We start from the raw sequence: 57671 nt of genomic DNA on the forward strand, positions 1-57671 counted from the left end.
TACCTTCTGGACTAATCTTGTAAAGTCTAATCTTTCCCTGCTTAAGGAAAAATAGGCCTTCCTTGGCGCTTCCGGGCGTTTGAATTACTGTGTTAATGGGGATCATCTCGTAGTGATTAAATAATGCGATTTGATCTAATTCATTTAAATCCTTCTCCGATAAATCCTTGAACATGCTGTGTTGGGACAAAGCCCAATTTTTATTATCATTCATTTAGTTAAAACTCCTGTCTCATGGGTTTGCAACTGACGCTACATGGTAATGAGCAGAAATCTAAAATAAGAACAATACAAGCGGGTTCCAATGTCGGAGCCCGCTTGTTCTTTGATTCTGCAGAGTATCTCTATCCCTAATTTATTCTTAATCTGTAGTTGGTTCGTCCACAAATACAGTTAAGGATTGAATTAAACCATTCTCCACAGTAATGAAATCTTGCCCAGTAATCACGACTGGATTATCAGGGGATTCATAGTTCCAACTAAATCTCGCTTGATCATGGTGTTCGTCTATTGAACCGGGAGTAACCGTGAACACTCTTCCGGGATTTTTGGCTTGTACTTCATCAATAAGGTCAGATAGAGCTTCATGTCCAACAACGATATCGGAGAAGAACGGATCAAATATTCGGCAGTTTGACTTGTAAACCTCTTGAATTTTGATTCTTCTTTTTTGAGAATCTGTTTCACTCCAAATTTCAATGTGTTTATTTATTAACAGCTCAATTGTTATGCCCAATATCTTTTTACCTCCTGGTGCATTACTTAACTATAGAGCAGTCTTTATTATTAATAATTTATTAATACTGTCCTGCTCCGCCATCCACCGGTAATTCAATTCCTGTAATATAGTTACTGTCATCGGAAGAAAGGAATTTAACAGCTTTTGCAATATCTTCAGGTGTTCCTATTCTGTCCAATGGAATTTGAGTTTGCAAGTATTCAAGTGTTCCAGGCAGCGCTTCTTTTCCAAACAAAGACTCGTAAGCTGGCGTATTAATGTACCCCGGGTGCACAACGTTTACACGTATCTGTGTTCCCTTAAGATCTAAAATCCAACTCCGTACGAGTTGACGGATCGCTGCTTTCGTAGCTCCATAAACGCTGAATGCAGGGTCTCCCTGGGTTGCTACCAGAGAACCATTCAAGATAATGGAGCCAACCTTATCGGGGAAGAGAGGCAGCGCTTTTTGTACTGTAAATATGGTTCCCTTCACATTCACATCAAACGTCTTGTAATAATGCTCTTCGCTAATTTCCCCAAGAGGAACCAGACTTCCAAGCCCTGCGTTAGCAAAAAGAAAATCCAAATGGCCCTTTTCGCGTTTAACGGTTTCATACAGCTTGTCGATATCGTCCAGGTTAGAAACGTCTCCTTGCACACCGGTTGCATTAGCCCCAATCAGCTTTACAGCGGTGTCTAGTTCGTTCTGTCTCCGTCCTGTGACAAACACATGTGCCCCTTCCTGGGCATACATCATTGCAGCTCCCAGACCAATTCCGCTTGTCCCACCAGTGACAACCGCTACTTTCCCATCAAATAATCCCATAATTGCATGCCTCCTTTTAGTGCCGTTTCCCGGCTGTTAAATTACTTCCCCATTCACCTGTTGAAACAAGCCAATTCATGGTTCTGCCGATCATGATACTAGCAGCCTGTTGATTAGGAGTTTCTCGATATGGCTTTGTCGCTTCTTCGGCAAGCCATGTTTCTTTGGAACAATTCCAGATTTCATAAAAAACAACATCATCTGGGTTGTCGATATCTTCATGAACGATGGCGTTCACAAACGTGGCTTCCTGTGACATTCTATCGAAAAGAGGCACCAATAACTGCATGAACTTCTCTTTCATATTTGGCTTTAAAGTAAACCTTGCAACAATAATGATTTGTTCTGTGTTAGCCATGTTTCTCAACCTCCATCTCTTGGTCTTGGTGATGCCGTTTGCACAAGTGCTATTATGCCCCTTTATATCCAAAAAAAATAGTACGTACTTTCAAGTGATATAGTTACTATATGGTTACAATTGCGGTTTAACTAGGATTCTTATTAGTCTAAGTTCATAATTTGAAATTCACCTTCAATAAAATGTTGATTGGCATATGACCCTCCCCATTTGCAAAGTTCCCTCATAATTGGCTCAAGAGATTTCCCTAATTCAGTCGCAGAGTATTCCACTTTTGGCGGAACCTGGTTGTAGGATTTTCGGTTGATCATTCCGTCAGTCTCCAGCTCCCTCAATGTTTGCACAAGCATTTTTTGAGTAATGGAAGGGATTAGCCTTTTCAACTCGCCCGTTCGTTTCGGATCTTTGAGCAAATAATACAAAATTAAGGACTTCCACTTACCCCCTATAATGTCCAGAGTGATTTCTAGATCACAATGATAAATTTTCATAGTTCACCTCTTCTGACATATTATTAGTCCAAGACAAGCGAGCGAGTTCCATGTCGGAACCCGCTTGTCTATGGTTATTAACAAAAGTATAATTTACCATTGTAACTTTAAGATTTTTTGATGAATTGATCGAGTGGTCCGAGAGTGATTGCTTTATATTTTTCTGAAAGTTCCATAACCTTATCCATATCAAAGGAAATAAATGGTGGTAAATCACTATTTAATGCTGGCTCAGCCATTTCAAGGAAAATCCCTAAAAATTCTGCACGACTAAAAAAGTTCAGCAAGCGAACAGGTTCATTGCCCACGGCACGGACACCGTGCGGAACATTTTTAGGTAGAAAAACAAATGAACCAGGCTTCGCCTCTATTTTCTCCCCATCGAGGTAAAATTCCATTTCACCTTCAAGGATGTAGAATGCTTCGTCCTCTTCAGTATGGATATGGTAAGGAGGTTCGAATCCTGCCGGAACGAGACATTCAAACATGGCAAATTTGCCGTCCGTAGAAATAGCATCAGCCTTGATTGTCAAATGAGTACCTACATACCAAAATTCTTTTCCAACTTGACTTTCTTTCGGATTGTAATCATAATACTTCATCTATTAAACCTCCATAAATTATAACTATTACATGTAAGTTTTCCATGAACATTTATAATCATACTGAAGATCTTGAAATTTAACTGTAATTTAAATTACAATTATAGTTTCCAATCTATATCTATATTCCAGGAACTAAGGGTTAAATGGAGACATGTCTGCCTCACTCCAACGCATGCCGCCAACCTCAAACAACTCTAACGTCTCTTTTATTGAGAAACGCACGCACCTATTAGCTCCACGAAACCGGATTAACTCTTTCTCATCCCATACGATTTCCGCCTCTCCGGACACATGCAAAGAGCTAGCATTGCTGTAATTTAAGAAGAGCAATCCTGCGGATGGTTCTATAAGAAGGTTACCTAGCGTGTTGAACATAGAGTTTCCAGCATAATCAGGAAATAGTAGAGTCTTCTCATCTTGAACAAGTACGAATCCTGGATTCCCTCCTCGGTGAGAAGCGTCCATGGCTCCATCGGGGCTTGTTGTTCCAATATAGAATGTGTCTGCTTCGTTAATCCATCTCTGCTGCCTGATTGTTAGGCTGACTCCTCTGTTACTATCTACAATTCTCCGTCCGTATCCTTCAGATGCGAGCATTGTTCTCTGTTGAATGTATTTAGGGCAATTTCCGTACACTTGGTCAGCATTTAGCAGTAAAGAACCGCCTTGCCTGCGGATGTTGCCATTTACACGTATCCTAACGCGAATGTTCGTGTCAATTACTATAAGCCCAGCATTTTGAATAAGCGCTTCCCCGATACGTATGGGATCTTCATTGGGGATGACGGTTTCAATGCGAAGCATGCTTTCATCGACGACTTCAATAAACCCAGGTTCGCCGACAAGAAAGGTAGTCCAGACCCGCCCGGCATTATCTTTTGAAGCCAGTACAGCAAAAGTCTGCGACTTGAAAAAAGTAGCGATTCCTTTGGAAAAACGGTCGCTGATGATCTTCGCATTCTGCTCTGCAAACTGCACTTCCCCGGCCCGAGCTTGAACCGTCCTTTCTCCGATATGATAGATGTTTTTCATTTATGTTCGTTCTCCCAACAGTTCCAGATCACCGGATTTCGGAGCTTTGAATAAAAGAAGGTTATGAGCCATTTTATCTTTCAAATATTATTTTATCCTATCACTAAACTTTCATTCAAAGGTTGCAAATTCATGGAATTATCATTGAATATATTATGTTAACCAATGAGACTGGCCAGATTATCAAGACATACGCAATTAGCAAATTTATTTCTGGTAATCATCCTAATTTAATTTACGGCGAATAAACATTCGAACCCCATAGTACGCAATTGCAAATATAAGAAGACTTAACACTCCTGCCGAAATGCCCAACACGGTCGGAGTGTACATCACACCAAAGGCAACTTTAGATTGTAACTGATCTACCGTTGCGTACTCGTTGATGATATCCGGTTCGTTTTTTCTCGTTAACCACATTCCTTGTATGACAGGCCAGATTATCATTACAAGCGCGATTAACAATGTCATGCCCACGGATTCCACCATCACACGTTTGTTCAGTTTCATATTCAATATCTACTCCTTACTTTTTATTATTTTCATTCCTCAATTCAAACGTTTCCACCTTGTCATCCGTCTTTACGGTTACTTTAACGGACTCATCTTCAGCGGGAATGGCGCCGTTCCCCTTTTGATCTGCCATAACTAAATCATCTATCGTTGGCGGTTGGTCCATGGAACGCTTTCGAGAACCTGAACTATCTTCATATCCATATTCAAAGTGTTTCACATCAGCCAAATCCGATAATGAACCTTTATATGTCAGTTTGAATTTACTTATGTGTTCCCCTTTATAATCTTTCCCTGAGAATTCGCTGGTTCCATTCACCTCATACTTTGCAGACCAGTTAGTGTTCTCTCCGACGTAAACATAATCATGAACATACACTTCTTTATCTGAACAGCCTGTCAAAAAGGAGAACGCCGAGACGAGTACTACGAATAACGCCTTACTGTACGTGTTTTTCATATCAGACTCCTTCCATGTCCAATGGGTCGAATTTTTATTTTACTTATATTATGACGAATTGGAAGGGAATTAGTTGCGTCTCAGCAATACAACAAGAAGAAGCTCCCCAGGTTCCTGGAAGCTTCTTCTTGTTTATACTATATACATATTTTACAATCCCGGAGCTACTCCCTTCAGCAAGAAGCTGAAGGTGTACTCACGATTCGCATACAATGTGTATTCCGCATGGGTTCTGGCTTGCCAGCTGTCATCGCCGCCGACACCCATCTGACGATAGTTGACGCGTACAACGGTCTTATCGGAAACCGGCAGCTTGTATGGATGATCATTCGCTTCCAGTTCATCAAAGTTCCAAGGCAGCGCATTAAATTCCACTTCAGGCAATCCGCGCACTTCAAGACCATAACCCGCATCGTTAAGCACCGTAGCATAACGCACGCCCGTCTTGTTGCCGCACTCTTGCGGACGCAGATAAGGAACAAATTGCTCTGCGACTTTACCTTCGAACTTGCCCAGCTTCGCGCTGGTTTGACGGTCCCAATAGTTCTCATGCGGTCCGCGGCCGTACCACGTTAACGCGTCGAAAGCCCCGTCCATGTTAAACGTCATGCCCACTTCCGGAATTTCCGGGAGACCGTTGCCAGGTGCCAGTTGTTGCGTAATCCGCACTTCGCCTTCGCCGTTCACAGCATACACAACGGTACATGACGATCCGCCGGCTAGGTTAAATCCAGCTTCAACTTCAACGGTGCCGCCTTTATGCTTCCATTGGAAGTGAGTCAGCACTCGTTCTGAACCTGCTGTGCGCCAAATCGCTGTGCGTTCTTCATGCTTGTTTCCGCGGTCATTATCCGTATATGCGCGCCAGAAGTTCGGCGCAACAGCGGATTTCAACAGTTCCTGACCGTCCATCTTGTAAGACGCCAATCCACCGGTTGCAACGTCAAAGCGTAATGTGAAACGTCCGCCGCTCACTTCAATGCCACCCTCGAAAGGCAGAACATTCAGTTCACTTGCCGATCCGCGCTCGGACATTGTCACCGCACTTGTCGCAGCCGGCAGTACGAATTGCTCCCAAGCCAGTTCATGGCCGGCCGCCGCCCAGGCGGATGCTTCCTTCGTCACAGCCGATAAAGTCAAGACCGCTTCTTCACCGACCAGCAGGGCCGCAGCGGCAACGGCATCGGTCAACTCCACGGTAACCGTCTCACCGGGCGCTCCGTCAACGGTAAAGGTTCCCTCCGCGGACGGAACACCGCTTGCCAACAGCTGCCACTTATAATCGTAGCTACTCAGATCCGTGAACAAATTACCGTTCTTAATCTCATACTGACCCGCGGCCGCATCTTTCACTGTGAACTTCAGGGTCTGGTAGCATTTCTTCACTTCAGCCAGCTTGGAAGTAACGGTTCCGTCCGCGAACAATAAGCCGTTGCCGCAGAAGTTGCCGTCATGCGGCGTTTCGCCGAAGTCCCCGCCGTACGCCATATATTCCGTGCCGTCTTCCGTACGGGAGCGAATGGCCTGATCAATCCAATCCCAGATAAATCCGCCTTGCAGTACGGGATATTTCTCGAATAACTCCCAGTACTTATGCAGGCCGCCGTTGGAATTGCCCATCGCGTGACTGTATTCGCACAGGATAAACGGTTTCTTCGGATTATTCTTGGCATACTCTTCCACTCGGCTAGGTACCGTGTACATGTGACTTTCGATATCCGAAGCGCGGTCGGATGCTCTCCAATGGAACACACCTTCGTAATGCACCACTCTGGAAGGATCCGCTTCATGGAAGAAATCGTGCATCTTCAAGAAGTTATCGCCTCCGAAGGACTCATTGCCAAGCGACCAGATTACAATAGAAGCGTGGTTCTTATCCCGTTGAAACATCGAATTCGCACGATCCAACACGTTAGCCGTCCATTCCGGATGACTTCCCGGAACCGTGCGTTCTTCCAGCACCTCGGACCCATATGACCAGCTGCCGTGCGTCTCCAGGTTGGTTTCGTCAATCACATACAGTCCATACTCGTCGCATAACTCATACCATCGCGGATGATTCGGATAGTGAGATGTACGCACGGAGTTCACATTGTTCGCTTTCATAATCCTTACATCACGCACCATATCTTCGTACGAAACGGCACGTCCGGTATCGCAGCTAAACTCATGGCGGTTTACACCGCGGAATAACACACGCTCGCCGTTAATCTTCATCAAACCGTCCGCAATCTCAAACTTGCGGAAACCGACGCTGCTGCTTATATATTGAATCGCTTTACCCGTTTCGTCCTTCAACTCCAGCACAAGCGTGTAAAGATTCGGCTGCTCGGCGCTCCATTTCAGCGGATTGGATATTGTAACAGACCCGGTGCGGTTAAAGCTGCCTTCGCTGTTTCCATCGGTATTCAATTCAAATGAAGTTACCGCTTTGTCACTGTGATACAAATGAGCATGCACGCTCAAGCCTTCAATGCCCTGAAGTCCGAAAACATCTTCAACGCTTGCTTCCACTTCAAGCACAGCATCCTTCAGCTGCTCATCCAGGTTCGTGTGAACGAAGAAATCCGTAAGCTGACGAGACGGCGCCGAATACAAATACACATCCCGGAAAATCCCGCTCATCCGCCAGAAATCCTGATCCTCCAGCCAGCTGGCATCGCACCAACGATACACTTCAACCGCCAGTTTATTCTCGCCGTCCACCAGATAAGGGGTCAAATCGAATTCCGCCGGTGTAAAGGTATCTTCGCTATACCCGACCAAATCCCCATTCAACCACACATAGAACGCGGACTCCACACCTTGGAACGAGATCGAAACCGGTTGGTCCTTCCACTCGGCAGGCACGGTAAATGTACGAACATAAGAGCCTACAGGATTATAATTCACCGGGGCAAAAGGCGGCTGAATCGGCTCACGCACTTCCCACGGATAACGCACATTCGTATATTGCGGGTAATCATACCCTTGCAGCTGCCAGTGCGCAGGAACAGGAATCTCATCCCAGCCATCGTGGCTGAAGTCATTCCGGTAAAAATCCTGAGGACGCTGCGCCGGGTTCTCCGACCAGGCAAACTTCCATGTTCCGTTGAGGGAAAGATAGGAAGAGGAAGTTTTGTAACCGCCTTTGAGCGCTTCCTCCAACGAATCGTACGTTTTCAGGTTGGCATGAGCTTCCATGCGGTTCAGTTGAAAGATTTCAGGGTTATTATTCCATTCCGGATATCCGTTAGCCGGGGGTGTGTATACAAATTTAGGTTTCTTGGTTTGGGTGCTCATGATCATACTCTCCCTTAGTTTAGTTCAAAATCAATCATTATAATGTAAGCGTAACCGCCGGAGCACGGAGCCGTCTATATAAAATAAGAAAACAGATGATATAAGAAAACGGAAGTCGGGATGACCTTGGTAACGTTCGTGTAAACGGCAAAAAACCGGGGCATCTTCCCCGGTTCATGATATCCAAGTTGATTAATGATAATACGGAACGTCGAATTCCAGGCCGCAAGGGCCGCCGTCCGGATTCGCTTCCGGCATAATTTCCTTACCGTGAACGTCGTATAGGGGCCGATAGTGTTCACCGATGCTCGTAGCCGAGGAATTTGCATAATGGCAGATGAAGGCTCTGCGAAATTCGTCCTTGGTCTTATTGCGATAAGAGCCGTGAATTAAATTTCCGTTGAAGAATAACACGTCCCCTTTATCCATCACGACCGGAATCGCTTTCTGATCCTTGGGCGGTTTCACGTAGTGGGTCGTGAACGACTCTTTGCTGTCCGCTTCTTCGGGACAAGAAATATCATGGTCATGCGTCTTTGGCACGACAAGAAGCCCGCCGTTCTCTTCATGCGCCGCATCAATGGACGTCCAGGCCGCGATACAGTTACCCGGCTCCACCTTCAAGTAGAAGTTATCCTGATGCAACGCCTGTCCGCGGGAACCCGGGGGCTTGTAATAGAACATGCTTTGTGCCGCGTAAGCCTCTTCCCCGTAAAGATCCTCAAGGACAGCCAATACCGGCTTGTGCAGCATGTATCTCATGGCAGTCTCGTTATAACGGTGCGGGTGCATGACACGGGGATACCGTTTCAGCGGATCTTCCGTCTCTCCGTCCAGAACAGGTTCAAAGTAACCTGGAACCACTTGATGACTGATTTCCTCGAACGTGCGCTCGATCGTAGCCACATCTTCTTGGCTAAACAATCCTTTCACAATCAGATAGCCTTCCTTATCAAAATGCTCTTTCTGTTCTTGCGTAAGCGTTCGTAGAGCAGCTTCCATAAGAATCCGCCTTTCTCCATCGTAAGCGATTGTAGTTTATACTGCTATTTTAATGGGATACAGCGATAAGTTGAAGTAACAATGATGCTGAAAACCTACAGGATCCTGCTGCGGCAAGGTGAAACGGCTTGCGCCGTCCTAACAGGCGCACAGTTCGTTTCATGCCGGAGAAATATCAGAATAGGGTATGAGCAAAAAACTTATACTTTCTGATATTTCAAAAAAACTGCCTCATTGCATTAAAAAATGCAATGAGGCAGTTTTCATTTAAACGATGTTACTTGCTCAGACGCCACGCTATGTCGTTCAATCGCAGTTCATTTCGGAACGCATGCGGTGTCGTGCTGTTATCGATATGCACACACTCGATGCCTGCCATTTCGGCAAAGTCATTCAACTGCTCGGCCGTCACCACATACGAGAAGCCCGTATGGTGCGCGCCGCCCGCCAGAATCCAGGCTTCAACCCCGTCCTTCAAGCTGGGCTGCACCTTCCACAGGACGCGGGCGACCGGCAGATTCGGCATCGCTTCGGTCGGCTGAACCGCGTCCACTTGATTTACGATCAGACGGAATCGATTACCCATATCAATGATCGATGCGTTCAGCGCGCTGCCCGATCGGCCGTCGAATACCATGCGCGCCGGATCTTCTTTGCCGCCGATGCCGAGCGGGTGTACTTCAATCTTTGGCTTGCCTGCCGAGATGGTAGGACAAATCTCCAGCATATGCGCGCCAAGAACGAGTTCATTCTCGGGATCCAGATGGTACGTATAATCTTCCATAAAGGACGTTCCTTCATTGCCTGCCATAATTTTCATTAACCTCACCAAAGCCGAGGTTTTCCAGTCGCCTTCACCGCCGAACCCGTACCCGTCCGCCATGAGGCGTTGAACGGCAAGTCCCGGGAGTTGTTTCAGGCCGTGAAGATCCTCAAACGTCGTAGTGAACGCTGTAAAGCCCCCTTCTTCAAGGAAGGCGCGCATGCCGAGTTCCAATCTCGCCTGGTATCGGATGGACTCGCGAACCGCCCCTTCCGTACGGGCTTCAGGAGTCAAATCGTAGGCGGAATCATACTCGTCCATCAGACGGTTCAGCTCATCATCCGTTACAGCATTCACCTTGGCAACGAGGTCGCCGACGCCATAACCGTTCACTTCCCAGCCAAACTTGATTTGAGCCTCCACCTTATCCCCTTCGGTAACCGCGACCTGTCGCATATTATCGCCAAACCGGGCCACTTTCAACGTACGGCTTTCGGCAAAAGCAACGGCCGTACGCATCCAGCTGCCAAGGCGCCCGCGTACCGCTCCATCTTCCCAATAACCGACAACGACCTTGCGGGAGATGCCCATACGCGCGCCGATAAAGCCGTATTCACGATCGCCGTGCGCCGCCTGATTCAGGTTCATGAAATCCATGTCGATGGAGGCCCATGGAATATCCCGGTTATACTGTGTGTGCAGGTGAAGCAGCGGTTTGTTGAGTTGGGAGAGTCCGGCGATCCACATTTTGGCAGGTGAAAAGGTGTGCATCCACGTAATGATTCCCGCGCAAGTATCGTCCGAGTTGGCTTCAATACATAGCTTGCGGATGGCGTCCGGTGTGGTTAACACAGGTTTGAATACAAGTTCGAAAGCAAGGGCCGGATCTTTGTGCAGCCCTTCAGTAATGGTGCGGGAATGGGCTTCCACTTCTTTCAGGGTCTCAGGACCGTACAGATGTTGGCTTCCTGTGACGAACCAGAACTGGTAAGGCTTAACTTGTAACATTGACATGTATAAATCCTCCTTAATATGGGGCTGTGCCTTATTTTTAAGCGGTTGTGAGGGCAGGTGTTTCCTGTGCATTCTCTTTGAGCGCCTTCAGACGCTTCATCACATCGTTCTCTCCGCGGCCGAAATAGTCATGCAGCTTGCTATACTCCTGATAGAGTGCTTCGTATACAGCCACATTCTCCGGGATTGGGCGATAGCTCTCTTCACGGACACGCGCCATGCGCTCTGCCGCATCGACAATTGTGTCATAGCCGCCCGCTTCCGCTCCCGCCGCAACCGCCGCGAACATAGCGGCACCCAACGCCGGTGTCTGCTTGGAAGCTGCTACCTTGATCTCCCGGTTGGTTACATCGGCATAGATTTGCATAAGCAGCTGATTCTTCTGCGGGAGACCTCCGCATGCGTACAATTCTTCCACCGGAACGCCGTTTTCGTGGAACGCGTCGACGATTTTGCGTGTGCCGAAAGCTGTGGCTTCCAGTAACGTACGGTAAATTTCTTCAGGCTTCGTCAACAATGTGCATCCGACCAGCAATCCGGTTAAGTCGGTATCCACTAACACCGAACGGTTGCCGTTCCACCAATCGAGCGCCAGCAATCCGGTTTGGCCAGGTTTGTAAGCCGAAGCTTTCTTCTCCAGCCATACATGTACATTGACGTCTTCGGCAGCGGCCGCTTCTTTCACATAAGCGGGAACCGCTTCCTCCACGTACCATTCAAAAATATCGCCTACCGCCGACTGACCCGCCTCATAGCCCATGTAGCCCGGGATGATGCCGTCTTCTACCACGCCGCACATGCCTTCCACTTCGCGCTCTTCGGTGCCGAGCAGCATATGGCAGATCGAAGTGCCCATCGCCATCACAAGCTTGCCGGGTGTAACAACGCCTACCGCCGGCACGGCCGCATGCGCATCCACATTGCCTACCGCGACTGCGATGCCGGGGTTCAAGCCCATGAGCTGCGCCATCTCCTCAGTCAGCTCGCCCGCCTTGGTGCCCAGCGGTACGATACTTCCGCGCAGCTTCGTGTCCGTAAGGTGCTCTAACCGGGGATCTAACGCCTTGAAGAACGCTTTGTCCGGGTAACCGTCGCCTTTGTGCCAGATCGATTTGTAGCCGGCCGTACAGGAATTCCGCAGAACGCTGCCGGTCATCCGCGAGACGACCCAGTCCGTCGCTTCCAGGAACAGGTCGGTCTGCTCATAGATATCCGGAGCTTCGTTCAAAATCTGCCAAACTTTCGCCATCATCCATTCGGACGAAATTTTGCCGCCGTATCTTGGCAGAAAGGCTTCGCCGCGGGAGGCCGCAATCTCGTTGATGCGGTTAGCCTCTTCCTGAGCGGCGTGATGCTTCCACAGCTTGACCCAGCTATGCGGATTATCTTTATACTGGGGCAGCAAGCACAAGGGCTCGCCTTGGTTGTTGACAGGCAGCATCGTGCATGCCGTGAAATCGATGCCGAGTCCGATGACATCTTCCGCCGCCACACCGGAAGCTTTCATGACTTCTGGAACGGAACGGGTGAGCACTTCGATATAATCCGCAGGATGCTGCAAAGCCCAATCATGCTCGAGCTTGATGCCGGAGCCGGGTAACACTTCATCGATGACGCCGTGTGTGTAAGGTGTTACATGATCCGCGATTTCCGTACCGTCAGCGAGATCTACGAGTACCGCTCGGCCCGATTGTGTGCCGTAGTCAACGCCGATGGCGTATTTTTTGGAACCTTGAAAACCCATGAATGAACACTCCTTCTTATATTAAAGTTATAGGGTATGAAGAGCTTTGGTCAGGTTAACCTTGTCCGTAGTAAGCATTCGCCCCGTGTTTGCGCAAAAAGTGGCGGTCCAGCAAATGCTGATCCATCGCCTGAACGTCCGCCTTCAGATTTAAAGTCCGTGAAGCGATTTTGGCTACTTCCTCCAAGACAACGGCATTATGTACGGCGGCATGCGCGTCTTTCCCCCAAGTAAAAGGCGCGTGGCAATTCACTAAAACCCCGGGCATCTGGTCAGGATTTAGGTTATGGAACGCTTCAACTATGACATTGCCTGTCTCCAGCTCGTAAGCTCCTTTAATTTCGGCTTCCGTCATCAGTCGGGTACATGGAACTTCACCGTAGAAGTAATCCGCATGGGTCGTACCGAGTGCCGGGATCCCTTTCCCAGCCTGCGCCCAGCTTGTGGCCCAAGGGGAGTGCGTATGCACGATGCCGCCAATGTTGGCGAATGCTTTGTACAGCACCAAGTGTGTGGCGGTATCCGAAGAGGGTTTCAACTTTCCGTCCACCACATTCCCGTCCATATCCACCACCACCATCTGCTCCGCCTGAAGTTCCTCGTATGGCACGCCGCTGGGTTTAATGACGACGAGTTCCAGTTCACGGTCAATACCGCTTACATTCCCCCATGTAAACGTTACCAACTTATGCCGGGGCAGCTCCATGTTCGCTTCCCAAACCTGATGCTTCAATTGTTCCAGACTTAATGTTTGTTGCATTCGTCCTCTCTCTCCCTTCATCCGTTGCTTCGGTGTTCTCTCTCTTGCATCATATCACTTGTACGTACATGTTGGCTATAGTGAAATAACAAAAAGACACCTGTATGTACAGGCGTCCCGTTAGGAAACATGTGATGTTTATTACACGAGGTCTTAGACTACCGACTTGTGACCCGCACCCGGACTGAAAGTCGCGCGAGGTAAGTTAATTAATGCAGCGTTGACAACCGTTGCTCATTGAAGGCCTTCAGCAACGTGTGCCGGTTCGGGCGCACGTGTTGCGCTTCCTGCAAGCTGCGGTGCAGCAGCTCTTCGTCCACGCCGAGTTCATCCGGCGAAACGGGCGCGCCCACCGTCCGCAGCAGCTCGCGCAGCCGGGACGGCTCGGGTACGTCCGCGGCGATTCGCGCCAGCAGCTCCGCCCGCACAGGCTCCGGGAACAGGGCGGGATCGCCCTCGGCCGCCAGTTCCCGGTACATGCGCGCGACTTCCGCGCAGGCCACGGCGACTTTGGCGCCGTGCAGCAGCTGGCGCTTCCCGCGGCGCAAATACGCCATCTCCCAGTAATGGGATAGATGATGTTCAGCGCCCGACGCGGGATGCGACTGCCCGAACAGCAGCATCGCGAGTCCCGATGCGATCAGCGCTTCCGTCAGCGTGCGGATGCCCTGTTCCGTGCGAGCGCCGATGGCTTCGGCTTGCGAAACGCAGGCGACCAGGGCATCGCGCGTGATCCGGTACGCGGCTTCGCAGTAGGGCTCGCCGGCCGTGTGCCGGCCGTACTGCCAGTCGAGCAGCGACGTGTACTTGCCGAGCATATCGCCGAAGCCGGCGGCGATGAGCTCCTGCGGCGCTTGCGTCAGCACGCCGCTGTCGGCAAAAATCGCGATCGGGCCGCTGGCCGGGATCGTGATTTTGCTGCCGCGGAGCAGCACGGGCGCTCCCTTGGACGTGAAGCCGTCCACGGAGGGGGCCGTCGGCACGGAGATGAACGGAACATGCATATGATACGCGGCGAAGCGTGTAATGTCATGGATCGTTCCCGCGCCGACGGCGATGATGACGTCCGTGATGCCGGGCTCAACGGACAGCATCAATTGCACGATGGAGGCTTCATCGGCTACTACATCACCGGAGGCATTGGGATCAATGGTGCATAGCGTAATGATTGCTTCTGCCTCGCTGCTTAACAGTTGCTGGAGCCTCTCTCCTGCCGCTTCAAAAGTGTTGTTATCCACAACAAGCACCATCCGTTGAAATTGACGCCTTTCTGTGTACTGGGCCACCTGCTCCAAAGCGTCATTTCCGATTTCCACCGTTTCAAGCGTAATTTTCTCATGGTGACCGCAATTACAGGTTGAAGCTTGCTCCTGAAGGTTTTGCAACAAATGATGAAGTGCCTTCATTGCCGGTACCTCCCTTAGATTCATATGATTTTATGTCGCTTCAGGCGTTATCCCATTCACTCAGTAGCAGGAGACTACTAATATATCCACAGCACAAACTACTGGCAAAATGTCGATCCGTTCTCAATTAATGCTCCCTGGCACACTATTCCTCAACATGATGCCGGTTCTACACCAATTAATGCTCCTAGGTACATTATTCCTCAACATGTGCAGGTTTTTCGCTATAGCTGAGTCTTAGGGATAACCCGTATTTTGCCAGTAAGCAGGTACCCTGAACACATCCACTAAAAGCTACTGAGTCAACGGGATATCCCCTATTTGGCACCCGAGAAGTTACTGAGTTCCCTATCCAGCCAAGAAGCTGCTGAGTCAATGGGATAACCACCCTACACCGGACGCGTAGACTCCCGAACAACTAACCGAGGCGGGAACACGACATCCGCTGGAGATTGGCCAACGGCACCGGAGCTGCCTCGTTCCATCATTTCGATCAGCAACTCGGCCGCGCGCACGCCTAACTCCTGCTTCGGATGCGCGATGGTGGTCAGCTTCACCTCCGTCGCTGTCGCAAGAGTCGAATCGTCGAATCCGACCACCGACAAATCCTCCGGGACACTCAAGCCCGCCTGACGCACGGCATCCAGCAACCGAACCGCCAGCTCGTCGTTGTAACACACGAACGCGGTTGGACGATTCTCCCCGGTCAGCATGGCCAGAGCTCGTTCAAACGGCTTCGCTCCTTTCTCCCCGCTGCTATAATGAACAACGCGCGCAGGAGGCACAGCCATGCCCCGTTGCGTAAAAGCTCGAATGAATCCCCGCAGGCGATGAACCCCTTGCAAATCATCTGTTTTGAAAAAACCGGCAATTTCCGTATGTCCCAGTTCCATCAAATGCTCCGCCGCCATGTACCCTCCCGCTTCGTCATCCGTCTTCACGCATGGACACTGAAGCTCCGGGTAGCGTTCATTAATCATGACATAGGGAATACCGTGGTAATCCAGGGACAGATAGTAGTTCAGATTCGGATTCCCCTGCGCGCTCTTCGTCGGCTCAATAATCAGTCCCTTTAGCGGCCTCCCCAGCATCATGCGCAAATTATCCTGCTCCCGCTCCTTATCCTGATCCGTGCTGGACAAGAGCATGCCGTAGCCTTTACCCCGCAATGTCGCCTCCGCTCCCCGAACAATATGCGGAAAGATGTAATCCGAAATATGCGTAGTCACCATCCCCACCGTCGGTTGCTCCTCGTATACCCGTGTCTTAGGCTCCTTGACGAAAGTGCCTTTCCCCTGAATCCGGTAGAGCCATCCCTCCTGCTCCAGTTCCCCCAAGGTTTGACGCACCGTCTGCCGGCTCATGCCAAAGCGCCCCGCAATTTCATTCTCTGACGGCATCTGCTCGTTAGCGGTTATTTGCCCCGTGTGGAGCCAGTTCAACATTTCTTTTTTTAATATCAAGTATTTCGGTAAAGCCTTTTCTGGATCCCGTTCCTGATCTTTATCTTTCATCGTGCACGCACCTCTGAGGCTAATCCCGCCATTTTTCGCTCATTATATCACAACTTGTATGTACATGTTAGCTGTCTGCCGTCAAACTATAAAGAAGTAAGTGGAAACTTTGATAAATAAAAAAAGACAGCCCCTGCAAAGCTAGATACTCTCCAAGGGGCATATCTGTTTATTTGTCAAAATAGAGTCCCAGATCGTCCAGCATGATGCTCCCGGGGCCATTTTGAAATTGAAATTGGATGTGTTCTATCGGAACAACTTGCGCTGTACCTTCATGAAATTGAAAGGCGTACAAGGGAATTCGGAAGGTTTGAAACACCGGTTCAGAAGATTCCTTGTATTTCGCGTCTTTCATGCGTTGTTCAAGCCACGGCACGCGAGTGAACGTCGTTGGTCGGAGGTTGGGTACCGGCATCAAGGACGACAAAGGGATGGAAAACTTGCTGCCTTTCTCGCTCATAAGCTGAATCGTTACATCCGGTGCGGATCGATATCCGTTTTGGTTTCTGTACAGGTTGGCCAGTGAAAATGTAATGGACTGGGGTCCGGGTAATCCGCTGTAATGCCACTGTAACTTCGTCCTCTCTGAAAGCTCAACAGTATAGGAACCTGCCGATTTCCATTCCAGAACAACGCCGCGCGTACCTTTGGATTTGCGATCACGGTTCAACGCTTCTTCTTCCTGCCATTTCATTCCCGGATCGGCTGAAGCGCTGGCTTGTCCTCCGGCTAACATCGTGGTCTTGTTCCGATCCTCGTCGTATCTGGCCAAAGCCTGTATGCCTCCGTCTTCATAACGATTCACATACGTGGCTTTCGGCAGCCAATGCAACGCATGTCGGTAATCTTGAAACATGGACTTATAGACCGTGTTATCCAACAAAGTATGCTCGAGAAAAGCGCTGACATACACCTTCGCCACATGCTGTTGGTCTTGCGCTTTCAGCATCCCTTTCCGGCTTAGCAGGATCCCGTCGGGCATACTGTTGTCCATGGAACCCCATGCCGTGTTAAATTGGCTGTGGTTAGCTTCGGCGATGTACAGAGAGCTTTTGAAAGAACCGGAACCGGAACTGTAACTGCTCCTGTTATATTGCTCGTCCCCGTTAAAGTTGTTGACGTCGCCGTCCATCGCCCCCTGCAAAGTTAAGTAGGATGTGTTATGAAGCCTCGCAGCCGTATGATCTACGGTGGTGTCGGTAGGAGCAATGGCAACAACAGATTGTATATTTATTTCTTGCAACAAGTCCTTCAAACTCTCATCTTTAGCAAACCACCGCGACGCATCCGCCGCCATCGCAGCCGCCTGACCGCCTCGGGAATGTCCCAGGAGAGCGATTCGATTCATATCCACTTTGTTCTGCAGAACCGAACCTTCGGTACGATCTTGCTCACGGATCATCTGAAGATGCTTCAGAAGCATCCACGCGCGAACTTTCATATCCTGCTTCGGTATACCGGACCACACGGAATAGTTGAGGAAATTCTCATCAACGGAGATGGCCATGATTCCTCTGGAAGCCAGAAGCTCGCCTAAATAGCCGTAGCCCCCGTCGGAAAACTGCTCCATTAAATGGTTGCCGTGCACCATAAGCACTAAAGGAAATGGCCCTTCCCCCTCAGGCAGCCAGACCCGGCCGTTCACGGGCAGAGCCCGCTGGTCGAAGCCCCAAAACCATTGCTTCCACCGGTTCCACTTGGCAATGTAGGCCGAGGCATCGACCGAGGAGGTCACGAAATCGGCATCTTGCGCGAACGCGTCGCGATGCCGGTCATGGCCGCTGCCGTACGTATAGTACCGGTAGCGGAACGGCCCCGGCGCCGCCGGGTCGGCGGCCGTCAGCTGGCCGGGCGCGCCGATGCCGTTGGCGGTGTCCGCATCGGCATTGGCATCGGCGCTGGCGTCGGCGCGATCGGCCGCGGGCGCGTCTCCGCCGGCGCGCCCCGTGATACCGGCCTGCGCCAGCCAGGCCGGCACAGCCGCTGACGGCGCCAGCCACGCCGTCAGCACCAGCGCCGCCGAAAGCGCGGCTGCCGCCGCTTTCGCGGGCGCGGGCAGGCGGCGGCTGAGCAGAAGCGCCGCCCCCAGCCCCAGCAGCTCGCCGGCCAGCGTGACGGCGAGCGCTACGACCGCGGCCTCGAGCTCGCCGAGGTCCGCGACCTGGAACACGGTATACGTGACCGCGGCCGTATACAGCAGGAACCCCGTGTGAAACCGGGGCACGGGGATATAGAGAATCGACAGCAGAAAGGCGATGACATAGGCGGCAAGTACGCTGGCTAAGCCGTTTAATACAAGAATGACTGCAACATCAATACCTGCGCCAAAGCCTGTCGGCATGCCCAAGACAGCGCACCCCATGACAACACAGCTGACTAACCAGAGCACAACGGAAACTACCCGCCACAGCCGGTAATCATAAGCAGGCATCTTCTCCGTACGGGAGAACAACCAGTCCGCAAAGCGGGTCAACGGCTTGCGTTCAAGCTGAAATAATTGCATCTATGTTCGCTCCTAATATGGATGTATGACCAAGTAAGTTAACCTCTTTTCATTATAGGGATGGGGACCGTGTTAATAAAGACCAAATGTTGTAAACTAGGAATATGAGCCTTCAGGCAAGAACCACTATGTACACCAGATGAAAGGTAAGACTATGCATAAACCCACTGCTCGTTTTCTGTTACCTGTTCCGGAACAGCCCATTCCTTTATATTTAGACAGCGCCGGATTCAATGAATTCCAGGAAAGCATCTCCCGTCCGGACGGTTATCCGTGCTACCACTGGCTGCAAACGGTCGCAGGGGCGGGACGCATCCGCATGGAGTCCAACCAGTACATCCTGCCTCCTCAACATGGTTTATTACTGTTGCCGGGCGTTCCGCATCGTTATGAAGCGGTGGACACCGAATGGTCCACCTATTACCTCACCTTTGACGGAGCCATGGTAAACGAAATTGCTAACACAATCGGTCTCAGGTTCTCTTCCATTTATCACTGGCCCGAGGACAGCAGCTTCCGCACCCTGCTTGCATCCGTTGTGGAAAATTGCTCCAAGAATCAGGACATTACCGGCCTTGATCATTCCATGGATGTGTACCGGTTTCTGATTGAACTCAAGAAGCATGGCAAAGTGGACAACCAGCCCTCCCTTCACAGTCTGAAGGAACGCTTGTTGCCTTTGTTGCAATACCTGGATTCCGAATATCGCGACCCGGATGTGGAAATGAGCGACATGGCTCATGTCATGCAGCTTTCCTCAAGACAGCTCAATACGCTGTTTCGCAAAGCGTTCGGGTACACGCCTTACCAATACTTGATCTCATTGCGCCTGCTGAAAGCTAAACAGTTCCTCATTATGGATCGCAATCTTACCGTTGCCAATATTTCGTCAATGGTCGGGTTTCGCGAACCGAGTCATTTCATCTCCACTTTTCGTAAATCCGAAGGGATGACACCGGAAAAATTCAGAGCGATGCACGGAAGCCCGGGGTTATAAACTCCCGGGCTTCTCTGTTATGGCTCTTACATGGTCGCGGTAATGATTCGGCGTCGTGCCTGTTATATTCTTGAACACGCGATTGAAATGCCGGATGTTGCTGAAGCCGGTTCGTTCCGCAATAACGGCAATCTTCTCATTCGAATAAGCTAGCCTCTTCTTGGCATCATCCACACGCATGTCGGTCCAGTATTCCACGAATGATTTCCCCGTGCGTTGTTTAAACAGCGTGCTGAAGTATGCCGGATTCAAATATACTTGGTCCGCCACTTCTTTAAGGGTTACCGGTTCCTGGTAGTGCCGGGCCAAATATTCAATCGCTTTATGAATCGGATCGTTATCGGTTTTTCCGTGACTCTCCGCCACACAGCGGGTCAACTGACCGAGCGTTTCTCTGCATGCGTCAATCAGCTCTGATCTGGCGGTAATCGCACAGATCTCGAACAGTAAAGCTTGAATATTCTTCTCGCCCAACCACTGCTTCCCGATACCCAGTTTCTCGGCAAGTTCATAATAATACAACAACAATTTACAAATTTGTTGTTGTATGACCTCGGGATTTTTCGCGTGTTGACATAATTCCGTGATGACCTGTTGGACTCTTCTTTCCGTTTCTTCCGTTTTCCCTTCATGAATGGACGCTTCTAATGATTCCCAGGACCACGGTTTCACTTCCGGTGCCAGCTCCTCCTTCATCGCCGTAGAATCATAACGCAGAACCCGGTCGCCTCCCAGAATCAGTCGGTATAACAGCGCGATCTTGGCTTCATTAAACGACCTTGAAATGTCATGGATTCCCTGAACCGTCCGTCCGATGCCGATCGTTACTGTCAGACTGGACAAGGAAATCATTCGCCTGCGAATTCCCTCGGCCAGTTCCGAGACCATGTCCTCCGATGAATGAATCTCTTGCAGGTTCAGCAGGGCGACAACTTCCGTCTCCGACAGGATAAAGCAGAACCCCGTCGTTCGTTGGTTTAGCAGTTCCTGCACAACCTGTTGAATATACAGCTGAAATAAGGAGGGATCCGCTTGGTTGTAGCGGTCTTGATGCACCGAGTCTTTATCCAGTTTAATGATCATGCAGGAGAAGAAAGGAAGATCCAAGTGGACTCCGATACGATCCAATAGTTCCATATCGCGTTCTGTGACATATCCGCGGAGCAAGCCTGTCACCAGATGCTCGCTTGCATGCTGACGCATCTGCTTCTCGTCTTTAGGCTGGGCTTGCGTTTCCGGATCAATACCCGCATGCCTTGTCCCGGACGTTCTCGTCTCCTGCAACAATTCCTGCTTTAACTTCCCCAAGGTATTAAACAATTCTTCCCGTTCCACCGGTTTCATTAAATAGTCCCGCACACCGTTGCGCAATGACTGTTGCATATAGCTGAAGTCATCATATCCGCTCAGAACAATGATTAACACTTCAGGAAATCGTTCTTTTACGATTTGCTGAAGCTGTACGCCGTCCATTCTAGGCATACGAATATCGGTTAATACCACGTCCGGCCGACGTTCCTCCACCATCTGCAGCGCTTCATACCCGTCGGCGGCTTCGCCAACGATTTCCCATTCGAGGCCCAGAGAAGAGTTAATCATTAAGCTCAACCCTTTACGAAATATAGCCTCATCATCAACGATCAGAATGCGATGCATCTGTCGGCACCTCCTTTCTATCCCTGTATGGATGCTTAGCAGGCATAGTAACCGTCACTTTCATGCCCTGATAAGGCATGCTCTCAAACGTAAGCCCGTACGGTTCACCATAATGCAGCCGGATCCGGCGGTGAACGTTTAACAGTCCGTTTCCTGTCGTTTCGCCCAGTTCCTTCTGTGTCAAACGCATGCGCAACTGTTCCAGCTCCTGAATAGGCATCCCTATGCCGTCATCCGCCACAGTTATAATGAGTCTTTCGTCAATTTCCTGGCAGGTTAAGCGGATGGCACCGATGCCAACACCCTTATCCAGTCCGTGATTAATCGCATTCTCGACGAGAGGCTGGATCATCAGCGGGATGACCTGGCAGTCCAACACTTGATCGCCGGCTTCAAGCTCGAAGGAAATCCGATCTTGGTACCTCATCTTCTGAATGGTCATATACCCTTTCACATGCCCGATTTCGTCCTTTAACGTTACGATTTCTTTACGCCCGCTAAGCGAATATCTTAACAGCCGGCTTAGGTTATTGGCCATCGTGACAATTTCACGGTTCCCTTCCACTTCGGCGTACATGGATATAGATCCTAACGTGTTATAGAGAAAATGAGGGTTAATTTTGCTTTGCAACGCCGCAATCTGCGCATCTTTTTCCCTGATTTCGGTTTCGTACAACAGATAGCCGAGCTCGTTCAATTGAGATACCATTAGATTAAAAGCATTTCCCAGCTGGCCTACCTCGTCCCCGCTTTTTACCGGAAAGGATACTTTTAACTCCCCGTGCTCCACCTTCCGCATCAACGAACGCAATTTTCGTAAGGGCATCGTAATCCGGAAAGCGATTACCACCGTTAAGAGCACGGCCAGACTTATACATAACGTTCCGATCAAAAGAATAAAGTTACGTACGACAACACTGTCTTTCGTCAACTCCGTAACCGGGACTACCCCCACCGTTGTCCATTCCGTTACTTCTGAGTTGATATGCGCCACTAACAAGCTTTGACCGCCGATGTTTTTGTGAGCAACCCCTTCACCCCGGGTATCTTTCAGCGCAAGCTCCGGGTAGACCTCGGTCCTCTCTTTGCGTATGACCAAATCACCGGCACGGTCCGCGATATATAGAGATTCTTTACTGCCCAGACTCACTTGAGAGAGGATGTTCCTTACAGCCGTCGGATCAATATCAATGACGATATAACCCAGAGTCTTTCCGCTGTCAAAATTACGCAATTCTCTCGCAATCGAGAATACTTTATAGACGGAACCGCTGGTCGATTTCACTTCATGTGTCGTGATGAACGTCGGCTTGCCGAATCGGCCTTTAGCCTGCTCCAACCACTCGGTATTGTCATCCAGCTTATAGGTTGTAATGTATTGACTTTCGGGCAAAACCACGTAAGAGGCTCCCCGTTCTCCATAAAGAGACACCCCCATAATATCGACGCGACCGTTCAGAAACACCTTGGAAACAAAGTTGTTTAACTGCTCAATCTCCTCTAGAGCCAATGGTTCTCCTTCCTTGCGGTCCGAACCCAGGTATTCCAGAATTTCTTGATATTGGTAAGGCATCAGCGACAACCGGTTCAGTTCATTCATATACGTATCAATATTTAAAGTGACTTGCTTTAACGCCTGCAATTGATAACGCCCAACCTGCGCTTCCAACTTATCCGAGAAAGAGGAGAAGGCGACTACGCCGGTTATACCAAGCGGCAGCACAATCAACGCGATATTAATGACAATGAGCTTGCGGGCCAGCTCCAGATCTTTAAACCATTGGCGTAATCCGCCCCTTCGTCTCATAGTAACCACCTTACTTCAAGAGCTCCAAATTGATGAGTTTTACCGCTTTCTGCAACGTCTCTTCCGGCGTCTGCTGTGCGTAGATCATCTTCTCGAATTGTCGGATCATCAGCTCAACCAGCGCCCACTGTTTCGTGTGTTTAGGCCAGTACGCGACCGTATTGGCTGCTGCGGCGTAATCGCTCCGATATTTCAGTTCCTGAAAGGATGCTTCTTGCAACACCGAAGTTCGGCTCGGAACATGGCCCGCTTCTGACCATTTGGCGCCGTGATCAATCATCCAACGTGTAAAAATCATCGAAGCATCTCGTTTGGCCTCAGATATTTCATGACGCGCGGGCAAAGCCAACGTATGAGAATCCCCCCATGAAGCAGGCTTATCATATAGTGTCGGTAAGGGAACCACACCGAAATCCAGCTCTTCCACATGTTCCAGCGCGCCTGTAGCCCACATTCCGGTTATAAACACCGCTGCCTTGCCGTCATAAAACTGCTTGAACGCATCATTAATCCCTGCTGGAACCAAGCCTGTTCTGTACAAGTCATTCACATAATGCAGCGCGGTTTCAGCAGCTTTGTTATCGATGATCGCTTTCGTTCCTTCCGGATTAAAGAATACTCCCCCGCCTTGAATCTGATTGTACAGACTCCACCACAGCCAGACGGAATCGATCCGAGTGCTCGGTTGCGTTAATGGCGCCACGTCGGCCGGAACGTTTTGCTTAATCTTCTTCAAAAAAGCTGTGAATCCCTGAGTACCGGGGGCAATCACAGGTTTACCCCCGGCGTCCAGTACTCCCGCTTGTTTTAGATACGATTTGTTATAATACATGACTAACGCATGGGTATCCAGTGGAACGGCATAGGGCTTACCGTTAAATTCAGTTGATTTGCGAACCGCTTGGCCAAACTGATCCCAGCTTAACCCGACCTGCCTAGCGGGTTCGGTCAGTTCCTCTATATATCCGTTCTGAACAAATTGCGGCAAACTGGAAGCGTGGATCACGGCCACATCCGGGGCATTGCCCGACAAGATGGCGGTCCGCAGCCTGGAATAATAATCGTCCAACCGCGAATTCCGTTGCACCACCTGAATTCCCTGATGCTCTTTGTTAAATTGATCCACCATCTGCGTCATGAATAAATTGTCTCCGCCACTGAAGGGTGTCCAGTAGTCCAGACGCACTTCTTGTTGCGGTTCGGGCAGAGAATCCCGGGGCTCTCCGTCTTGTTGTTCACATCCTGCCAGAACCGTTACTGAAACACACAACACAAACAACATTATTTTGACACTATACTTCATATGATTTAATCCCGATAAGGCAATCATACCCGCGCCTCCCTCGGCTTTATTTACTCACATCCATATAATCCATATGAACGGAGTGTTTGGCATGTTCAAGTATAATCTCGTTCGGACCGGAGTTCAATTCAACTTCCAATTCATGGATAAGGTGCTGGTTCCGCTTTGTACTCTGCAAATTAAGTTCATAGTCTTTACCGTTAACTGAAACCTGCACATTAGCTTTCCCTCCGGAACTATTGGCGGCTGCAATGCGGAGTACATATGTCCCTGCAACAGGTACGCATACGTTGCTGAAGTTTATAGATGATGCTTTATCTGCCGGCAAGACCGCAATACCCGTGCCCGAAGCATAAGGATTTTCCTCCGTCTCCGCGTCTCCCTTGCCTTGAGCATCCTCGGCTTCGTACCTTGGAAATTCGACAGCTTCAACCTTTACGCCGGCAGGCAATCCATCCAGTATGAGGTCATTCAAACCATTGCCCATCTTCACCGAGACATAAGCGAAGCCCTTACCGTCCGTCTCAACGGAAGGTAACGACACTTGGGCAAAAGGCTGATCTTGAATACCAACATTCAATAAGGCATCTTTGCCCGTGTTGTTCGTGTAATGGATCAGCGTGGATATATTCGTTTCCACGGACGAAGGAACAGATTCGATTACAAGGGTTTCAGGCGATTCCTCTTGCGCAACCGGACGATACAAGCCTGTGCCGGATGGTACATGAATCGCGGTACGCAGTGACAAAGGTTCTCCAAATAAAGGATTCCCATTCTCATCCCATGTTACTTTCGCCGCTCTCGCTTTACGGTTGTTCCAGCCGTCGTCCTCCCTGCTTGTAGCGTGATACACGATCCATAGCTCCCTCCCGTCAGGAGATGACGTGAATGAATTATGGCCGGGTCCGTACACGCTTGCTTTCGCATTCATGGTCATCAGCGGCTTCTCTGCCTTGACCCAATCGGCGGCTGACAGCGGATCGCCGTTTTCTTTCAGGCTGAGCATACCCAAGCTGTAATAGGGGGTCCAACTGCCTGCACCGGAATAGACGATATGCACCCGGTCTTCATGATGAAGAATGGATTGCCCTTCCTGGATAAACGGCGGTCCTCCTGCCTGTTCCCAATCCATATCAGGCGTTGATAAGCGCACCCGCTCGCCGCTGATGGTTAAAGGATCGCTCATAGGCGCGATATAGGTGTTCTGTCGCTCATTCACGTCACCCTCCCATCCAGACCATACAAAATACAGCTTCTCCTTATATTCCATCACCAACCCGTCAATGGCCCATTTATCGCTGGCATCCCCAATCTGACCTTTAAACGTGTAAGCTCCCATCGGATCTTCGGTGTCGGCTTGCAGCGCGAACATGCGGTGATTTTCATTTAATCCGTCGTCGGCAGCGAAGTAAATATACCATTTCCCTTGAATCCATTGAATTTCCGGCGCCCAAAGCTCAGCAGAATAGGCTGTTCCCACATCGGGGAGCCAGACGATTTTCCGCTGTGCCTGCTTAAAGTCGATCGTTCTTGATTTCAGCACCATAATGTCCGTTCCGTTATGCGTGAAGGTCATATAATAATAGCCGTCTTTATAAACCACACTCGGATCCGGCGTATCCATGGGGCTGAGCGTATTCTTGAACGTCCCTCCGTGTCCGTTATACTCGCTTTGTGCAGCACCGGTCTCTTGATTGTTCATATATGAAAACCCCCAGATTATAATAGAAATTAACAATGCGGCACCAAGCGTAATCATTACTATTTTGCGTACAGAAGATGTCATGGCAGGCTCCTTAATCGTTCCTTTGGAATACGGCAGAAAGAGACCCAAAGGTCTCTTCAAGGCAACATATACGAATACAGAAATTACTTCACACCGGCTTGCGTAATCGCTTTAACGAAGGAGCGCTGCCCCACGATGAACACGATCATAACCGGTAACGTAGCAATCACAGTCATCGACATCAACTTACCATAGGCTTGCGTATAACTTCCTTGGGCCATCATGGCGATCCCCGCTGTAATCGTCCGCATCTCGGGAGATGTAGTTGCATAGAGCGGCCACACGAAATCGTTATAAATACTCATAAATGTGAAGATTCCCAAAGTAACCATGATGGAAACGGATGCGGGCAACAGAATTCGGGAATAAATATGCCACTTGTTCGCACCGTCGATCCGCGCGGCTTCCTCAATCTCTTTTGGAAACGAGGAGAAGAACTGATAAAGCAGGAACACGCCGAAAGCCCCCGCCGAATAGGGCAAAATCAAAGCATAATACGTATTGATCCAACCGAGCGAGTTAAACTCCATATACATGGGCAAGAAAGTTAGAATTCCAGGGATCATCATAGATCCGACGAAAACAGAGAACAGCACTTTGCGTAAAGGCAAATCATGAAGTCTGGCTAAAGCATAGGACGCCATGGAGCTGAACAGCAGAACGATACCGGTCCCCGCCAAACCTACAAACAGCGAGTTGGTAATCCAGCGCACAATCGGCACGTTCATTAACTCTCCGTTTAAACCTTCAATATAGTTATCCAGCGTCGGCTTCTTCGGGATGAAATTCATCTGTCCGGCCAGGGCTTCAAAGTCATTCTTGAAGGAGGTCGAGAGCATCCAGATCAACGGCATCAAAAACAGGATGGCAATAAACACCGCCAGGAGTGTAAGCACGAACTTTCTCATTTAAGCACCCTCCTTCCGGCCGTAAGCCAACCGATATTGAATGACAGAAACAATCATAATCAAGATCGCCATCAGAATCGCCATCGCTGAAGCGGAACCGATTTCCTTGCCTTTAAACGCCTGATCAAGGACATTCATCAACAGCACCTTCGTGCTGTCTCCCGGCCCGCCGCGGGTCAACAGAAACGGCTGCGCATAAACATTAAATGAAGCAATCGTGGATGTAATGAGAATGAACAGCATGACCGGACGAATCGAGGGCAAGGTGATGCTTGTGAATTTATGCCAAGCGTTCGCTCCGTCGATTGAGGCCGCTTCATAATAATCCTCTGGCACTTCATTTAATGCGTTGATGAAGATAACCATATTAAAACCGATGGTCCACCACAGGGTGGTCATGACAAGAGATACCCACACCCATGGCAATCCCGTCAGCCACGGCACGGGGTCCATGCCCCATTTGGCCAGTAAAGTATTAAGGAATCCCGCATTTGTATCGAACATCATCAACCAGATGACAGCCATAACGGAACCGGAGATCGCGTAAGGCATGAAGTAAAAGGTTCTGAACAAACCGCGAACGCGGCCCGGAAGCTGATTAACCAGCATCGCCAGCGCTAATCCGACCAATACCAGCAGGGGAACTGAATATAAGACGAATTGAATAGTGGTCCATAAGCCTTTGAAAAACTGTTGGTTTAAGTAGGAGCCGGGCGTGAAAATTTTGACATAATGAGCCAAGCCTACAAACTCGTGGTTTTCCGACAGGAGTTCAAAATTATGAAGGGATATATACACACCGTACAGAATCGGGAACAACAAGAATGCGCAAAAACAGATGAAATACGGAAGAACGAATAAGGAAGAAGTCAATTTGGATTGCCATGTGCTCTTTAACATCGGAAACCTCCATTCTTTATGAAAAATGCAGAAGAACGGAAAGCCGTTCCCGGCCTCCACGTTCTTCCCTTGATCATGCTGCCGTCAGGAGGCGGCTTTTACTTCTTCATCGCCTGTCTGGATTTCGCTGCCGCGTCGTCCATCGCCTTTTGAGCATCCTTCTTACCCAGTAACGCGCTGCTCAGCTCGCCCCAGATCGGATCGGAGATCGTAGCCCAGTTCAATACATTCGGAGCGAACTGAACGTGGTCGAACGACTTGGCTACATTGCTCTGTATTTCCAACGCTTTGAATTCTTCGCTTTCCAGCATCGCTTTGGAAGCTACCGCTTGACCGGAAGCTGCCCAATCCATCGAATTGGAAGCCACATATTTCAGGAAGTCGCCGATACCCGCAACCACATTAGCGTCCGTTACAGTCTTCGGCACGACAAAGTTATGCGAACCTGCGAAAACCGCTTGCTTGGCTTTACCGATTTGCGGAACCGGCGCCACACCGTAGTTTAAGCCCGCTTCGTCAAATTGGCCTTTCATCCAAGGGCCGTTGAACTGAATCGCGTTCTTGCCTTGCAGGAAGAGTGTGTTTTCGCCGTCTTGCTGAACATCTCCCGGGGATACGCCTTTCTCGACCAATCCGCGCAACCACTGCACCATCTCCACAGCTTCAGGAGAATTGTAAGCTACATCTGTGCCGTTCCAAAGCTCTCCGCCATTCTGCCACACCAGTGTCGGGAAGATGAATTGTTGCGGCCACAGTGTCGGCAATACATAACCGTAAACGCCTTTGCTTTTGTCCGTTAATTTTTCTACGGCTGCTTCAAATTCCGCACGGTTCGTCGGCGCCGCCGTAATGCCGGCTTTCTCAAACAAATCTTTGTTGTAGTACATCACCAGCGGATGGACATCCAGCGGAATACCGTACCACTTACCCTCGATTGTTGCGTATTTCACCGGAGCATCTACATAATCTTCTTTCTTCACGCCTGCGGTCGCGGCCAATTCATCCATCGGATTCAGCTGACCTTTGTTAACGTAAGTAGGAATCTGATCGACGTGCATAACCGCTAATTCCGGACTTTCTTTACCTGTGCTCAGCGCTACGTCCAATTGCTTGTAGTACTCGCCGTTTGGTTGCACGACCATCTTCAGCTTGTATTGATCTTGTGATGAGTTGTACTTTTCCACAATCTTCTTCATGAACTCGCCGTCCGCACCAGAGAACGGAGTCCAGAACAAGATATCGGTTTTGCCTTTACCTCCGCTTGCGGCTGTATTTCCTGAAGCCTCATTGCCTCCGTTGTTGCCGCCGTTCGCGTTTCCGCAACCTGTGACGATCACCAGACATAACACAATGAAAGCCATTGCTACACTTTTGAACCCTTTGCTCATGCGCATGTACAATCCCCCGTTTGTTTCATTATAGTTAGAATAAGAAGGTTGCCTTCTGTTTATTATTCTAGCGGGGCGCAAGCTTCCATCCCATGTCGCTTTTTTGGATGAGATGGACATATTTTTGGATATGCCAAACTTATACGTTCCGCTGCTTCCCAAAAAAATAGCGATGCACCTAAGTGCACCGCTGCCTCTCGAACTTTATTTCCCTTCGTTAATCGCTTTGATCACTTCTAACGGAATCTTCGGCTGTCTGTCGTACGTCAGCAACCCGTTGATCTCCTGTTCCACATCCGTAAGTTGTGTGTAGCAATAACCTTGCACGACACCGGAGTAAATCATCGGGTGAATGACATTTCGCAGCTTCTCTTCAAAGTCTTCATCGCTGGAAGCTCCGGAGTAGCCCCAGCCTTCCCAATCGCTTTTCTTGTAGGCGATACCGCCGAATTCGGTAACCATCACAGGCTGACCGTCATAATCATAACCTTCCACGCTTAATCTTCGATTCGCGGGCATTGCGGATACAGCTTTCTCTACCGTGCTATAGCGATCTTCCAACACTTCTTTTCTCCACTCATAATCATGAATATTGAACAAGTCCGTCTTGACCATCTCCCAGCCGTCATTCGATACGACCAGACGGGTAGGATCCAATGATTTAGTCAGATGATACATGGCAAGCGCATGTTGCTGCTGCTCCTGATCGACTTGTATATTCGGTACGCCCCAGCTCTCGTTTAACGGTACCCAAACCGCGATACAAGGATGATTGAAATCCCGGTCCATCGCTTCCTGCCATTCCTTCGTAAATCTGCGGACATATTCCTGCGAATAATCATAAGCATTTGCCGCTTCCCCCCACACAAGCAAGCCGAGCTTGTCACACCAGTACATAAAGCGAGGGTCCTCCACCTTCTGATGCTTTCTCGCGCCGTTAAAGCCCATTTCCTTCATCAGTTCAACATCCCGCTTGATAGCTTCGTCACTTGGAGGCGTCAGGTTCCCATCGGGGAAATAACCTTGATCCAGCACCATTTTCAACAGATAAGGACGGTTATTCAAGTTAAATTTTCCGCTCTCCAACGAAATCTTCCGCATGCCGAAGTAACTTGTCACACGATCCGTTTCTTGTCCGTCAACGGTCACTACGTACTCTACATCATATAAATTCGGACGCTCCGGCGACCAGAAACGATCCATAGAATGGTCGTTTAAGCCCACCAAGGATACGGTACGGGATTGTTCAGGAACATTCACCCGGTAGGTATCTTGCGTAATTTCTTTCCCTGCAAATGAGATGGTAACCCGCAGTTGAACATTCCTTGTTGTTCGTTCTTCCAACCCGTTCATAAACGTGCGGATCGAAATTTCATTCTTATCGATATCCGAAATGTACTTTACTTTGCCCAAATGAACCGGAGACACCGCCTCGAGCCACACCGATTGCCAAATGCCTGTGGTTCGGGTATAGAAGATGGAACGGGATTTCTCTTCCCAGAACTGCTTGCCTCGAGGCAGAAAGACATCCTTGCCGTAATCTACCGCTTTAACAACAATCGTATTGTCTCCTTCGACAAGCGCGTTTGTAATATCCGCTTGAAACGGCGTATGCCCGCCTTCGTGCGCGGCCACAAGCTCCCCGTTAACCCAGACGCTCGCTTCGTAATCCACCGCACCGAAGTGAATGATGGTTCTCTTCCCGTTAAAGGTCTCAGGCAGATTCACTTGCCGACGGTACCAAACCACATCATGAAAGGATGGATCGGCAATGCCGCTTAGTTCACTCTCAAATGTAAACGGCACCTGAATCTTCTTCGTGAAAGCTTTATCGCGCTTATGCCATTTCTCGGCATCGCCTGTACGTTGGTCGTCGAATTCAAATTCCCACTCCCCGTTCAGGCACAACCAGGCATCCCGGTGTAATTGGGGACGGGGGTATTCACTTCGGGGTAATGTTGCTGTTTCTGGTAAAATAACTGACATGAGTATAACCTCCATTAGTTAACTTATAAATTTATTATATAACGTCATGATTACTTTATGGCCTTATTTTAAGTGTATAACACAAAAACGTCAACAACTAAGTTGATTAGTTAACCTTTAGGTTATATAATGGATATACGATGAGAAGGTGAGGTCTAATTTTGAACATACAAGTCAGTACTAAGCATATGTCTCTGCTCGAATGTTTTTCATCCGAAACGCGGGTGCGTATTATAGAGTTGTTAAATTCCAAATCCATGAATATTAAGGAGCTGGCGGAACAACTGAATGTCTCCTCGGCCATCATTACCAAACATATACAGAAGCTCGAAGAGGCAGGCATTCTGCGAACACATAACGCGGCAGGTGTCCGCGGGACCCAGAAAATCTGTTCATTGGCACTGGATTCGCTGACTTTACAGCTTCGCACATCAGCCGCCGTTCCCGAACCATTGAAATATACAGTTGAAATACCCATCGGCCAATACGCGGATTACCTCGTACAGCCCACTTGCGGCCTGGTCTCAGAGTCTAAAGTCATCGGTATGTTCGATGATCCCCGTTATTTTTCTGATCCTGAGCGGATGACGGCGGCTCATTTATGGTTCGGCAGCGGATACGTGGAGTACCGTGTTCCCAACTATCTGCACAGCGGGCAAAAGCCGCGTCATCTGGAGTTTTCATTCGAGATTTGTTCCGAAGCGCCTAGTTATAATGAAAATTGGCCGTCAGACATCACCTTTTATGTAAATGAAGTGGAACTTGGCATGTGGACATGTCCCGGCGACTTCGGCAGCAAACGAGGTATATTTACGCCAAGATGGTGGGATATCGGGACCCAACACGGGTTGTTGAAGACCTTGTCCGTTCAGCAAGACGGCACTTACCTCGACGGCGTGAAGCTTTCGGAGAAAGGGTTGAATCACTTGCCCCTGCGTTACGGGGAGGATATCCGTTTACGGTTGGCGTCACTGGAATCTTCGCGCCATTGCGGGGGCATGAACCTCTTCGGCAAAGGTTTTGGCAATTACGATCAAGATATCGTCGTCACTATACATTATGAGGAAACCGACGGAGTATCCCGACCTATTGTTTCCTAATGCCCGGTTAGGTGTATATCCTTTGTAGAACAACTATAAGTTTAGTCTATACAAAGGAGCGGTCATCATGAAGATTACAGGAAAGCTTTCAACTGTCGCGTTAACGGTTGCTCTTGCTATTGGTCTAGCCGGCTGCGGCAGTAACGACGAGAATGTAGTGGACACGCCTCAAGGCAATGCAAGTGAACCGGGCAGTAACCCTGGTGTGAATTCCGGAGGAACGGATGACAAAGGCTTGCAATCGGGAACTGACGGCAAGACAGATGCCAATTCGGGTAAATCAACGGACCAAAAATCAGACAGTGCGGATCGCACAGGCGATACTGCCAACTAACATAAACAAACATCCCGCTCATCGAAATGAGCGGGATGTTTGTTGTTAAGACTATATTTGAATGGGTTTCCCGGTTCTTGCCGATTCCGTCGCGGCCACGGTAATCTCCTGAGAACGCAAAGCGTCTTCGTAGCTTGAGCAAATGCCGGATGGATCACCTGTGCGCACGGCGTGAATAAATATTTCATTTTCAAGTTCATATGGATTCGCTTCATCTTTGGAAACCTGCACGTCATTCCCGCTGGTGATGGTTTTTAACTCCGACATCGTCCAATCCAACACACCGTCGGCTGTGTAAAATTTCAAGCCGGTATCAAACATTCCATCAGGTAGTATACAAGTATTGGACAGATTCGCGATCGCGCCGCTTGCAAGCTTGAGTGTTACCGTTCCGACATCCGCCACACTGACATCATCATACTTGCGATGCATTTCCCGCTGAGCGAACGAAGCGTACACTTCCGTCGCCTCACCCGCCACATACCGCATCAAATCAACCAAATGAGTCGTTTGCTCCACAAATTGTCCGCCCGAGAGTTCCTGCTTGGGCCACCAGGCATTATTAACAAACGAGCCCATCCAAGCTCCTGTAACCATGCCTAATCCTGACTGTTCAATGGATTCTCGCATCTGCTTCACGGTTTCCCGATACCTCAAATGATATCCTACGGAAGTGATGACCGGTCGCAGCTTTAGTTGTTCAACGATGGACCGAGGCGTTTCAATTCCGGTATGCAAAGGCTTCTCCACCAGAAAAGGGATGCCGCGTTCAATCAATAGAGATTCCATATCGCCATGCGCATAAGGCGGTACACACAGATAGACCGCATCCAGCTTTTCGGCATCCAACATGTCCAGGAACGAATCGTAGGTGCGCATACCTGAGAATTGTGCCGCGAACGCCTCAGCTTTCGCTGCGGAGGTACCGCATACCGCTGCAACGGAAACGCCGTCCATCTTCGAAAGAATTTCAGCATGCACCTTACCGAACCAACCCGTTCCAGCCAATCCTACCTTCATGCTCATAACTATATCCCCCCATATTAAACCTGTTAATTACAAATGAATTCCATGGTTAAGAGTATAGTATATTTACGACGGCTCTTAAAGCGAAACTTATTTCACTAAATCCCCATTTCTTCGCTAACCCTTCACCGCACCAAGCGGTCATACAGAAAATCGGCGATATGTAAGGCCTCCATTTGGCCGCTGCAGCCATGCTTCTCAATCCCGAGCTTCATTTGCAGATGGCAGCCCGGGTTGCTGGTGACCACATACCTGACGCCGGCCGCGTTCACGTTCTCCATCTTATGCTCCAGGATTTGATTCGACATCTCCGGCTGGGTCATGTTATAGATGCCTGCCGAACCGCAGCAGGAGCCGGCATCCTTCATTTCTACATAAGCGCCGCCGGCTGCTTGCTGCAACAGCTGACGCGGCGCTTGTCCGCCTTTCATGACGTTGCGCAGGTGGCAGGAATCCTGATAGGTGACACGAGCCGTCCCTTGGTCTTGCGGTAAAGCCGCGTATTGCAGCGGCCGCCCCTTTTCCGCCAGGATTGTGCTGATATCTTTCACCCGTTTGGCGAACCAGATCGCCTGATCATGCCATTCCGGCTCCTCATGAAGCAGGTGGTCGTATTCCACCAGAATCGCCCCGCAGCCTCCCGCATTCGAGACGATGAAATCCACACCGGCCTCCTGAAATGCACGAATGTTGTGCTTGGCCAGTTCCTTCGCCTGCTCCTTCTCCCCGCTGTGCGCATGGAGAGCGCCGCAGCAGTTCTGGGCTTCGGGAATAACGACATCGAAACCCGCTTCGGACAACAACTCCACTGTTTTCCGGTTCGTTTCCGTGAACATCACATCCATTAAACAGCCCCGGAACATACCAACCGTTCCATGCTTCTCTCCTTTGGCAGCAACCCGCGTCCCCATTATTTCGACAATTCCTTTGCCCGAAGCGTCGGGCAGGATTCTCTCCATGGAAGCGAGCTGACTGGAAAACATCCCGACCGCATTGGTCTTCCGAATCAACGTCTGGACGCCCGATTTCTTATACACGTTCATTGCCGCACCCAGCAGGCGCATCCGGTGTTGATGGGGGAACAGCTGTTTGAACACAGCTTTTCGCACGCCTTTCACCCACCAGCGGTGCTGCGTCGTATGCAGCTCCACCGCCTCGCGGGCCTGTTCGATCAGCTGGCCGTACTTGACGTCCGCCGGACAGGCCGGTTCGCATGCACGGCAGCCCAGGCAGTGATTCATCTGCTCTTCGAACATGACGTTCGGCTCCATCAGACCGTCCACCGCCGCCTTCATCAGCGAAATCCGCCCGCGCGGCGACTCAGCCTCCACTCCCGTTTCTTTGAAGGTCGGGCAGGCGGGCAGGCAGAACCCGCACCGCATGCAGTTGGTCAGCTGCTCGTAATCGAGCTTAGCCTGCAGAGTCTCCCGAAGTGCCGCCGTTCCTCCTTTAGCCACGCTCAATCACCACCCTGCGCCTGGACTCTTTCGCAAACATTTTGCCCGGATTCAGCAGATTGTGCGGGTCGAACGCCTCTTTAATGGCCTCCATCACTTGAATGCCGGGACCGCCCACTTTCCATTCCAGGTAAGGAGCCTTCACCATGCCTACACCATGCTCACCCGTAATCGTACCGCCCAGCCGGATTGCGGCTTCGAAAATATCCTCAAAAGCCGCCTCCACCCGGTGTACCTCTTCCAGATCCCTCGCATCGGTCGTGGCTGTCGGATGCAGGTTTCCGTCGCCCGCATGGCCGAACGTACAAATCTGTACGTTGTGCTTTTCAGCGATCCGGTTGATCTCCAGCACCATCTCGGCGATTTTGGAGCGCGGCACCGTTGCATCCTCCAGTATCGTAGTTGGACGCAGCCTGGCCAGTGCCGTAAACGCGCTCCGTCTTGCCGTCAGCAGCTTAAGCGCTTCCTCCGGCGTCTCCGCGATGCTGATCCTTGCAGCCTGTTCTTCCCGGCAAATCCCGGAAATCTTCGCGATATCCCGCTCGACCATTTCCGGTTCGCCGTCCTGCTCGATCAGCAGGATAGCCGCCATATCCAGCGGCAGTCCGAGCTTCGCGAAATCATCCACGACCCGGATCGTCGGATTGTCCATAATCTCCAGCGTCGCCGGAATGATCCGGTTTTCGATAATGCTGGATACCGTCCGGGCGGCTCCGTAAATGTCCGTGTACATGGCGAGCATCGTCTTTTTGGCCTTAGGAGGGGGAATCAGCTTTAACGTCGCTTCGGTAATGACCGCCAATGTCCCTTCGGAGCCTATTAACAGCTTTGTCAGGTCATAGCCCGCCACATCCTTCATCAGCTTCCCGCCCGTCCGCAGAATCTGCCCATCAGCGAGCACGCACTCCAGCCCCAGCACGTAATCTTTGGTCGTTCCGTATTTCAAGCCGCGGAGTCCGCCGGAGCATTCCGCGATATTTCCGCCGATTGTGGAGATCGCCATACTGCTAGGATCCGGAGGGTAGAACAGCCCTAGCCCCTCGATATGCTCAATAAACTGCTTTGTGATGATTCCCGGCTGAACGGTGGCAGTTAAATTCTGCGTATCCACTTCCACAATCGCATTCATCCGGTGCATCACCATCACGACACCGCCGTGAACAGGCACCGTGCCGCCGCATAAATTCGTTCCTGACCCCCGGCTGACGAGCGGAATCCGGTGCTCGTGAAGCACTTTCATGATAGCGGATACCTCAGCCGTATTCCGGGGATAGATTACCCCGTCAGGCAGCGACTGCAGCATGGGCGTCCCGTCGTAAGAATGCGTCACCAGCGACTGCGCATCGTCTTTGAAATAAGCATCGCCCACGATCCCGCGGAGCAAATGTTTCACATTACTGTCCATCTTGGTCCTTCTCCTTTATGCCAAAGGTTCCTGCTGCAACTCCTACCACGGCAAAGCCAGCTTTCCCATCACCGTCGGCCGTTGCGCCCCTGTCGCGGAGGTCAGGTTGTTAGGCACACCTTGAATATAATGATCCGCAAAGATAGCGAAAGCGACCGCTTCCTTCCCATCCGCACTTATGCCCGCCTGATCCGAGGTCATCACCCTCAGCTCGGGGAGCTCGTCGGCCAGCATGTTCATCAACGTTTCGTTATGAGCGCCTCCGCCGGAAACCAGCACTTCCTCAATCCTTGTATCAGGCAAAATAAAGTCGCGGTAACTCCGGGCAATCGTTCGTGCCGTAAAAGCAGTAAATGTAGCCATGATATCGGCCGCAGGCAAACTGTCCGAAAGCGCACGCAGGATCCACCCGGATGCGTAATCCTTGCCGAACTCCTCACGGCCGGTCGTTTTTACAGGATGCTTGGACAGGTATGGATGCTCCATCATTTCAGCCAGCAGACGTTCGTCCACTCGGCCTTCGGATGCCCACGCGCCTCCCTGGTCATAGGCCAGCTGTCCCCCGCTTAACTCATAGGCCGCCTGATCAATGATCATATTGCCAGGTCCCGTGTCAAAAGCGATCATTCGCTCCGGACCGGCGCCTGCCGGGATCGACGCGCAATTGCTGATGCCGCCTATATTTTGCAGTATTCTGCCCTTGTCCTTGTGCCGGAACATAATGTAATCGGCATACGGCGTAAGCGGGGCCCCCTGACCGCCGACCGCCATATCCGCCGGGCGGAAATCCCCCACGGTCAGCACCCCTGTCGCCTTGGCCAGCACAGACAAATCCCCGATTTGCAGCGTGGATTTCGGACGGAAGGAATCCTGCGGGTCCGCGTACGGCATATGCCAGATCGTCTGCCCGTGCGAGCTGACCAGATCAATATCAGCCATGGACAGTCCCGCCTGCCGGACAGCCTCTTTCACCGCATTCGCCCAATTTTGAGCCAAGTAAAAACTCATCCCGCTGATCGCAGGTGAGCTGGAATGCTGCTCCGAGCACAGTTCTTTCAACTTCTCCCGGAGCTCTTCTGTGTAAGGAAGAGACAAGAAATGAAGCAATTCCACTCTGGAGTCAATGCCTTGCCCTTCGATGCGGACTACAGCGGCGTCGATACCGTCAAGGGAAGTGCCGGACATCAGCCCGACGATGACCCTGGACGGCTTCTGAAGCAGGTTATCGAACAAAGGAAGTCACTCCCCACCCTGCAGGATACGACTCGCCAATCGTAACAGGCAGCTTCCCTTGAGGGACCAATGCGCCTGACATCAGCTTGGCTGCGCTCTGTAAAGCCAGCGGGCGGCTTTCATACAGGCATACATACGCAGGCACGTCCGCATAAGCCTGCAAATCGTAAGGATTCCGCAGTGCGGCTACGACAGGCTGTTTGCCCAGAGCCAGCAATGCGCGGACGAGCGAAACCTGATCCGGGTGCAAATGGGCATTGTAAGTCCCCACAACGATTTGCTCATACCAGCCAGCTTCTTTAAGCATTTCTTGGGTCAGCTCGCCGGCCTTCGTCAGCGGAATTACCCTCTCCCGCACATCAATTCCTTCTGCAGCCAGGGCGCTTCCCAGTGTGGCGCGTTCCCCATAGGACTCATCTACCAGCGAAACCGCCGCAGGCTCTACGGTAAGAACGAGCGTTGGCTTAGCAGCGAGCGGCAGCAGTCCTGCCGTATCCTTCACAAGCGTGATGCTAGCTTCGCTGAAGCGTTCCGCCGCGGAGCGGTGTTCCGGCGTGTTCACGATCCGGCTGAAATCACCCGGCTCCGCAGCGAGGGCCCGTTTGGCCTTCAAAGCCAGCAGCCGCTCTACCGATTGGTCGATGCGCTCCTCGCTGATGCGACCGCTGCGAACAGCCTCGACGAGCGCGGCGGCCGCCCCCGCCTGAAGCTCAAGCGAATGGCTGATCAGTACGAGATCCGCCCCGGCTTCCACAGCCATGACCGCCGCATGCACGGTTCCGTAATGATCCGCAATGGCCTTCATCTCCATGCAATCCGTCATAATAACGCCGGCAAAACCAAGTTCCTCGCGCAGCAAACCGGTCAGCACCCGGTGCGACAAGGTCACCGGAACGCCGCTGTCATCAAAGGCCGGGAACCGGATATGCGCCGACATCACGGAGTCGACACCCGCTTCGACAGCCTTTATAAACGGAACCAGCTCAACCGAACGGATCCGCTCGCTGCTGTGTGTGATCACAGGCAAATCCAGGTGTGAATCAATATGCGTGTCTCCATGTCCAGGGAAATGTTTGGCCGTAGCCACAACATTCGCATCTTGATATCCGCGCAGTGTCTGCACTCCCAGCTCCGCTACCCGGTCAGGCTGTTCCCCGAATGAGCGTACCCCGATAACCGGGTTCATCGCATTGACGTTAATGTCCAGGTCCGGCGCAAAATTCAAGTTGATTCCAAGCGCGCGAAGCTCGGTTCCGCTGATCTTGGCCGATTCGTACGCCGCTTCCGCGGACCCGCCCGCCGCCAGCGCCATCGCGCCCGGCATAAGCGCAACTCCCTCCGTAATTCGGGCAACCATACCGCCCTCCTGGTCGATGGAAATCCACAGGGGCGGCTGTCCCGCTTCGGCGGCCATCAGCTGCAAATCCCGGCTTAAAGCCGCAACTTGTGCAGGGTGCCGCACATTGCGGGCAAAGTAAATGACCCCGCCCATATGATGATCCTTAATCATCGTCCGCACATGTTCCGCGGGTTCCGTTCCTTCAAAACCGCCGAGAATCATCTGCCCGATTTTTTGTTCCAACGTCCAACGGCTAAACTCCATCTGTCATTCCTCCCTGTCTTGTCCAGGCCATGAGCGCTGCACCGCCGGAAGCATCCTTCGCCGGCATGCCGCAATGCAGATGCGGATAATGACGGCTTAACAGCTGAACAAATGTTTCCCTGATATATGAATTGTTCAACAGCACACTTCCGGTCATTGCTAAGCGCCCCTGTTGCAAAGTAAGCTTCTCCGTTACGGGTACGGTCAACTCATACAATGACTGTGCGCTTCTTGCTGCAATCCCCAGCGCCGTTTCATCCCCCGAATCGCAGGCGGTCGTCAAGAGCGGTGCCAACGCAGCTATATCTTTCTTATGCCTGTGCTTGTCATATACAAAGCCGATGACCTCTTTAACCGTATTCAGCTCAAGCTGTTCATAAACGAGCCGGCTGATCGCGGTAGCCTGGATACGTCCGTCTTCATGCCTAACCAGCGCGGACAGCAATTCCCTCCCGATGCTGTATCCGCTTCCCTCATCGTCGATAAGATGCCCGAATCCGCCGGACCGGTGCGACACACCGGCTCCGTTCCGGCCGTAACAGATCGAACCGGTTCCTGCGACCAGAATGATGCCGGGTCTCCCCTCATGCGCGCCGTACAAGGCGGCTTCCTGATCGCCGACGATCAGCAGCTTCCCTGGATAGCCGCAAGCTCGCACGTCCTCTTCCAATCGGGGAATAACGTCCGGATTGCTGACGCCGGCCGCCCCGATAACTACCTGCGCACAATGCTCGAGACCGCCGGTACATTCCGCCATGACGGCGAAAAGCTCCCCAAGGTTTCCGCGGACCGTTTCCGCATCCATTCCGTTATAATTAATACCCCCGGACGTAATCGTCCGGACGATATTCCCATTATCATCCATAAGGGTTACCGCGGTTTTCGTTCCCCCGCCGTCCAGACCTGCCACATAGCTGCTCATAAGCGCACATCCTTTTAATACATATGATACTGCTCTTTCATCACTGCGAACGTCCGGCTCTCGTCCCGAAACCGCTCCAACAACCCGGACACATCTACATCAGGCTCCCTCAACATCCGATCCCCTGCAAGTAAATCGATGAAATGCCTTGAGCCTTCTTTCACCGGCGGAAGGAAGGCAAACTCCTCATAATTCCGCTTCACCGTAAGCAGCAGCTCCACCCCGGTCTCCACCGGCCGGAACAACCGCCGGTCCAGTACATGCAGCTGCACCCCGCGGCACAGCTCCCCTTGAAACTTGGAGAAAGAAGGACGGAAATACACAGGGCGGAACACCACGCCCGGCAATTCCTTCCGATTCATCTCCCTTGCCAGTTTCTCCGCATCCAGGAACGGCGCGCCGATCATTTCGAATGGCGCCGTCGTGCCTCTTCCTTCGGACAGATTCGTCCCTTCAAACAGACAAGTTCCGGGGTACACTAAAGCCGTATCGAACCTGGGAATGCCCATAGACGGCATAATCCAGTGCAGGCCCGTATCCGGGAACTGCATCGTCCTCTCCCAACCTTGGCAGCGGACAATATTCAGGTTCGCCCGCCAGTTCATTCGGTCGTTGACCAAGCAGGCGATTTCGCCCGCTGTCAGGCCGTACCGCATAGTGAGCGGATATCCGCCTAAAAACGACTTATATTCCGGCTTCAGCAAGTTCCCCTCCACCGTCACCCCGCCCAGCGGATTAATCCGGTCCAGCACGACAAACTCCTTACCCGCCGAAGCGCAGTCCTCCAACGCGTTCAGCATCGTATAAATAAACGTATAATACCGGGTCCCTACATCCTGGATGTCATATACGACCATATCCACTTCATCCAACATCTGCGCCGTCAGCCGCTTGGAGTCCTTGCGGTATAAACTGTGCACAGGCACGCCGGTCATGGGATCCAGATACGAATCTATAACTGCCCCGGCGCCTTGATCCCCGCGCACCCCATGCTCCGGAGAGAATAGGGCCGCCAAATGAAATCTCTCATTCAGGATGTCAATCGTGGATACAAACTCCCTGTTCAACCCGGTTGGCACGGTAATTAAGCCCAGACGCTTCCCCTTGAACAAATGGGTATACTGCCCGATATGATCGACTCCGTTGCTGACTTTACCCATGGCTGCCTCCCGCCTCTTGCCAAAATGACTGCGACAAGCCCCTTGTCACAGTCATTCCTATTTTGCAACTATTCAATTGCTTCATCTAAACGCTTAGCCTTTAACCGCTCCTACCGTCACACCCTCAAGGAAGTACTTCTGCAGGCTGAAGAACAGAATGAACATCGGCAAAGCTGAAATCGCAGCGCCCGCCATCATCGGAGCGATGTACGTGGTGTTGGCGAAGCGGAAGTTTTTCAATCCGACCTGAATCGTCTGCATTTCCATAGAGTTCGTGATCAGAAGCGGCCAGAAGAACGTATTCCAGCTGTCCATGAACGTCAGAATTGCCATAACGGCCAGCACGGTTTTGGATAACGGAAGAATGATTTTCATATAAATGGTGAACTGATTGCACCCTTCCATCTTGGCGCTTTCCAGAATTTCATTCGGAATACTGCTCATAAATTGTTTGGCAAGGAAGATGTTATACACCGTAACAATCCCCGGCAATATAAGAGCTCTGTACGTATTTTGAAGTTCAAAAATATTGACCATCAGAATATACAGCGGAACCTGTGTTACCTGATACGGAATCATCATGGAGACAAGCAGGATGCCGAACAGCACATTTTTGCCCCGAAACTTCAATTTGGAAAACGCAAACCCCGCCATGCTCGCGAACACTACGTTGGAAACCGTAACCGCAACCGCTACGACTAACGAGTTCAGAATCCAACGGTATGAATACTCACTGTATTCAAAGAAGAATTTGAACGAAGCCAGCGTAAACTTACTGGGAAAAATGGAGTAACTGACCGCGCCGGCTTCCACCGGATCGCCGAGAGCCGAGACAACCATGAAATAAATCGGAAAGATCGTGGCCAGAGCGAATAAAAGCAATGCAGTGAAAATAATCGCATTCCGTGTAAAGCGGACCCGGGGTCTTCCGGTGTGATTGCTGTATAATGCCATATGGAATCCCCCTTCTTAATACTCGACGTTCTTACCGGCGTATTTAAACTGGATAAACGAAATGATGGCGATCACGAATGCCAGAACGAGCGACTGGGCCGCGGCTTTACCGAACTCGAAATAAGTAAACGCATTGTTGAAAATCAGCAAACCTACCATCGTCGTTGCATTGTCCGGTCCGCCGCCCGTCATAAGGTAAGCGTTCTGGAACACCTGGAATGATCCGATGACACCGGTTACCAACAGGAACAGCGTTGCCGGTCTCAAGCTTGGAATGACGATATGCCACACCTTCTGCACAAAGTTCGCGCCGTCCAGCTCCGCCGCCTCATAGTAGGTCTCGTCGATGCCCAGCAAGCCCGCGAGGTAAATGATGATGCTGGTGCCGTGGCTGGAAAGCCAGGACATCAACACCAGAGAGAACATGGACGTACTGCTGGAACCAAGCCAGTTCTGGCTCGGAATTCCGAAAAACTGAAAAACCTGATTAAGAATCCCTCCTGGTAGAGCGTCAAAAATCCACAGCCATACGACGGACAGAGCGACACCCGACGCCACAACAGGCAAATAGTAAACGGCTTTAAAAAACGATTGTGTTTTCTTGCTGAACGGCAGCACCATAATGGCGATCGCAAACGAGATGAACAGGTTTACGGGTACTGTGAGTATCGTATAAACGACCGTGTTCTTCATGGATTTCCAAAAGAGGGCGTCCTTTAACGTAGCCGTGTAATTGTCCAATCCGATATACGTGGAACCAAGAGGCTTATATTTCTGCAAACTGATAATAAATGCACTCACAAAAGGGTAGGCGGTAAACATGGCGAAAGTGGTCAGCGCCACTGCAATAAACAGATAACCCCAGACACCGTCCGATTCCAGCTTGTTTCTCTTCCTTACTTTACTAAGCGTATTCATCATGTCTTACCCCGTTTCGATCACTCGGTATTGTGAGGTAAAAAGTTCGGATAGCCGCTCAGCGTACAGGGCTATCCGAAGGATTACCGTATGATTATGCGTTCGATTGTCAATCTTTCACGATTCCGTCTTCGCCGAAGGCTGCTACAGCTGCTTTCTTAACTGCTTCATACATTTCTTCCGCTTTAATCTCGCCCGCAATCAATGCCTGGAATTTAGGAATGATGACTTCGGTCTCCAGCTTAATCGCTTTAGCGCTCAGCTCGGTAGGGATATCTTTACGCGCCGGTGTTGCGTTCTTCACCATAAACTCTACTGCGGCCACGTTATCCGGGTTGCGTTCCAAGGTCATACTTTGGGCCGCTTCTTTACCGCTTGCCGTAATTTGTTGAACCATCAGTTCGCTGTTCGCCGTTGCCGCTACGCTGCCGCTTGCCAGGAAGTAAGCCGCTTTAACAACGTTTGCTTTGTGCTCGGCGGTCGGCTCTTTTTTGCCTCGGAACGTTACGTATCCGTCTACAACAGCAGCTGTAGAGATCTTCGCGCCTTGGAATGTCGGAGCGGGCAGAACGATGTAATCGGCAGGAATGCTCTCTTTAACAGCGCTCGCATCTTTAGCTTCCAGCTTCGCATTGTTCTGATTAGCAGAGTTCTCGAACGTTGCCAAGCCTTTACCCGTAATCATCGTCTGACCGGTCAGGAACATGTTCCAGCGTTTGCCGGCATCCACGGAGCTAAGCTCTTTCGGCATGGAGCCGTCATCGATCAGCTGTCGCAGATCCTTCAGGAGACCCAGATAGTTCTTGCTGGTGTAAGCGTATTTGTTATCTTCTGTAATGGAATGAGGCATGCCCGCATTTTTCGCCATGATGCCGAGGTAATCCTTAGCGGCTACCCCTTTCACAGCGAACACAAAACCGTAACGGGTTTTTCCGTTTTCTTTCACGACACCTTTCTTGATGGCTTCGCGGAATTCGTCGTAAGTCCAGCCGTTCTGCTGCACTTTCTTGTAATCAATGCCCGCTTTCTCAAGGAACTGCTTATTTCCGCCAAGGGCGTGAATTTCCATGTAAGCCGGGAAGCCGTAAAGTCCTTCGCCGTTCTTCATATATTCCAAAGGCGCTTTGTCGAAGTCATTGATCATATCAGGCGTCGCTGCATCCGTAATGTCCATAACCATGCCTTGATCGGCATACTTAGCAATGCTCTCGGACCCCATAAAAGCAATGTCCGGCGGACTTCCCGCGTTCACTTGAGTATCCAGCTTCTGCGTCATATCTTCCCAGCTTGCCGGTTCGATCTTAAGCGTCAGGTTCGGGTATTTCGCATTGAAATCTTTGGTAATCTGGTCAAACGTCTTCTGGTAATTCGGGGAAACCGGCGGCAGCAACGCAGTGATGGTGTCTTTCGCTTCCCCTTTCGGGGTATTTCCGCCATTGTTGCTTGGAGCGGCGGTGTTATTATTGTCTGCGGAATTTCCGCATCCTGCCAGGACGGAGAAAGCCATGGTTGCGGCGAATACGGAAGTTAACATGCGGTTGTTCTTCTTCATGAGTAAAGACCTCCCAAGGAATATATTCTCTATACGACTTTCTGAAACTTGCTAATGGCTGTTTTCAAGTGTCCGTCACATTGCTGTAACGCTTGGTCCGCTTCTTCCGCGGAGAGTCCTGTCTTAATCATCATGATCGCTAATTTGCAGTTGTTGGAAGCGCTCTCTAAATGGGCTGCAGCGGACTCATAATTGACGCCTGTAGCCGCTCTGATGATACGAACAGAACGATCATACAACTTCTTATTGCTGGCTTTCAAGTCTACCATGAGGTTATTGTACGTTTTGCCTAACTTTACCATTACACTGGTGGACAGCATGTTCAATACCATCTTCTGTGCCGAGCCTGCTTTCATTCTTGTGGACCCCATAATGACTTCCGGCCCTACCACCGGTGAAATACATACGTCGCAAACGGGTTCCAGCTTCGAATTCTTGTTGTTTACTACGCCGATCGTTACGGCACCGAGTTCTCTGGCTCTCTGCAATCCGGATATTACGAATTGCGCGCTTCCGCTGGCTGTAATTCCGATGACCGCGTCTTTGTCGGTTACACCGCACCGCTCGATGAGCGCGATCCCTTCTTCAGCGCTGTCCTCAAATCCTTCTACCGCCGTCCGCAGCGCCGTGTCTCCGCCTGCGATATGGCCTTGCACCATATTCGGATCGATTCCAAACGTAGGCGGACATTCCGATGCGTCCAGTACACCAAGCCTGCCCGAAGTACCGGCGCCGATGTAGAGCATTCTGCCGCCGTTCTTCAGCACGCGGTGCAGCAAGTCGACCGCCAGCGTGATCTGCGGAATTTCCGCCGCAACCGCGCCGGGAACCTTGGTGTCCTGCTCGTGCATGAGCCGCAGCATCTGTTCCGTGGAGCATTCATCTATCATGAACGTCTGCGTGTTGATCTCTTCGGTGGTTAGCCCTGATAGATACTCATCCATAGCCTAATCTCCTGTTCTTGATGTGTTGTATTTATGGTGTTTGTGGTTGTTATGCTTTTCTTGCCTTCATCGTAACGAATTATTTCTTTTTGGTCAATAGATTTTAAAATTTTATTTTATTATGGAGTAAATTTATGGTTTTTTATTTTTATCGGACGTCTCTTGAACCCTTGTTCGCCAATCATCATGAGGAAACAAAAATAGGCACCCTGTCAGGGTGCCTTGTAACATACATATGGCCGTTCCGGCTCAAAGTCCGCGAACCGTCTTGCTTACCAGCGCAAGTAAGCAAGCAGCGCCGACTTAATTTCGGTGCTTGCTGGCAATAATATCGTGCGTCTTCGCCAAATATTTCTTCACGCTCTTGTACTCCGCGCTCGCGACGCCGGCAAACAGAATATCGATCACCGTCAGCATGGCGATCCGGGAACCCATCGCGCCGCTGCGAATGGTCATCTCCGGCGTAGAGATGCTCAGCACAATATTCGCTTTGTCGGCCAGCTCGCTTTTGGTGTACTTTGTGATGGCAATGATGCAGGCTCCGTTCTTTTTGGCAATTTCCATGGCGTCCAGAATTTCACCCGTCCGGCCGGAATTCGATATGAATATGGCGACGTCGTTCTTCTCCAGCAGCGTGGCCGCTGTCAGTTGGCTGTGTCCGTCCGTGTAGGTGTGGCACATCTTGTTAATCCGGGAAAACTTCTGCTCCGCATCGATACCGACCAGGCCGGAAGCGCCAATTCCAAAAAACGCGATTCGCTTGCTCTCCCGCAGCACCTGCACCGCACGCGCGATCCCGTTCTTGTCAATGACCTGAAGCGTATCCTCAATGGATTTCATGTTGTTCCGGGAAATATTGGAGATGATCACGGGCAGCTCGTCGCCGGGCTGTATGTCCGTATATTGATCCTTCTCCGTCTCATCCATGGAGCCAAGCGAAGCGGAAATGCTGACGATAAAGCCCCGGTAGCCGCTATATCCCAACGTCTTGCAGAACCGCAGCACCGATGCGTCGCTTGTATTCGTCAACTGAGCCAGCTGCTTGATCGACAGATGCGGAATATCCTCCAGATGCTCCAAAATATAATTAGCCACCAGCTTTTCCACCGGGGTCAGGCTATCTTTCATATCACGAATTTTGATCAAAATATTATCATGAATCGACATGAACATTCCCTACTTATCCTATAAATTTCAATTTCATTTTAAGCTTATTCTATTATCATATCATTTAGAAAACGAGAATGGAAATTTTATTTCTATATGACACTTATACTATAAAATTTTATTACAAAATTCCGAAGGCAATGTTATAATTACTGCGAAGAGAGCGTTTACTATAATATCAATGCTAGACTGGAAGGATGAATTCGCTGATGAACACGAAGTTGAAAATCGCTATTATTGGCGCAGGCAGCACCTACACGCCCGAGCTCATTGAGGGCATGATCAAACGCAAGGACGTTCTCCCGATCAGCGAGCTGGTCCTGATGGATATTGATGAAAGAAAGCTGTCCATTGTCGGCAGCCTAAGCGAGCGTATGATTGAAGCCGCGGGCCTTTCCTGCCGCGTTATCAAGACCGACAACCTGGAAACAGCATTGACGGATGCGGACTTTGTACTCGCTCAAATGCGTGTGGGCAAGCTGCCGGCGCGGGTGCTCGACGAGACCATCCCGCTGAAGCATAACCTGATCGGCCAGGAGACTTGCGGGATCGGCGGTTTTTTTAAAGCGATGAGAACGATTCCCGTGATGCTGCAAATCGCCAAGCGCATGGAAGAACTGTGTCCGGATGCCTGGCTGATCAACTTCTCCAATCCGGCCGGCATTATTACGGAAGCCCTGCTGAACCACTCCAAAGTGAAGATGCTGGGGCTATGCAACGTTCCTTACAATATGTTCAAAAGCATCCGCGAGACCCTTAATCTCAACCAACCGGATATCACGTACTTGGGACTGAATCATCTAAGCTGGATTACCGCAATTGAAGAGAACGGACAGGACTACCTGAAAACCGCGTTGGACATGGGTTTGAACAGTGAAGCAATGAAGAACATCCCTTCCTCCGGCTTCTCCAAAGAACTGGTGCAAATGGTGGGCGCCATCCCGTCTTCTTATTTGGAATATTACTATTTTAAAGAGAAAAAGTTGAAACTGCTGCACGAAAGCGAACTGACGCGCGGACAACAATGTATCCAGATTGAAGAAGAACTTCTCGGCATTTATGAGGATTCGGAGCTTCATGCCAAGCCGGAACTGCTCTCTACCCGCGGCGGCGCAAACTATTCGGAGGTGGCGATCAGTTTGGTGGATGCCATCTATAACGACAAGCAGGAAGTTCATGTGGTGAATCTGCTGAACAACGGGGCGCTGGAATTCATGGAAGACAACGATGCGGTGGAAGTATGTGCCGTAATCGGCAAAGACGGAGCCAAGCCGGTTCCGGTTCCGGGCTTCGACAATCGCCACATTATCGATTACATGCGGATGGTCAAGGCTTACGAGCGTGAAACTGTCTCAGCGGCGGTAACCGGAAGTGAAGATGCGGCCATGCGCGCGCTGCTGATGAATCCGCTGGTGGCCGACTATAACGCCGCTTACGACTGCTTCCAAGAGCTGAAAGAGGTGCATAAAGAATATTTGCCGCAATTTTTTCCTGCGGTAAGAACGGTTTAGATCCATGAGCGCAAACTATGTGATCGGCGTCGACGGCGGCAACAGTAAAACCGATTATTTCCTTTTTGACCTGCAGGGCAATGCCGTAGACCATATTCGCACAGGCACATGCAGCCATGAGCAGTTTACGGATGGCTATGCCAGCTCGCTGCGAGTGATGAACGAGAACATCAGCATTATGCTGGAACGGAATCAGCTTACGCTGAAGGATGTCGCAGCCGGAGCGTTCGGCCTGGCCGGTGCGGACATTCCATCCCAGAAACTCCGATTGAACGAAGTCGTCGAGGAGATCGGCTTTACGACGTACGCCGTGGATAACGATTCGTTCTTGGGCGTGAAAGCAGGCACCGCCAAAGGGTACGGCATCTGCACGATCAACGGCTCCGGCCACGCGACAGGCGGTGTATCGCCGACCGGCCGGCGCCTGCAGATCGGCGGCATCGGCAGCGAGCTGGCCGGCGATGAGGCCGGCGGTTACTATTTGGCGAGAAAGGTGCTGCGGACCGTCTATGACAGCTTCTACCGGCTGGGTCCGGAGACCGCGATGACAGCGCCCGTGATGGAACTGCTGAAGGTGCCAAGTAAGGAAGTATTCATGGAGTACGCTTGGGAAGGGATTTTAAACAATACCCTCCCGTATACCCCATTAATACAGATTCTGTTCGCCTGCGCGGACCGGGGAGATACGGCCGCCTTAGCCGTGCTGGACCTTTCCGCCAGACAGCTCGCTCATTCTACGGCAGGATGCCTGCATAACCTCGACTTCGAATCTGAAGTGGACATTATTCTCGCCGGCTCCATCTGGGTGAAAGTGGAAAGTCCCGTGCTGATAGAAAAGTATAAATCCTATGTTCGGCAGCTTACCACCAAGCATTGCAACTTTATCCTGCTGCATGTTCCTCCGGCCACGGGTGCCGTCCTTTGGGCGCTGGAACTCGCCCACGGCCGAACAGTCGATCTGGACACGCGCGGGAAAGTGATCTTCGCCGTAGAAGAGCTTCAAAAAGGATTGTAAAATAACCTATATCGAGGCCTTTCAGGAAGAGCGACCGCGTTTAAAGGTTGGTTATTAAGCCAATTGGGTAGCGTGTTTTCACGAATGAAAACATATCTTTCCAATGTGGTAAAACAAAAAAAGCACATCACCCGCCCGCGGGCTGCGATGTGCTTTTTGCTATCCTGCTTTATAATGTCAGCCTTTTCCACAAACTCCGCACAATCCATTTCCGTTCCTGCTTTCGCTTATATTTCGGCAGGGCCCGGTAAATGGCTATATTCTCATCCAGGGCTTCCTTCGCTTCTTTCTTCTTACCTAACTGATTCAGAATCCCCGCCAGTAAATAGTAAGCTTCGCAGGAAGAGGTATGAATTTCTCTGAACCGGTCAAGGTATTGTAACGCTTTAACATGATTTGTTTTGGCGAAATGATCGGCAAGCAACAAGTAAGGGGCTCCGTATTTGGATCGTGGATTAATCGATAAACCTTTAAGTATTTCGCTCTCCCCTTCAGCGGACTGTTGGAGCTTAATCTTCACAGTTCCCGAATCCACCCAGTAATCCGCCGAATCCTCAAGTGGTCTTCGAAGTCCCTCCAGCCGTTTCCCAGCGGATTCATACTTGCGGCGCTCCATTTCTAATCTCGCCAACTCGTATTTGGAGGATGTATCGTTCGGATTTAGCGCGATCGTTTGCTTTAAGCGGCGAATATGCTGCAGACGTTTAAACGGTTTTCGGAGGGATGGAAAGATTCCGACAAATTGCCGATCCAGCACATAAATAACAGCAAGCATAACCAACAGCGCGAGGAACGGATTTCCCAGCAGATACCACAGAAAAGAAAAGATAAAAAATTTACCCAGCATGCGTACACCCCGTCATTCAGTCTCACTTTTAGTTATAGCATAAACCGGGAGGGGTGGAAATGATTTTCCATCAGATGAAGCTTCGGGAATATGGATTTCGTAGCTGCCTCTTGGCGGGTATACGCTGCCTTTCTTCGCTGCGGCCTGAAGCTTCTTCTTACAAGCTCCGACGACCATGGATGTGACGGCTACGGAAAGAATGGAATACAAGGCGAGTTTCAACCCCACAGTGTACACCCCCGTAAGTACCACAAAGAAATCAAAGATAAAAATCGGCACACCCGGATTGATCCCATAGCGGTCATGAAGGTATAGGGCAAGAATATTCGCCCCGCCTAAAGAAGATCGATTCAAGAACAAGACGGTTACGCCTACGCCGATGAGCCCCCCTCCCATAACCGCACCCAGTAACGGAGATAGTGGAAACTGGGGCAAATACCGGTCTGCCGCCGCGGCAACAGATAACAGTGATATAGAAATCAGCGTCGACCATGTGAACGAAGCTCCCATCCTTAAGAACGCGAAGACATAGAACGGGATATTTATAAGGAAGAACAACAACGGAAAAGATCCGCCCGTCATATAACTTACATTCAATGCTAATCCCGCCGTGCCGCCTGTAAGCACGAATGCGTGCTTTAGCATAATTAAACCCGCCGCCGTTAACAAACAACCGCAGAGAATGGTAAACCATCTTTTCAATTTCATCACCGCCCCTCTTTGTTATTTTGTTAGAAATCGCATAGACTAATGAGGAATACATTCGAAACTTTACTTAAAGAAAGGCGGTGTTCCGCATCGATTCTACGGATATTCGCCTCTTGCATGTGCTGCACAAAGACAGCCGCATTACCGTAAGTGAGCTTTCCAAGCAATTATCGTTAAGCCGCCCCAGTGTCACCGAACGAATCCTCCGTCTTCAGGAGAAAGGAATCATTGAAGGTTTTACGTTACAACTATCGCTCGCTGGCCTTGGCCGCGGTACCCTGGTCTTTATTCAAGTTAGTGAATTAAAAGTAACACCCATGGAATTTGAACGGGTCATTACAACGTTCCGCGAAGTGTTGGAATGCCATCGGGTAACAGGGAATATCGGGTATATCCTTAAAGCCGCTTTGACCGGGATGGATGAATTAAGAGCATTGGTAGACAGATTAATCCCATATGGTACTCTCCAAACCTCGCTCGTCCTGACATCGCCCGTGTTGAATCGTAATCCGCTCCCGCAAGGACCTTAAACAGCCTTTTCTTCTCTTCATTATAAGGAAACAAGGAAATGACTGTATATGAACTAATGTAAAGAAAGGTGACATCCTGTTTTACAAAATGGAGCATTAAAGCCTATTTCTTGTGCAACTTCATAACATTCAATAACCTGCTCAACGAAGAGTAGGTTTTTTTGTTTCATTTTTCGTCATATGGGGCAAGTAAACTAGTAAAAACCATTGCATGAAAGGCGGTGCTGCATCATGGATTTATGGATATACTTATTGTTGACCGCGGCTTATGCCGTAATTCTTACGGCGGGAATTCGGCGTTTGACCAAGCTTGGATGGAATCATGGCTCGAATTTCCTCTTACTTGTAGCCTTCGGGTTGTTTTATGACAACGGGTTAATTGCGATCGGCAAATGGGTGGGTGAAGGCGAAAGTTTGAAGAACCTAAGTTATCTCCGGTATTGGACCCATGCTTTTTTTACACCCACACTGATTTTAGTAGGACTGAATATTCTGCGGCGATCCCATTTCAAATGGGCTTCGATGACGCCCGCCAAAGCAACGGCCTGGATCCTTACCATCGGTTTGGTTCTGTATCAAATAAAGGTCAATACACTTGAAGAGGTTGCAAGCCTGGTTCCTCTGAGGGAATACGGCGTATTACGCTATGTGGCGGAAGCTGAAGGCGGCGGCCCCGTCATGGTCATTATCATTGCCACACTTTTATTTGTTGCAGGTTTATTGATGGCCTTTAAACGGCGTTGGATCTGGATGGCGCTGGGGGTTGCCGTGCTGTTTGTCGGCCGTTCCCTGCCTATGCCGATTGACAGTTCCGCCCTTACGAACATTTACGAACTCATTCTTATTGTTTCGCTGTGGTTTACCATTCGTCATCTGGATCGAGAAAATTAAATCGATAGGTGTTTCCTTTCCGAGGAATGGGGTTATATCCATACTAGACATGACAATCCCACAAAATAAAGGAGCGAATTTCTCATGAAAAAACTAACTTCCACGGTACTTACTCTTACACTGGCTGCAGCTATGGTATTTGGTCTGGCGGGTTGCGGTGACGGTAACAACAATAATAACAACAATAACAATGCTACGAACAATGCAACAACTGAATAATGAATCGTGAATAAAAGGGCAGCCCCCGCGTCAAGAAATACTTGACGCGGGGGCTGCCCTTTTTGATAAATTCAAGTTTAGCCTATAACGATATCGCCGGTGGGGTGACGATAGAGTTGCTTTCCTTTTCCCGGACTTAAAGCGAAGGCTAACGTAATCAGCCCGACCCTCCCGGTAAACATCAACAGAATAATAATAGCTTCGCCTGCGGGAACAAGTTCACGAGTCAAGCCCATACTCAAGCCGACAGTGCCGAATGCTGAAGTTGCCTCAAACAGGACCATCAGAAAAGGCTGGGGCTGCAGGGTTAATAAAATTAAGGTTGAGCCAAGTAGTACGATCATTCCGATAAACGCAAGCGTCAGCGCTCTGTAGATGTCATCGGACGGGATGCGTCTGCGGAACAGGACAACCGATTCCTTTCCTCGAAGCGTAGACCATAAGGCTGCTGTCAGTAACGTAAATGTGGTTACTTTAATACCGCCTCCGGTAGAACCCGGGGCCGATCCGATAAACATCAGGATCACCATCAGGAATAACGTCGCGCTTCGCATCGCTCCGACATCCACCGTGTTGATTCCCGCTGAACGCAAGCTAATGGAATGAAAGAACGAAGCCATGATTTGATGACCTGCATGCATAGGACCAAGCGTTAAAGGATTGGTGCGCTCGAACACAAAGATCAGAAGCGCCCCTAGCAGGGTGAGCACCGAGATGGCCGTGAGCACCACTTTGCTATGTAGTGACAGTTTGCGGGTCCTGGGGTATTCCATAACGTCCGATATGACAATGAATCCCATCCCTCCAAGCAATACCAATACCATCGCGGCGATGTTCATTCCCGAATCATTCACATAGAGTGTTAAGCCTCTGAAATCCCCGAATAACTCAAAGCCCCCGTTATTGAAGATCGAGACTGCATGAAAAACACCGAAATAGATGGCTTTGGCCAACGGCATCTCATCCATCCATCGAAACGCGAAATACAGAGCGGCGACAGACTCAATGGTGATGGAATATAAGAATACTTTACCAATCAGTCTGACGATTCCCTCAATCGTATTCTGATTCATCGTTTCTTTGAGGATCAAACGTTCCCTGAACGAAATGCGCCGCTTCATCATCAATGTAAACCATGTGGCCACCGTCATGAACCCCAATCCGCCGAGTTGCAACATGAATAAGATAACGATTTGACCAAATATGGAGAAGTATGTACCTGTATCCACAACGACCAAGCCGGTAACGCACGTCGCGGATGTAGCTGTGAACAATGCATCCAACAAAGGCAAACGTTCACCGCTTTGGGATGCTGCGGGTAACGAGAGCAGCAAGGTGCCGATCATAATAATGACAGCAAAACCTGCGGCCAGTACCCGCGGGGGAGACCAATGATTTCTTAAATTTGAAAGCACAATGGGAGACCTCCTCTCTTGAGGATATCTCCCATTGTACAACTTGTATATGAACTTTAACAAATGTTGAAACCATGAATACGGTTTAAGGAACCGTTATCTTTGCTTAGCCCTGTCCGACACAACCCATTGTACTACTGCTACAACCGCTGTATCTACGACAGTTGCCAGCAATGCAAGGGTAAACCAATCGTTATTCTCCAATGTGTAGTACAGAATGCCGTGGAATGCGAATAAGAGAACGAATAACCATAGCAGATTTACATTTCGGATCCAGTTAAGCATCGTCTATTCCACCTTTCTCTTCCCGATAGTTATGTGTACTTTAATTATGTACCCATTTTCGAGAGAACATACTACAATTCTGAACTGATATTATCCGTTGGGGAAACCATTGCCAATCACTTCCTTCACATCGCTGAACGTTACGAATGCCAAAGGATCTTCCCGAGTAACCAGTTTCTTAAGACGGATTGTCTCCTTCCGACTAACAATACAATATATAACCTCTCTTTGTTTGCCCGAATATCCGCCCTTACCTTCCAGATAAGTAATACCGCGGCTCATTTCATTCATAATGGCCGAAGCCGTTTCTTGTGGGCGGTTCGTTATAATAAAGGCGGCTTTCGCTCCGTTGCTACCCTCCAGCATAAAATCGATAACACGCGCCCCTACCAGCAGTGCTACTAACGTGTACATCGTCCGGTTCAGGTCCAGGAAGAGTAAGGAGAAGAGTAGGATGATAAAGTCCAGCATAAAGATCGTGCGGGCAATACTCCAGCCATAGTGCTTCTGCATTAATTTGGCGATGATATCCGTGCCCTCCGTCATGCCTTCAAAGCGAAACACGATACCAAAGCCCAATCCGACAACGCCCCCGGCATACAGGGAAGCAAGAAGGGAATCTTCCAACGGTAACGCGAACTCCGCGAACAGCCACAGAAACAGAGAGACGGATAACATTCCTGTAATTGTATAAATCAAGCTTGTTTTACCCAACATCTTCCAGCCAATGAAAAGAAGCGGAATGTTCATAAGTAAACTGGTCCACGCCGGGCTCCAGCCCGTCACATATTTAAGAAGCAGAGAGACGCCCGCAATGCCGCCTTCCGCCAAGCCGTTCGCAATATTAAAGTAGTTCATGCCGAAACTGAGTATGGCAGAGCCTACGATAATACCAGCGATGTTACTCCATTTGAAAGAATTGTTCACAGGGATTCTCCTTACTTTAATTATTACTTCACTTTACTTTACTGGTAAAATCCGCGGCAAGCAAGGACCTTGAGAATTTGACGCATCAGCCGAAAATACCAAAAAACCGTGTACATCTGCACAAGGCAAACATACACGGTTTATCATGTTTCACTCTTAGATCCCGGTTACCAATGCTATCACTTGGTAGATTAACGCCGCAAGTACCGCGGACACGGGAATGGTAATCACCCAAGCAATTACAATCCGACCGGCTAATCCCCACTTTACCGCGGAAAACCTCTTTGCGGAGCCTACACCCAGAATGGAAGATGTAATCGCATGTGTCGTACTGACTGGCAACTCATTCATTGTCGCGGTCAGAATAACGGTCGCGGATGATAAGTCCGCCGCGAAGCCGTTGGCCGGCTCGATCTTGAAAATTTTCGTGCCCATCGTCTTGATGATTTTCCATCCGCCGATTGAGGTTCCGAGAGCCATCGCCAAAGCGGCGGAAACTTTAACCCACAAGGGAATGGCTTCGTCCATGGAAGTCTGGTAGCCGCCGGCGACCAAGGCAAACATGATGATCCCCATCGCTTTCTGTGCGTCATTCGTGCCGTGTGTAAAGGATTGAAAAGCCGCTGTAACCACCTGCAATGAACGAAATCCTTTGTTCATCTTGTGAGGGTTGGTTTTGGCGAGAACAACTTTGATCAGATACATGACAATAAAACCTACCGTGAACGCGATCAAGGGCGAGAACAGAAGACCAAGCAAGATTTTCTTGAAGCCGCCTGAGTTCAAAGCCGCGAAACCCGCTCCCGAAATGACAGCCCCTGTTAACGAGCCGATCAGCGCGTGTGACGAAGAAGACGGAATGCCGTACCACCAAGTGATTAAGTTCCACGCGATGGCCGCGAGCAGAGTAGCCATGACAATCTCCATGCCGTGGGCTAGCGTCGCGGGGTCGGCAATATCTTTACCGATGGTCTTGGCAACGCCTGTAAAGGTCATGGCGCCGACAAAGTTTAATGTAGACGCTAGAATGATCGCTCGGCGCGGGGTTAGCGCGCGTGTGGAGACCGAAGTGGCAATAGCATTCGCCGTATCATGAAATCCGTTAATAAAATCAAAGGCAAGGGCAAGGAAGATGACAATAATGATAGCCGTCAACATAACTTAGGAATTCCCCATGATCACGGATTCAAGCGTGTGAGCAACCTTCTCGCAGCAATCGGTTGCCGCTTCGTATTTCTCATATATTTCTTTCTTCTTGATTAATTCAATGGGATCTTTAATTTTAGCGAAAGCTTCTTTAATGCTGATCCGGTAAGCATCGTCCGCCACGTTCTCCAGCTCGTTAATACGGATACAATGCTCTCTCATCGCAAGCAATTTCTTCGTGCTCAGCATACGCATGGCGGTCTGGATCTCTTTGGTGCATTCCACCAAAATTTCGCCAAATTTCTTCATATGCGCGTCCATGGAACCAATTTCGTACATTTCAAACCTGGAAGCGCATGCCTCCATCTCATCGATAACGTCGTCCAATGCAGAGGTTAAAGCTGCGATATCATCGCGCTCAATCGGAGTAATAAAGGTCTTGTTTAATTCCTTATAAATAAGGTGCGTGTAACGATCCCCTTTGTTCTCGTAGTCTTTCATCACTTTTGCGAATTCCGCAAGCTTGTCCGGAGAATCAATTCCTTTGGCGAAGTAAAGTGACGCCTCTAGCAGATTATCGGAAATGGCTTCCAGCGTTGTGAAAAATACATCCTTCTTCTTAAACATTGATCAGACCACCTAATGCGAATTTTGGCGAAAATTGTTCCCGTTCTATA

The 57671-nt window shown here is 50.1% G+C and carries 52 protein-coding genes (1 of these 52 cut by a window edge); 8 read left to right on the forward strand and 44 right to left on the reverse strand.

The annotated features are described in order from the left end of the window. From SY83_RS19875 to SY83_RS19955, 17 genes are all read right to left on the reverse strand, one after another. Window positions 1-214, reverse strand: partial view of a Crp/Fnr family transcriptional regulator gene (locus SY83_RS19875; protein WP_068609718.1) — the start only. Its footprint begins 494 nt before the window's first position; 214 of the gene's 708 nt are visible here — the first part of the coding sequence; its start codon is at window positions 212-214; its stop codon lies off the left edge, out of view. Window positions 215-361: 147 nt separating this feature from the next. Next, window positions 362-736, reverse strand: a complete 375-nt coding sequence (locus tag SY83_RS19880) for a nuclear transport factor 2 family protein (RefSeq protein ID WP_068609720.1) — start codon at window positions 734-736, stop codon at window positions 362-364. 61 nt (window positions 737-797) lie between these two features. Beyond that, window positions 798-1547 carry an SDR family NAD(P)-dependent oxidoreductase gene (locus tag SY83_RS19885; RefSeq protein ID WP_068609722.1) on the reverse strand — a complete coding sequence of 250 codons (750 nt, stop codon included), beginning with the start codon at window positions 1545-1547 and terminating at the stop codon, window positions 798-800. 16 nt (window positions 1548-1563) lie between these two features. After that, window positions 1564-1905, reverse strand: coding sequence for a putative quinol monooxygenase (locus SY83_RS19890; RefSeq protein ID WP_068609724.1), 342 nt, complete (start codon window positions 1903-1905; stop codon window positions 1564-1566). Window positions 1906-2048: 143 nt separating this feature from the next. Further along, on the reverse strand, window positions 2049-2396 hold the full coding sequence (locus SY83_RS19895; RefSeq protein WP_068609726.1) for a winged helix-turn-helix transcriptional regulator: 348 nt from the start codon (window positions 2394-2396) through the stop codon (window positions 2049-2051). Between the two features lie 107 nt (window positions 2397-2503). Beyond that, window positions 2504-2998, reverse strand: coding sequence for a cupin domain-containing protein (locus SY83_RS19900; protein ID WP_082882645.1), 495 nt, complete (start codon window positions 2996-2998; stop codon window positions 2504-2506). 135 nt (window positions 2999-3133) lie between these two features. After that, entirely contained in the window at window positions 3134-4033 is a 900-nt protein-coding gene (locus tag SY83_RS19905) for a pyridoxamine 5'-phosphate oxidase family protein (protein WP_068609728.1), read from the reverse strand. Between the two features lie 225 nt (window positions 4034-4258). Further along, window positions 4259-4543: a hypothetical protein gene (locus tag SY83_RS19910; RefSeq protein ID WP_068609730.1), complete on the reverse strand. Its 285-nt coding sequence runs from the start codon at window positions 4541-4543 to the stop codon at window positions 4259-4261. Window positions 4544-4559: 16 nt separating this feature from the next. Beyond that, complete coding sequence (locus SY83_RS19915) at window positions 4560-5006, reverse strand: hypothetical protein (protein ID WP_068609732.1); 447 nt, start codon at window positions 5004-5006, stop codon at window positions 4560-4562. Window positions 5007-5156: 150 nt separating this feature from the next. Continuing rightward, window positions 5157-8288: a beta-galactosidase, LacZ type gene (locus tag SY83_RS19920; protein WP_068609733.1), complete on the reverse strand. Its 3132-nt coding sequence runs from the start codon at window positions 8286-8288 to the stop codon at window positions 5157-5159. Between the two features lie 192 nt (window positions 8289-8480). After that, complete coding sequence (locus tag SY83_RS19925; protein WP_068609735.1) at window positions 8481-9290, reverse strand: phytanoyl-CoA dioxygenase family protein; 810 nt, start codon at window positions 9288-9290, stop codon at window positions 8481-8483. A 277-nt stretch (window positions 9291-9567) separates the two neighbouring features. Beyond that, entirely contained in the window at window positions 9568-11061 is a 1494-nt protein-coding gene (gene araA, locus SY83_RS19930) for an L-arabinose isomerase (protein ID WP_068611231.1), read from the reverse strand. 43 nt (window positions 11062-11104) lie between these two features. Next, complete coding sequence (locus SY83_RS19935) at window positions 11105-12811, reverse strand: ribulokinase (RefSeq protein WP_068609737.1); 1707 nt, start codon at window positions 12809-12811, stop codon at window positions 11105-11107. Window positions 12812-12866: 55 nt separating this feature from the next. After that, window positions 12867-13571, reverse strand: a complete 705-nt coding sequence (gene araD / locus SY83_RS19940) for an L-ribulose-5-phosphate 4-epimerase (protein ID WP_068609739.1) — start codon at window positions 13569-13571, stop codon at window positions 12867-12869. 209 nt (window positions 13572-13780) lie between these two features. Then, a complete protein-coding gene (locus tag SY83_RS19945) occupies window positions 13781-14977 on the reverse strand; it encodes a sn-glycerol-1-phosphate dehydrogenase (protein WP_068609741.1) in 1197 nt (398 codons plus the stop codon). A 389-nt stretch (window positions 14978-15366) separates the two neighbouring features. After that, window positions 15367-16491: a GntR family transcriptional regulator gene (locus SY83_RS19950; protein WP_068609743.1), complete on the reverse strand. Its 1125-nt coding sequence runs from the start codon at window positions 16489-16491 to the stop codon at window positions 15367-15369. A gap of 169 nt (window positions 16492-16660) precedes the next feature. Next, window positions 16661-18994 (reverse strand): alpha/beta hydrolase, encoded by a 2334-nt coding sequence (locus tag SY83_RS19955; protein WP_068609745.1) that lies wholly within the window; start codon window positions 18992-18994, stop codon window positions 16661-16663. Window positions 18995-19133: 139 nt separating this feature from the next. On the opposite strand from SY83_RS19955, the gene SY83_RS19960 reads away from it, so the two are divergent. Further along, entirely contained in the window at window positions 19134-19991 is an 858-nt protein-coding gene (locus tag SY83_RS19960; RefSeq protein WP_082882647.1) for an AraC family transcriptional regulator, read from the forward strand. On the opposite strand, the gene SY83_RS19965 is transcribed toward SY83_RS19960, so the two are convergent. The 8 genes from SY83_RS19965 to SY83_RS20000 form a co-directional block, all read right to left on the reverse strand. Further along, entirely contained in the window at window positions 19986-21647 is a 1662-nt protein-coding gene (locus SY83_RS19965) for a response regulator (protein ID WP_068609749.1), read from the reverse strand. The two genes, SY83_RS19960 and SY83_RS19965, sit on opposite strands and share 6 nt — an antisense overlap. Then, complete coding sequence (locus SY83_RS19970; protein WP_068609752.1) at window positions 21625-23454, reverse strand: cache domain-containing sensor histidine kinase; 1830 nt, start codon at window positions 23452-23454, stop codon at window positions 21625-21627. Before SY83_RS19970 ends, SY83_RS19965 begins: the two co-directional genes overlap by 23 nt. A 10-nt stretch (window positions 23455-23464) precedes the next feature. Further along, window positions 23465-24784 (reverse strand): ABC transporter substrate-binding protein, encoded by a 1320-nt coding sequence (locus SY83_RS19975; RefSeq protein ID WP_231891307.1) that lies wholly within the window; start codon window positions 24782-24784, stop codon window positions 23465-23467. Window positions 24785-24803: 19 nt separating this feature from the next. Then, window positions 24804-26459 (reverse strand): family 43 glycosylhydrolase, encoded by a 1656-nt coding sequence (locus tag SY83_RS19980; RefSeq protein WP_197479905.1) that lies wholly within the window; start codon window positions 26457-26459, stop codon window positions 24804-24806. Window positions 26460-26626: 167 nt separating this feature from the next. Next, a complete protein-coding gene (locus SY83_RS19985; protein ID WP_068609754.1) occupies window positions 26627-27451 on the reverse strand; it encodes a carbohydrate ABC transporter permease in 825 nt (274 codons plus the stop codon). Continuing rightward, complete coding sequence (locus SY83_RS19990) at window positions 27452-28351, reverse strand: carbohydrate ABC transporter permease (RefSeq protein WP_068609756.1); 900 nt, start codon at window positions 28349-28351, stop codon at window positions 27452-27454. It abuts the gene before it with no gap. 98 nt (window positions 28352-28449) lie between these two features. After that, on the reverse strand, window positions 28450-29745 hold the full coding sequence (locus SY83_RS19995) for an ABC transporter substrate-binding protein (protein ID WP_231891308.1): 1296 nt from the start codon (window positions 29743-29745) through the stop codon (window positions 28450-28452). A 198-nt stretch (window positions 29746-29943) separates the two neighbouring features. Beyond that, window positions 29944-31725, reverse strand: coding sequence for a glycoside hydrolase family 2 protein (locus SY83_RS20000; protein WP_068609757.1), 1782 nt, complete (start codon window positions 31723-31725; stop codon window positions 29944-29946). 161 nt (window positions 31726-31886) lie between these two features. Here SY83_RS20000 and SY83_RS20005 point away from each other — a divergent pair, with 161 nt between their 5' ends. Further along, window positions 31887-32825 (forward strand): ArsR/SmtB family transcription factor, encoded by a 939-nt coding sequence (locus tag SY83_RS20005; protein ID WP_068609759.1) that lies wholly within the window; start codon window positions 31887-31889, stop codon window positions 32823-32825. A gap of 67 nt (window positions 32826-32892) precedes the next feature. Next, complete coding sequence (locus SY83_RS20010) at window positions 32893-33159, forward strand: hypothetical protein (protein WP_068609761.1); 267 nt, start codon at window positions 32893-32895, stop codon at window positions 33157-33159. A gap of 51 nt (window positions 33160-33210) precedes the next feature. Here SY83_RS20010 and SY83_RS20015 read toward each other — a convergent pair whose 3' ends face one another. The 12 genes from SY83_RS20015 to SY83_RS20070 all read right to left on the reverse strand — a co-directional run bounded on the left by SY83_RS20015 (window position 33211) and on the right by SY83_RS20070 (window position 47500). Then, window positions 33211-34185 (reverse strand): Gfo/Idh/MocA family protein, encoded by a 975-nt coding sequence (locus SY83_RS20015; protein WP_068609762.1) that lies wholly within the window; start codon window positions 34183-34185, stop codon window positions 33211-33213. Window positions 34186-34310: 125 nt separating this feature from the next. After that, window positions 34311-35567, reverse strand: a complete 1257-nt coding sequence (locus SY83_RS20020; RefSeq protein WP_082882793.1) for a (Fe-S)-binding protein — start codon at window positions 35565-35567, stop codon at window positions 34311-34313. A gap of 67 nt (window positions 35568-35634) precedes the next feature. Beyond that, entirely contained in the window at window positions 35635-37047 is a 1413-nt protein-coding gene (locus SY83_RS20025) for an FAD-linked oxidase C-terminal domain-containing protein (protein WP_068609766.1), read from the reverse strand. Between the two features lie 42 nt (window positions 37048-37089). Then, the gene (locus SY83_RS20030; RefSeq protein WP_068611235.1) at window positions 37090-38232 is read right to left on the reverse strand and encodes an anhydro-N-acetylmuramic acid kinase; all 1143 of its coding nucleotides are present in this window, start codon (window positions 38230-38232) and stop codon (window positions 37090-37092) included. Between the two features lie 37 nt (window positions 38233-38269). After that, on the reverse strand, window positions 38270-39883 hold the full coding sequence (nagZ, locus tag SY83_RS20035) for a beta-N-acetylhexosaminidase (protein ID WP_068609768.1): 1614 nt from the start codon (window positions 39881-39883) through the stop codon (window positions 38270-38272). Further along, on the reverse strand, window positions 39873-40805 hold the full coding sequence (locus SY83_RS20040) for an N-acetylglucosamine kinase (protein ID WP_068609770.1): 933 nt from the start codon (window positions 40803-40805) through the stop codon (window positions 39873-39875). Before SY83_RS20040 ends, nagZ begins: the two co-directional genes overlap by 11 nt. 14 nt (window positions 40806-40819) lie before the next feature. Further along, window positions 40820-41965, reverse strand: a complete 1146-nt coding sequence (locus SY83_RS20045; protein WP_068609772.1) for an exo-beta-N-acetylmuramidase NamZ family protein — start codon at window positions 41963-41965, stop codon at window positions 40820-40822. 93 nt (window positions 41966-42058) lie between these two features. Then, a complete protein-coding gene (locus tag SY83_RS20050; RefSeq protein WP_068609774.1) occupies window positions 42059-42919 on the reverse strand; it encodes a carbohydrate ABC transporter permease in 861 nt (286 codons plus the stop codon). Window positions 42920-42934: 15 nt separating this feature from the next. Beyond that, on the reverse strand, window positions 42935-43837 hold the full coding sequence (locus SY83_RS20055; RefSeq protein WP_068609776.1) for a carbohydrate ABC transporter permease: 903 nt from the start codon (window positions 43835-43837) through the stop codon (window positions 42935-42937). 109 nt (window positions 43838-43946) lie between these two features. Further along, window positions 43947-45389, reverse strand: coding sequence for an ABC transporter substrate-binding protein (locus SY83_RS20060; protein WP_068609778.1), 1443 nt, complete (start codon window positions 45387-45389; stop codon window positions 43947-43949). 29 nt (window positions 45390-45418) lie between these two features. After that, on the reverse strand, window positions 45419-46333 hold the full coding sequence (gene murQ / locus SY83_RS20065; RefSeq protein ID WP_068609781.1) for an N-acetylmuramic acid 6-phosphate etherase: 915 nt from the start codon (window positions 46331-46333) through the stop codon (window positions 45419-45421). Window positions 46334-46636: 303 nt separating this feature from the next. Continuing rightward, the gene (locus tag SY83_RS20070) at window positions 46637-47500 is read right to left on the reverse strand and encodes a MurR/RpiR family transcriptional regulator (RefSeq protein WP_068611236.1); all 864 of its coding nucleotides are present in this window, start codon (window positions 47498-47500) and stop codon (window positions 46637-46639) included. A 209-nt stretch (window positions 47501-47709) separates the two neighbouring features. Here SY83_RS20070 and SY83_RS20075 point away from each other — a divergent pair, with 209 nt between their 5' ends. Both SY83_RS20075 and SY83_RS20080 read left to right on the forward strand, forming a co-directional pair. Continuing rightward, complete coding sequence (locus tag SY83_RS20075) at window positions 47710-49011, forward strand: 6-phospho-beta-glucosidase (protein ID WP_068609784.1); 1302 nt, start codon at window positions 47710-47712, stop codon at window positions 49009-49011. A gap of 4 nt (window positions 49012-49015) precedes the next feature. Beyond that, entirely contained in the window at window positions 49016-50026 is a 1011-nt protein-coding gene (locus SY83_RS20080; protein WP_068609786.1) for an N-acetylglucosamine kinase, read from the forward strand. 169 nt (window positions 50027-50195) lie between these two features. On the opposite strand, the gene SY83_RS20085 is transcribed toward SY83_RS20080, so the two are convergent. Further along, window positions 50196-50873: a tetratricopeptide repeat protein gene (locus tag SY83_RS20085; protein ID WP_068609788.1), complete on the reverse strand. Its 678-nt coding sequence runs from the start codon at window positions 50871-50873 to the stop codon at window positions 50196-50198. A 12-nt stretch (window positions 50874-50885) separates the two neighbouring features. Continuing rightward, window positions 50886-51581: a YitT family protein gene (locus tag SY83_RS20090; protein WP_068609791.1), complete on the reverse strand. Its 696-nt coding sequence runs from the start codon at window positions 51579-51581 to the stop codon at window positions 50886-50888. Window positions 51582-51670: 89 nt separating this feature from the next. Between SY83_RS20090 and SY83_RS20095 the strand changes: the two genes are divergently transcribed. From SY83_RS20095 to SY83_RS23680, 3 genes are all read left to right on the forward strand, one after another. Beyond that, on the forward strand, window positions 51671-52111 hold the full coding sequence (locus SY83_RS20095; protein ID WP_068611237.1) for an Lrp/AsnC family transcriptional regulator: 441 nt from the start codon (window positions 51671-51673) through the stop codon (window positions 52109-52111). A 231-nt stretch (window positions 52112-52342) separates the two neighbouring features. Then, window positions 52343-53002, forward strand: coding sequence for a hypothetical protein (locus tag SY83_RS20100; protein ID WP_068609793.1), 660 nt, complete (start codon window positions 52343-52345; stop codon window positions 53000-53002). Between the two features lie 84 nt (window positions 53003-53086). Beyond that, the gene (locus SY83_RS23680; RefSeq protein ID WP_269453463.1) at window positions 53087-53221 is read left to right on the forward strand and encodes a hypothetical protein; all 135 of its coding nucleotides are present in this window, start codon (window positions 53087-53089) and stop codon (window positions 53219-53221) included. A 77-nt stretch (window positions 53222-53298) separates the two neighbouring features. On the opposite strand, the gene SY83_RS20105 is transcribed toward SY83_RS23680, so the two are convergent. From SY83_RS20105 to SY83_RS23160, 5 genes are all read right to left on the reverse strand, one after another. Then, entirely contained in the window at window positions 53299-54636 is a 1338-nt protein-coding gene (locus SY83_RS20105) for a TrkH family potassium uptake protein (protein WP_068609795.1), read from the reverse strand. 96 nt (window positions 54637-54732) lie between these two features. Further along, entirely contained in the window at window positions 54733-54921 is a 189-nt protein-coding gene (locus tag SY83_RS20110; protein WP_068609797.1) for a hypothetical protein, read from the reverse strand. Between the two features lie 90 nt (window positions 54922-55011). Then, window positions 55012-55848 carry a YitT family protein gene (locus SY83_RS20115; protein ID WP_231891309.1) on the reverse strand — a complete coding sequence of 279 codons (837 nt, stop codon included), beginning with the start codon at window positions 55846-55848 and terminating at the stop codon, window positions 55012-55014. 156 nt (window positions 55849-56004) lie between these two features. Further along, a complete protein-coding gene (locus SY83_RS23155; protein WP_068609801.1) occupies window positions 56005-57006 on the reverse strand; it encodes an inorganic phosphate transporter in 1002 nt (333 codons plus the stop codon). Window positions 57007-57009: 3 nt separating this feature from the next. Continuing rightward, the gene (locus tag SY83_RS23160) at window positions 57010-57621 is read right to left on the reverse strand and encodes a DUF47 domain-containing protein (protein ID WP_068609804.1); all 612 of its coding nucleotides are present in this window, start codon (window positions 57619-57621) and stop codon (window positions 57010-57012) included. Between the last annotated feature and the right edge of the window lie 50 nt (window positions 57622-57671).

Source organism: Paenibacillus swuensis, assembly GCF_001644605.1.
Taxonomy (GTDB): Bacteria; Bacillota; Bacilli; order Paenibacillales; family DY6; genus Paenibacillus_N; species Paenibacillus_N swuensis.

Bases quoted from the DNA above. Each gene is read 5' to 3' on its own strand.
- SY83_RS20020 (WP_082882793.1), bottom strand. From the start codon at position 35,567: ATGCGGTGCGGGTTCTGCCTGCCCGCCTGCCCGACCTTCAAAGAAACG.
- SY83_RS20070 (WP_068611236.1), bottom strand. From the start codon at position 47,500: ATGTCGATTCATGATAATATTTTGATCAAAATTCGTGATATGAAAGAT.
- SY83_RS20000 (WP_068609757.1), bottom strand. From the start codon at position 31,725: ATGTCAGTTATTTTACCAGAAACAGCAACATTACCCCGAAGTGAATAC.
- SY83_RS20090 (WP_068609791.1), bottom strand. From the start codon at position 51,581: ATGAAATTGAAAAGATGGTTTACCATTCTCTGCGGTTGTTTGTTAACG.
- SY83_RS20080 (WP_068609786.1), top strand. From the start codon at position 49,016: ATGAGCGCAAACTATGTGATCGGCGTCGACGGCGGCAACAGTAAAACC.
- SY83_RS20025 (WP_068609766.1), bottom strand. From the start codon at position 37,047: ATGGACAGTAATGTGAAACATTTGCTCCGCGGGATCGTGGGCGATGCT.
- SY83_RS19920 (WP_068609733.1), bottom strand. From the start codon at position 8,288: ATGAGCACCCAAACCAAGAAACCTAAATTTGTATACACACCCCCGGCT.
- SY83_RS19890 (WP_068609724.1), bottom strand. From the start codon at position 1,905: ATGGCTAACACAGAACAAATCATTATTGTTGCAAGGTTTACTTTAAAG.
- SY83_RS19975 (WP_231891307.1), bottom strand. From the start codon at position 24,784: ATGATTGCCTTATCGGGATTAAATCATATGAAGTATAGTGTCAAAATA.
- SY83_RS19985 (WP_068609754.1), bottom strand. From the start codon at position 27,451: ATGAGAAAGTTCGTGCTTACACTCCTGGCGGTGTTTATTGCCATCCTG.
- nagZ (WP_068609768.1), bottom strand. From the start codon at position 39,883: ATGGAGTTTAGCCGTTGGACGTTGGAACAAAAAATCGGGCAGATGATT.
- murQ (WP_068609781.1), bottom strand. From the start codon at position 46,333: ATGGATGAGTATCTATCAGGGCTAACCACCGAAGAGATCAACACGCAG.
- SY83_RS23160 (WP_068609804.1), bottom strand. From the start codon at position 57,621: ATGTTTAAGAAGAAGGATGTATTTTTCACAACGCTGGAAGCCATTTCC.
- SY83_RS19960 (WP_082882647.1), top strand. From the start codon at position 19,134: ATGAAAGGTAAGACTATGCATAAACCCACTGCTCGTTTTCTGTTACCT.
- SY83_RS20010 (WP_068609761.1), top strand. From the start codon at position 32,893: ATGAAGATTACAGGAAAGCTTTCAACTGTCGCGTTAACGGTTGCTCTT.
- SY83_RS20085 (WP_068609788.1), bottom strand. From the start codon at position 50,873: ATGCTGGGTAAATTTTTTATCTTTTCTTTTCTGTGGTATCTGCTGGGA.
- SY83_RS20060 (WP_068609778.1), bottom strand. From the start codon at position 45,389: ATGAAGAAGAACAACCGCATGTTAACTTCCGTATTCGCCGCAACCATG.
- SY83_RS19915 (WP_068609732.1), bottom strand. From the start codon at position 5,006: ATGAAAAACACGTACAGTAAGGCGTTATTCGTAGTACTCGTCTCGGCG.
- SY83_RS20100 (WP_068609793.1), top strand. From the start codon at position 52,343: ATGGATTTATGGATATACTTATTGTTGACCGCGGCTTATGCCGTAATT.
- SY83_RS20055 (WP_068609776.1), bottom strand. From the start codon at position 43,837: ATGAATACGCTTAGTAAAGTAAGGAAGAGAAACAAGCTGGAATCGGAC.
- SY83_RS20030 (WP_068611235.1), bottom strand. From the start codon at position 38,232: ATGTCCGGCACTTCCCTTGACGGTATCGACGCCGCTGTAGTCCGCATC.
- araA (WP_068611231.1), bottom strand. From the start codon at position 11,061: ATGTTACAAGTTAAGCCTTACCAGTTCTGGTTCGTCACAGGAAGCCAA.
- SY83_RS19935 (WP_068609737.1), bottom strand. From the start codon at position 12,811: ATGGGTTTTCAAGGTTCCAAAAAATACGCCATCGGCGTTGACTACGGC.
- SY83_RS20050 (WP_068609774.1), bottom strand. From the start codon at position 42,919: ATGGCATTATACAGCAATCACACCGGAAGACCCCGGGTCCGCTTTACA.
- SY83_RS19910 (WP_068609730.1), bottom strand. From the start codon at position 4,543: ATGAAACTGAACAAACGTGTGATGGTGGAATCCGTGGGCATGACATTG.
- SY83_RS20075 (WP_068609784.1), top strand. From the start codon at position 47,710: ATGAACACGAAGTTGAAAATCGCTATTATTGGCGCAGGCAGCACCTAC.
- SY83_RS19925 (WP_068609735.1), bottom strand. From the start codon at position 9,290: ATGGAAGCTGCTCTACGAACGCTTACGCAAGAACAGAAAGAGCATTTT.
- SY83_RS19900 (WP_082882645.1), bottom strand. From the start codon at position 2,998: ATGAAGTATTATGATTACAATCCGAAAGAAAGTCAAGTTGGAAAAGAA.
- SY83_RS19970 (WP_068609752.1), bottom strand. From the start codon at position 23,454: ATGAGACGAAGGGGCGGATTACGCCAATGGTTTAAAGATCTGGAGCTG.
- SY83_RS19965 (WP_068609749.1), bottom strand. From the start codon at position 21,647: ATGCATCGCATTCTGATCGTTGATGATGAGGCTATATTTCGTAAAGGG.
- SY83_RS19895 (WP_068609726.1), bottom strand. From the start codon at position 2,396: ATGAAAATTTATCATTGTGATCTAGAAATCACTCTGGACATTATAGGG.
- SY83_RS19995 (WP_231891308.1), bottom strand. From the start codon at position 29,745: ATGCGCATGAGCAAAGGGTTCAAAAGTGTAGCAATGGCTTTCATTGTG.
- SY83_RS23680 (WP_269453463.1), top strand. From the start codon at position 53,087: ATGAAAAAACTAACTTCCACGGTACTTACTCTTACACTGGCTGCAGCT.
- SY83_RS19945 (WP_068609741.1), bottom strand. From the start codon at position 14,977: ATGAAGGCACTTCATCATTTGTTGCAAAACCTTCAGGAGCAAGCTTCA.
- SY83_RS19990 (WP_068609756.1), bottom strand. From the start codon at position 28,351: ATGTTAAAGAGCACATGGCAATCCAAATTGACTTCTTCCTTATTCGTT.
- araD (WP_068609739.1), bottom strand. From the start codon at position 13,571: ATGCAACAAACATTAAGTCTGGAACAATTGAAGCATCAGGTTTGGGAA.
- SY83_RS20015 (WP_068609762.1), bottom strand. From the start codon at position 34,185: ATGAGCATGAAGGTAGGATTGGCTGGAACGGGTTGGTTCGGTAAGGTG.
- SY83_RS19980 (WP_197479905.1), bottom strand. From the start codon at position 26,459: ATGAACAATCAAGAGACCGGTGCTGCACAAAGCGAGTATAACGGACAC.
- SY83_RS19885 (WP_068609722.1), bottom strand. From the start codon at position 1,547: ATGGGATTATTTGATGGGAAAGTAGCGGTTGTCACTGGTGGGACAAGC.
- SY83_RS20110 (WP_068609797.1), bottom strand. From the start codon at position 54,921: ATGCTTAACTGGATCCGAAATGTAAATCTGCTATGGTTATTCGTTCTC.
- SY83_RS23155 (WP_068609801.1), bottom strand. From the start codon at position 57,006: ATGTTGACGGCTATCATTATTGTCATCTTCCTTGCCCTTGCCTTTGAT.
- SY83_RS19950 (WP_068609743.1), bottom strand. From the start codon at position 16,491: ATGAAAGATAAAGATCAGGAACGGGATCCAGAAAAGGCTTTACCGAAA.
- SY83_RS20045 (WP_068609772.1), bottom strand. From the start codon at position 41,965: ATGGGTAAAGTCAGCAACGGAGTCGATCATATCGGGCAGTATACCCAT.
- SY83_RS19955 (WP_068609745.1), bottom strand. From the start codon at position 18,994: ATGCAATTATTTCAGCTTGAACGCAAGCCGTTGACCCGCTTTGCGGAC.
- SY83_RS19905 (WP_068609728.1), bottom strand. From the start codon at position 4,033: ATGAAAAACATCTATCATATCGGAGAAAGGACGGTTCAAGCTCGGGCC.
- SY83_RS20040 (WP_068609770.1), bottom strand. From the start codon at position 40,805: ATGAGCAGCTATGTGGCAGGTCTGGACGGCGGGGGAACGAAAACCGCG.